The 56,723-nt window shown below is 72.7% G+C and carries 53 protein-coding genes and 1 riboswitch (2 of these 54 cut by a window edge); of the genes, 30 read left to right on the top strand and 23 right to left on the bottom strand.

Annotation, left to right across the window (positions count from 1 at the left end):
• Together GA0070618_RS10160 and GA0070618_RS10155 are read right to left on the bottom strand one after the other, a co-directional pair.
• Positions 1-141, bottom strand: the start of a protein-coding gene (locus GA0070618_RS10160) for a bacterial proteasome activator family protein (protein WP_088981426.1). Its footprint begins 465 nt before the window's first position; only the first 141 of its 606 coding nucleotides appear in the window; it begins with the start codon at positions 139-141; its stop codon lies beyond the left edge, outside the window.
• Between the two features lie 70 nt (positions 142-211).
• Positions 212-1,180, bottom strand: coding sequence for a GNAT family N-acetyltransferase (locus GA0070618_RS10155; RefSeq protein ID WP_231931682.1), 969 nt, complete (start codon positions 1,178-1,180; stop codon positions 212-214).
• 97 nt (positions 1,181-1,277) lie between these two features.
• On the opposite strand from GA0070618_RS10155, the gene GA0070618_RS10150 reads away from it, so the two are divergent.
• Positions 1,278-2,075, top strand: a complete 798-nt coding sequence (locus GA0070618_RS10150) for an alpha/beta hydrolase family protein (protein ID WP_088981425.1) — start codon at positions 1,278-1,280, stop codon at positions 2,073-2,075.
• Between the two features lie 89 nt (positions 2,076-2,164).
• The gene (locus GA0070618_RS10145) at positions 2,165-3,352 is read left to right on the top strand and encodes an ABC transporter substrate-binding protein (protein ID WP_088981424.1); all 1,188 of its coding nucleotides are present in this window, start codon (positions 2,165-2,167) and stop codon (positions 3,350-3,352) included.
• 61 nt (positions 3,353-3,413) lie between these two features.
• Here the strand turns inward: GA0070618_RS10145 and ddaH are convergent, their stop codons facing one another.
• The gene (gene ddaH, locus GA0070618_RS10140; protein WP_338063371.1) at positions 3,414-4,247 is read right to left on the bottom strand and encodes a dimethylargininase; all 834 of its coding nucleotides are present in this window, start codon (positions 4,245-4,247) and stop codon (positions 3,414-3,416) included.
• A gap of 59 nt (positions 4,248-4,306) precedes the next feature.
• Between ddaH and GA0070618_RS10135 the strand changes: the two genes are divergently transcribed.
• Both GA0070618_RS10135 and GA0070618_RS10130 read left to right on the top strand, forming a co-directional pair.
• A complete protein-coding gene (locus GA0070618_RS10135; RefSeq protein WP_088981422.1) occupies positions 4,307-4,765 on the top strand; it encodes an Lrp/AsnC family transcriptional regulator in 459 nt (152 codons plus the stop codon).
• 71 nt (positions 4,766-4,836) lie between these two features.
• Positions 4,837-6,747 carry a beta-propeller domain-containing protein gene (locus GA0070618_RS10130; protein WP_088981421.1) on the top strand — a complete coding sequence of 637 codons (1,911 nt, stop codon included), beginning with the start codon at positions 4,837-4,839 and terminating at the stop codon, positions 6,745-6,747.
• Between the two features lie 164 nt (positions 6,748-6,911).
• Here GA0070618_RS10130 and GA0070618_RS10125 read toward each other — a convergent pair whose 3' ends face one another.
• Genes GA0070618_RS10125 through mobA form a run of 3 tightly spaced genes read right to left on the bottom strand, consistent with a single transcriptional unit; the run spans position 6,912 to position 8,932 of the window.
• Entirely contained in the window at positions 6,912-8,024 is a 1,113-nt protein-coding gene (locus GA0070618_RS10125; protein WP_088981420.1) for a T3SS (YopN, CesT) and YbjN peptide-binding chaperone 1, read from the bottom strand.
• Positions 8,025-8,075: 51 nt separating this feature from the next.
• On the bottom strand, positions 8,076-8,333 hold the full coding sequence (locus GA0070618_RS10120; RefSeq protein WP_088985421.1) for a DUF6457 domain-containing protein: 258 nt from the start codon (positions 8,331-8,333) through the stop codon (positions 8,076-8,078).
• Positions 8,330-8,932 carry a molybdenum cofactor guanylyltransferase gene (mobA, locus tag GA0070618_RS10115; protein WP_088981419.1) on the bottom strand — a complete coding sequence of 201 codons (603 nt, stop codon included), beginning with the start codon at positions 8,930-8,932 and terminating at the stop codon, positions 8,330-8,332. Before mobA ends, GA0070618_RS10120 begins: the two co-directional genes overlap by 4 nt.
• Before the next feature lie 61 nt (positions 8,933-8,993).
• On the opposite strand from mobA, the gene fdhD reads away from it, so the two are divergent.
• Together fdhD and GA0070618_RS10105 are read left to right on the top strand one after the other, a co-directional pair.
• A complete protein-coding gene (gene fdhD, locus GA0070618_RS10110) occupies positions 8,994-9,839 on the top strand; it encodes a formate dehydrogenase accessory sulfurtransferase FdhD (protein ID WP_088981418.1) in 846 nt (281 codons plus the stop codon).
• 3 nt (positions 9,840-9,842) lie between these two features.
• The gene (locus GA0070618_RS10105; RefSeq protein ID WP_331253134.1) at positions 9,843-10,481 is read left to right on the top strand and encodes a tyrosine-protein phosphatase; all 639 of its coding nucleotides are present in this window, start codon (positions 9,843-9,845) and stop codon (positions 10,479-10,481) included.
• A 205-nt stretch (positions 10,482-10,686) separates the two neighbouring features.
• Here the strand turns inward: GA0070618_RS10105 and GA0070618_RS10100 are convergent, their stop codons facing one another.
• Positions 10,687-11,727 carry a DUF4192 domain-containing protein gene (locus tag GA0070618_RS10100; RefSeq protein ID WP_088981416.1) on the bottom strand — a complete coding sequence of 347 codons (1,041 nt, stop codon included), beginning with the start codon at positions 11,725-11,727 and terminating at the stop codon, positions 10,687-10,689.
• A gap of 239 nt (positions 11,728-11,966) precedes the next feature.
• On the opposite strand from GA0070618_RS10100, the gene GA0070618_RS10095 reads away from it, so the two are divergent.
• From GA0070618_RS10095 to GA0070618_RS10065, 7 genes are all read left to right on the top strand, one after another.
• Positions 11,967-12,884, top strand: a complete 918-nt coding sequence (locus GA0070618_RS10095) for a fructosamine kinase family protein (RefSeq protein WP_088985420.1) — start codon at positions 11,967-11,969, stop codon at positions 12,882-12,884.
• On the top strand, positions 12,881-13,894 hold the full coding sequence (gene moaA, locus GA0070618_RS10090; protein ID WP_088981415.1) for a GTP 3',8-cyclase MoaA: 1,014 nt from the start codon (positions 12,881-12,883) through the stop codon (positions 13,892-13,894). Before GA0070618_RS10095 ends, moaA begins: the two co-directional genes overlap by 4 nt.
• A 1-nt stretch (position 13,895) precedes the next feature.
• Complete coding sequence (locus GA0070618_RS10085; RefSeq protein WP_088981414.1) at positions 13,896-14,180, top strand: MoaD/ThiS family protein; 285 nt, start codon at positions 13,896-13,898, stop codon at positions 14,178-14,180.
• A gap of 12 nt (positions 14,181-14,192) precedes the next feature.
• Positions 14,193-15,440, top strand: a complete 1,248-nt coding sequence (locus GA0070618_RS10080) for a metallophosphoesterase (protein ID WP_088981413.1) — start codon at positions 14,193-14,195, stop codon at positions 15,438-15,440.
• Positions 15,441-15,733: 293 nt separating this feature from the next.
• Complete coding sequence (locus GA0070618_RS10075; protein WP_088981412.1) at positions 15,734-18,931, top strand: UvrD-helicase domain-containing protein; 3,198 nt, start codon at positions 15,734-15,736, stop codon at positions 18,929-18,931.
• Positions 18,932-19,086: 155 nt separating this feature from the next.
• Positions 19,087-19,659: an LppU/SCO3897 family protein gene (locus tag GA0070618_RS10070; protein ID WP_088981411.1), complete on the top strand. Its 573-nt coding sequence runs from the start codon at positions 19,087-19,089 to the stop codon at positions 19,657-19,659.
• Positions 19,660-19,822: 163 nt separating this feature from the next.
• A complete protein-coding gene (locus tag GA0070618_RS10065; protein ID WP_088981410.1) occupies positions 19,823-21,064 on the top strand; it encodes an ATP-binding protein in 1,242 nt (413 codons plus the stop codon).
• Between the two features lie 95 nt (positions 21,065-21,159).
• On the opposite strand, the gene GA0070618_RS10060 is transcribed toward GA0070618_RS10065, so the two are convergent.
• Positions 21,160-21,699: a GNAT family N-acetyltransferase gene (locus tag GA0070618_RS10060; protein ID WP_088981409.1), complete on the bottom strand. Its 540-nt coding sequence runs from the start codon at positions 21,697-21,699 to the stop codon at positions 21,160-21,162.
• A 153-nt stretch (positions 21,700-21,852) separates the two neighbouring features.
• On the opposite strand from GA0070618_RS10060, the gene GA0070618_RS10055 reads away from it, so the two are divergent.
• Both GA0070618_RS10055 and GA0070618_RS10050 read left to right on the top strand, forming a co-directional pair.
• The gene (locus tag GA0070618_RS10055; RefSeq protein ID WP_088981408.1) at positions 21,853-22,398 is read left to right on the top strand and encodes a DoxX family protein; all 546 of its coding nucleotides are present in this window, start codon (positions 21,853-21,855) and stop codon (positions 22,396-22,398) included.
• 260 nt (positions 22,399-22,658) lie between these two features.
• Positions 22,659-24,098 carry a glycosyltransferase 87 family protein gene (locus GA0070618_RS10050; protein ID WP_088981407.1) on the top strand — a complete coding sequence of 480 codons (1,440 nt, stop codon included), beginning with the start codon at positions 22,659-22,661 and terminating at the stop codon, positions 24,096-24,098.
• An 83-nt stretch (positions 24,099-24,181) separates the two neighbouring features.
• On the opposite strand, the gene GA0070618_RS10045 is transcribed toward GA0070618_RS10050, so the two are convergent.
• From GA0070618_RS10045 to moaC, 4 genes are all read right to left on the bottom strand, one after another.
• Positions 24,182-24,595 carry a molybdenum cofactor biosynthesis protein MoaE gene (locus GA0070618_RS10045; protein ID WP_088985418.1) on the bottom strand — a complete coding sequence of 138 codons (414 nt, stop codon included), beginning with the start codon at positions 24,593-24,595 and terminating at the stop codon, positions 24,182-24,184.
• 26 nt (positions 24,596-24,621) lie between these two features.
• The gene (locus GA0070618_RS10040) at positions 24,622-25,878 is read right to left on the bottom strand and encodes a molybdopterin molybdotransferase MoeA (protein WP_088985419.1); all 1,257 of its coding nucleotides are present in this window, start codon (positions 25,876-25,878) and stop codon (positions 24,622-24,624) included.
• A gap of 138 nt (positions 25,879-26,016) precedes the next feature.
• Positions 26,017-26,487: a MogA/MoaB family molybdenum cofactor biosynthesis protein gene (locus GA0070618_RS10035; protein WP_088981406.1), complete on the bottom strand. Its 471-nt coding sequence runs from the start codon at positions 26,485-26,487 to the stop codon at positions 26,017-26,019.
• Positions 26,484-26,975 (bottom strand): cyclic pyranopterin monophosphate synthase MoaC, encoded by a 492-nt coding sequence (moaC, locus tag GA0070618_RS10030; RefSeq protein ID WP_088981405.1) that lies wholly within the window; start codon positions 26,973-26,975, stop codon positions 26,484-26,486. Before moaC ends, GA0070618_RS10035 begins: the two co-directional genes overlap by 4 nt.
• Positions 26,976-27,657: 682 nt before the next feature.
• Between moaC and GA0070618_RS10025 the strand changes: the two genes are divergently transcribed.
• From GA0070618_RS10025 to GA0070618_RS10000, 6 genes are all read left to right on the top strand, one after another.
• Entirely contained in the window at positions 27,658-30,162 is a 2,505-nt protein-coding gene (locus tag GA0070618_RS10025; protein ID WP_088981404.1) for a putative bifunctional diguanylate cyclase/phosphodiesterase, read from the top strand.
• A gap of 68 nt (positions 30,163-30,230) precedes the next feature.
• Positions 30,231-31,532, top strand: a complete 1,302-nt coding sequence (locus GA0070618_RS10020; protein ID WP_088985417.1) for a glycosyltransferase 87 family protein — start codon at positions 30,231-30,233, stop codon at positions 31,530-31,532.
• A gap of 9 nt (positions 31,533-31,541) precedes the next feature.
• Positions 31,542-32,180, top strand: coding sequence for a phosphoribosyltransferase (locus tag GA0070618_RS10015; protein WP_088981403.1), 639 nt, complete (start codon positions 31,542-31,544; stop codon positions 32,178-32,180).
• Positions 32,181-32,197: 17 nt separating this feature from the next.
• A complete protein-coding gene (locus tag GA0070618_RS10010; protein WP_088981402.1) occupies positions 32,198-32,599 on the top strand; it encodes a TFIIB-type zinc ribbon-containing protein in 402 nt (133 codons plus the stop codon).
• Positions 32,600-32,802: 203 nt separating this feature from the next.
• A complete protein-coding gene (locus tag GA0070618_RS10005) occupies positions 32,803-33,480 on the top strand; it encodes a maleylpyruvate isomerase N-terminal domain-containing protein (RefSeq protein WP_088981401.1) in 678 nt (225 codons plus the stop codon).
• Positions 33,481-33,559: 79 nt separating this feature from the next.
• A riboswitch (ZMP/ZTP riboswitch) is annotated at positions 33,560-33,644 on the top strand.
• A 22-nt stretch (positions 33,645-33,666) separates the two neighbouring features.
• Positions 33,667-34,527 (top strand): bifunctional 5,10-methylenetetrahydrofolate dehydrogenase/5,10-methenyltetrahydrofolate cyclohydrolase, encoded by an 861-nt coding sequence (locus tag GA0070618_RS10000; RefSeq protein WP_088981400.1) that lies wholly within the window; start codon positions 33,667-33,669, stop codon positions 34,525-34,527.
• A 27-nt stretch (positions 34,528-34,554) separates the two neighbouring features.
• Here GA0070618_RS10000 and dnaB read toward each other — a convergent pair whose 3' ends face one another.
• Positions 34,555-35,943: a replicative DNA helicase gene (gene dnaB, locus GA0070618_RS09995; protein ID WP_414467603.1), complete on the bottom strand. Its 1,389-nt coding sequence runs from the start codon at positions 35,941-35,943 to the stop codon at positions 34,555-34,557.
• 1,401 nt (positions 35,944-37,344) lie between these two features.
• Here dnaB and GA0070618_RS33405 point away from each other — a divergent pair.
• Positions 37,345-37,743: a hypothetical protein gene (locus GA0070618_RS33405; RefSeq protein WP_094977979.1), complete on the top strand. Its 399-nt coding sequence runs from the start codon at positions 37,345-37,347 to the stop codon at positions 37,741-37,743.
• A gap of 86 nt (positions 37,744-37,829) precedes the next feature.
• Here GA0070618_RS33405 and rplI read toward each other — a convergent pair whose 3' ends face one another.
• From rplI to rpsF, 4 genes are all read right to left on the bottom strand, one after another.
• Positions 37,830-38,279: a 50S ribosomal protein L9 gene (gene rplI / locus GA0070618_RS09985; RefSeq protein ID WP_088981399.1), complete on the bottom strand. Its 450-nt coding sequence runs from the start codon at positions 38,277-38,279 to the stop codon at positions 37,830-37,832.
• 14 nt (positions 38,280-38,293) lie between these two features.
• Positions 38,294-38,533 (bottom strand): 30S ribosomal protein S18, encoded by a 240-nt coding sequence (gene rpsR / locus GA0070618_RS09980; RefSeq protein WP_013289355.1) that lies wholly within the window; start codon positions 38,531-38,533, stop codon positions 38,294-38,296.
• Positions 38,534-38,574: 41 nt separating this feature from the next.
• Positions 38,575-39,090 carry a single-stranded DNA-binding protein gene (locus GA0070618_RS09975; protein ID WP_088985414.1) on the bottom strand — a complete coding sequence of 172 codons (516 nt, stop codon included), beginning with the start codon at positions 39,088-39,090 and terminating at the stop codon, positions 38,575-38,577.
• 97 nt (positions 39,091-39,187) lie between these two features.
• A complete protein-coding gene (gene rpsF / locus GA0070618_RS09970; protein ID WP_088981398.1) occupies positions 39,188-39,478 on the bottom strand; it encodes a 30S ribosomal protein S6 in 291 nt (96 codons plus the stop codon).
• A 698-nt stretch (positions 39,479-40,176) separates the two neighbouring features.
• Between rpsF and GA0070618_RS09965 the strand changes: the two genes are divergently transcribed.
• On the top strand, positions 40,177-40,962 hold the full coding sequence (locus tag GA0070618_RS09965) for a deoxyribonuclease IV (RefSeq protein WP_088981397.1): 786 nt from the start codon (positions 40,177-40,179) through the stop codon (positions 40,960-40,962).
• Positions 40,959-43,190 carry a collagen-like domain-containing protein gene (locus tag GA0070618_RS09960; protein ID WP_231931681.1) on the top strand — a complete coding sequence of 744 codons (2,232 nt, stop codon included), beginning with the start codon at positions 40,959-40,961 and terminating at the stop codon, positions 43,188-43,190. Before GA0070618_RS09965 ends, GA0070618_RS09960 begins: the two co-directional genes overlap by 4 nt.
• Positions 43,191-43,293: 103 nt before the next feature.
• On the opposite strand, the gene GA0070618_RS09955 is transcribed toward GA0070618_RS09960, so the two are convergent.
• The 3 genes from GA0070618_RS09955 to GA0070618_RS09945 form a co-directional block, all read right to left on the bottom strand.
• Complete coding sequence (locus GA0070618_RS09955; protein WP_088981396.1) at positions 43,294-44,805, bottom strand: glycosyltransferase family 87 protein; 1,512 nt, start codon at positions 44,803-44,805, stop codon at positions 43,294-43,296.
• 122 nt (positions 44,806-44,927) lie between these two features.
• Positions 44,928-47,921, bottom strand: a complete 2,994-nt coding sequence (locus tag GA0070618_RS09950; protein ID WP_088981395.1) for a transglycosylase domain-containing protein — start codon at positions 47,919-47,921, stop codon at positions 44,928-44,930.
• Positions 47,922-48,115: 194 nt separating this feature from the next.
• Complete coding sequence (locus GA0070618_RS09945; protein WP_088981394.1) at positions 48,116-48,562, bottom strand: DUF5318 domain-containing protein; 447 nt, start codon at positions 48,560-48,562, stop codon at positions 48,116-48,118.
• A 176-nt stretch (positions 48,563-48,738) separates the two neighbouring features.
• Here GA0070618_RS09945 and GA0070618_RS09940 point away from each other — a divergent pair, with 176 nt between their 5' ends.
• Together GA0070618_RS09940 and GA0070618_RS09935 are read left to right on the top strand one after the other, a co-directional pair.
• On the top strand, positions 48,739-49,380 hold the full coding sequence (locus GA0070618_RS09940; protein WP_088981393.1) for a PadR family transcriptional regulator: 642 nt from the start codon (positions 48,739-48,741) through the stop codon (positions 49,378-49,380).
• A 23-nt stretch (positions 49,381-49,403) separates the two neighbouring features.
• Positions 49,404-50,483, top strand: coding sequence for an inositol-3-phosphate synthase (locus GA0070618_RS09935; protein WP_088981392.1), 1,080 nt, complete (start codon positions 49,404-49,406; stop codon positions 50,481-50,483).
• Between the two features lie 63 nt (positions 50,484-50,546).
• Here GA0070618_RS09935 and GA0070618_RS09930 read toward each other — a convergent pair whose 3' ends face one another.
• The 3 genes from GA0070618_RS09930 to GA0070618_RS09920 all read right to left on the bottom strand — a co-directional run bounded on the left by GA0070618_RS09930 (position 50,547) and on the right by GA0070618_RS09920 (position 54,253).
• Positions 50,547-51,149: a TetR/AcrR family transcriptional regulator gene (locus GA0070618_RS09930; protein WP_088985412.1), complete on the bottom strand. Its 603-nt coding sequence runs from the start codon at positions 51,147-51,149 to the stop codon at positions 50,547-50,549.
• Between the two features lie 125 nt (positions 51,150-51,274).
• On the bottom strand, positions 51,275-53,668 hold the full coding sequence (locus GA0070618_RS09925; protein WP_231931841.1) for a PEP/pyruvate-binding domain-containing protein: 2,394 nt from the start codon (positions 53,666-53,668) through the stop codon (positions 51,275-51,277).
• Between the two features lie 108 nt (positions 53,669-53,776).
• Positions 53,777-54,253 (bottom strand): methylated-DNA--[protein]-cysteine S-methyltransferase, encoded by a 477-nt coding sequence (locus GA0070618_RS09920; protein ID WP_088981390.1) that lies wholly within the window; start codon positions 54,251-54,253, stop codon positions 53,777-53,779.
• Positions 54,254-54,327: 74 nt separating this feature from the next.
• Between GA0070618_RS09920 and GA0070618_RS09915 the strand changes: the two genes are divergently transcribed.
• From GA0070618_RS09915 to GA0070618_RS09900, 4 genes are all read left to right on the top strand, one after another.
• Positions 54,328-54,849 (top strand): SigE family RNA polymerase sigma factor, encoded by a 522-nt coding sequence (locus tag GA0070618_RS09915; RefSeq protein WP_088981389.1) that lies wholly within the window; start codon positions 54,328-54,330, stop codon positions 54,847-54,849.
• Positions 54,846-55,961 (top strand): TolB-like translocation protein, encoded by a 1,116-nt coding sequence (locus GA0070618_RS09910; protein WP_088981388.1) that lies wholly within the window; start codon positions 54,846-54,848, stop codon positions 55,959-55,961. Before GA0070618_RS09915 ends, GA0070618_RS09910 begins: the two co-directional genes overlap by 4 nt.
• A gap of 89 nt (positions 55,962-56,050) precedes the next feature.
• A complete protein-coding gene (locus GA0070618_RS09905) occupies positions 56,051-56,572 on the top strand; it encodes a hypothetical protein (RefSeq protein WP_231931680.1) in 522 nt (173 codons plus the stop codon).
• 26 nt (positions 56,573-56,598) lie between these two features.
• Positions 56,599-56,723, top strand: the 5' end (the start) of a protein-coding gene (locus GA0070618_RS09900; protein WP_088981386.1) for a flotillin family protein. 1,387 nt of this gene lie beyond the right edge of the window; 125 of the gene's 1,512 nt are visible here — the first part of the coding sequence; the start codon lies at positions 56,599-56,601; its stop codon lies off the right edge, out of view.

The raw sequence follows: 56,723 nt of genomic DNA, 5'->3' as shown, positions 1-56,723 counted from the left end.
CTGGTGGGCCTCGTCGGTCTGCACCGTGCCCACCGGTCGGCCGTCCGGGCCGACCACCACCACGGTGCCGGAGTGCCCGGTACCGTCCCGGCCCGGCTCGTCGTTCTGTGCAGCGGAACGTCCTTCGGTCATGGCACCCATCTTTACCCAGGCCGGGGTGCCACCGCTCGCCGGGCGGCCTCCTGGTGGGCAAGCAGCGTGGGCGGCCGGCTCAGTAGCCGACGAGGCGGTGCAGCCGGAGGAACGTCTCGTTGAAGCCGAGCGCCGGCCAGGCACGCGAGGAGAGCAGGTTGGTCACCCGCCAGTCGGTGACCACGCTGTCGAATCCGCTGTCGGCGGCCCAGTCGACCACCGCCGTCCCGAGGGCCCGGCCGGCGCCGAGACCACGGGCCTGCGGAAAGACCGCGGCGAACGCGAGGAACCCGGCGTTCTCCGGGCGGGCCGGGCCGGAATGGGCGCTCGACCGCTCCAGGGCGCAGCCCACCGCGGAACCGATCACCTCGCCGTCACGTTCGGCCACGAACGTCGCGTAGGCGGGGTCGTCGATGTCGTCCGCCCACTCGGCGAGGCGCTCCTCGACCGTGCCGACCTGGCCGGCGGAGAATGTCGGGGCGCGGCCCTGGTGCAGCGGCAGCTCGACGTCGAGTCGGGCGAGCAGCGGGATGTCCGCCCGGGTGGCCCGGCGGACCGACAGCCGTGGGGCCGGAGGCGCCACCGGCCCGGACACCGGCCGGATGGCGTGCGCGTGCTGCTGGCCGAAGCCCAGGCGGAACCAGGCGCGCGTCAGCTCGGTGTCGTGCGCCGGCACGAGGACGTAGTGCGCCGAGCGGCCCTCGTCCACCCAGCGGGTGGCGGCGACCGCGTAGAGGTCCCGCATCACCTCGGCGTCCGTGACCGCCTGCCCGGCCGCCTCGACCCAGACGTTCGGACCCCAGACCGGGGATGGCTTCGGGGCGCCGAGCAGGAAACCGACCGGCGCACCGGCGCGGAACGCGACCGCGCCGGACGCCTCCGCCGTCCCGAAGGCGGCGGTCAGCTCCGCGACCGCGGCGTCGACCTCTTCGAACCGGGGGGACAGCAACGGCTGGGCGGCGCGGTGACGACGGTGCCGGGCGGCCAGCAACGTGCCGCAGTCGGCCAGGTCGGCAGCCTCGAACGGCCTTACCTCCACGGGGGACATGGCGGGCACGGTACCGACGGACGGCCCGGCCGGCATCCGCTTTCCTGCCGCCTCCCGCCCCTGCCCTGCGTGGGGCCGGGGGCGCTAGCGTCGCGGTATGTCTGCCGACCCCCGTGCGGTGCTGACCCGCCCCGTCCCCGGCCCGGACGTCACGGTCGCCTACGGCGACCTGCCGGACCAGGTGGCCGACCTGCGTCGTCCGGCGGGGGCCGGACCGGCCCGTCCGCTGGTCGTGGTGGTGCACGGCGGCTTCTGGCGGGCGGAGTACGACCGTACGCACACCGGCCCGCTGGCGGTCGGCCTGGCCGGGCTCGGGTATCCGGTGGCCCAGGTGGAGTACCGGCGCACGGGGCAGCCGGGGGGCGGCTGGCCGGGCACGCTGGCCGACGTACGGGACGCGGTGGCCGCCCTGCCCGGCCTGGCGGTGGCGGCGCTGCCCGACCGGGTGGCCCCCGGGCCGCCGCTGTTGGTGGGGCACTCCGCCGGTGGCCAGCTCGCGCTGCACGTAGCCGCCGTCGCTCCGGCGACGGTGGCCGGGGTGCTGGCGCTGGCCCCGGTGGCGGATCTGGTCGAGGCCTACCGGCGGGATCTGGACGGCGGGGCGGTGGCCGCGCTGCTCGGCGGCGGCCCGGCGGAGGTGCCCGACCGGTACGCGCTGGCCGACCCGTCGACCACGGTTCCGCTGCGGACGCCGACAGTGGTCGTGCATGGCGTCCGCGACGAGCAGGTGCCGATCGCACTGAGTCGGACATTCGTGTCGAAGGCCAGCGCAGCCGGGGCATGTACGGCGCTCGTCGAACTACCCGACTGCGAGCATTTCGGTGTTATCGATCCGACCTCGTCGGCGTGGCCGCAGGTGGCGCTTGCGCTGCGATCATTACAACAAGATCAATGACCATTGACGGAGCGTGGGAGAGGGAGTAGAACGCCGAGGGGACCGCGACTGACCAGGCACCACCTCCCGGAAGGAACTCGGTGTAGCAGATGAACCGCAGGCGGGTGCTCCAACTGTTGGCCGCGACGGTCGGAACGACGGGGCTGACCGCCGCGTGCGGCACCGGCGCGGACGACGACACGCCGGCCGCCGGCAGCCCCATCAAGATCGGGTTGATCGCGCCCCGGACCGGCGGCTACAAGCCGATCGGCGACGAGCTCCTGAACGGTTTCCAGCTCTTCCTCGACCTCAACGACCAGCACCTCGGCAACCGGCCGGTCACGCTGCTCACCGCCGACGAGGGGGAGAACGCCACCACCGGCAAGGCAGCGGTCGACAGCCTGCTCCAGCAGGGGGCGCTCGCCCTGACCGGGGTGGTCAACTCCTCGGTGATGGTCGGTATCCGGGACGCCGTCGAGCAGGCCCGGGTGCCGCTGGTCGGCTCGGACGCCTCCCCCGCCACCCTGCAGAGCGTCGTCTACATCTGGCGGACGTCGTACGTGCTCGACGAGCCGGGCCGGGCCCTGGGCCGCTACCTCAAGCAGCAGATGCCGGCGGGGAGCCGGGTGGTCATCGTCGCCCCGGAGAACGTCGGCAGCCTCGACGTGGTCAAGGGGTTCACCCAGGAGTTCGGCGCATCCGACCCACGGCTGGTCGGTGAGCCCATCTGGACCCGCTTCTCCACCGACCCGGACGGCGACTTCTTCGCCGCCGACATCGGGCAGGCGGTGGCCCGCGACCCGGACGCGATCTTCTGCTTCTACGCCGGCTCGGCGGCGGTGCAGTTCATCCGTCAGCTACGCGGCGCCGGCTACCGGGGTCCGGTCTACGCCCCCGGTTTCCTCACCGAGGGCTCGGTGCTCAGCGAGATCAAACCGGCCGAGGCGGCGAACATCATGACCTCGCTGAACTACTCCGCCGACCTCAACAACGCGGCGAACCGGCGGTTCGCCGCGGCGTACCGGAAGAAGCACAACGCCTCGCCGACCACGTACGCGATGGCGTCGTACGACGCGGCGCAGGTGCTGGACAAGGCGATCCGGCTCGCCGGCCCGGACGCCAACTCACAGCAGGTCAACCTGGCCCTCGGCAAGGTCGGTCAGATCGACAGCCCACGTGGGCCCTGGCAGTTCAACCAGCCCCGCACGCCGCAGCAGCGGTGGTACCTGCGCCGGGTGCAGCTCGACGGCCAGGTGTTGGCGAACATGCTGGTCTCCGAACTGGCGACGCTGGGCTGAGGGACGGGCACGGGTCGGCGGCCGGTGGTCCGGTCGCCGACCCGTGGTGGTCGAGGCGTGGTCAGTGCCGCAACTCGGCGATGCAGCACTTCACGCTGCCGCCACCCTTCTTCAGCTCGGTCAACTCGACCGGCACCGGGGTGTAACCGGCGGCCTTCAGCTTCTCGGCCAGGCGGGTGGCCTCGCTGTTGAGCATCACGTTCGCCCCGTCGCTGACCAGGTTGAGCCCGAAGGCGAGGGCGTCGGTGTCGTCCGCGACCACCGCGTCCGGGAAGAGCTGGGCCAGCACCCGCTGGCTGGCGTGGGAGAACGCGCCGGGGAAGTAGACGATGTTGGTGTCGTCGATCGCAGCGAGTGCCACGTCCAGGTGGTAGAAGCGCGGGTCGACCAGGTGCAGCGAGACCACCGGACGCCCGAGCGCCTCCTGCGCCTCCGCGTGGGCGGCCGGGTCGGTGCGGAAGCCGTACCCGGCGAGAACCAGACCGCCGTGCGCCTCCGGCACGTACGCGAAGTCGCCCTCGCCCTCGTTGGTCTCGTTCGGGGCGATGAACCGCCAGCCCTGCTCCTCGTAGAAGGCGCGGTGCGCGGCGGCCTCGGCGGCGCGTTGTTCGTGCTTGAAGCGCGCGCCGTAGACGATGCCGTCGACCACGAACGCGCCGTTGGCGGCGTAGACCATGTCCGGCAGACCCGCCTGCGGTTCCAGCAGGTGCACGGTGTGCCCGAGTTTGACCAGAGTCTCCCGCAGCCGGTCCCACTGCTTGACGGCGAGGGCGGCGTCGACCGGCGTGGCGACGTCCATCCACGGGTTGATCGCGTACTCGACCGCGAAGTGCCCGGGCGAGCACATGAGATATGTCCGCTTTCGCGGCACTCGCTGCTGGTTCACGATGACCAAGGTTAGGTACGGTAGACCGTCGTCAACAGCCACAACCATTGCTTCCAAGGGGCGGAACGTTGCAGATAGACGCCGTAGACCAGCGAATCATTGCGCTGCTCGTTGCGGACGCCCGCGCCTCGTACGCGGAGATCGGCACGCGGGTCTCGCTGTCCGCCCCGGCGGTCAAGCGGCGGGTCGACCGGTTGCGCGCCACCGGGGTGATCCGGGGATTCACCGCCGTCGTCGACCCGGCCGCCGTCGGTTGGACCACCGAGGCGTTCGTCGAGCTGTTCTGCGCCGGCCGGACCACCCCGGCCCAGATCGGCGCGGTCGCCCGCCGGCACCCGGAGGTGGTCGGCGCGTACACCGTCTCCGGCGAGGCGGACGCCCTGGTGCACCTTCGCGCCGCCGACATGAACCACCTCGAACAGGCCCTGGAGAAGCTCCGCGCGGAACCCTTCGTCACCTCGACCAAGAGCGCGATCGTGCTGTCCCGCCTGGTCGAGTCACCCGGAGTCGGTCCCTCCACCCGCTGAGCCCGACGGCCGCGCCAAGGAAGGACACGGGGAACGGAACCGGGCGGGTATCCGGCACGTCGGAACACTCCATGAGACGGGGAATCGTCGCCCTCACCGCGCTCACGTTGGTGGCCGGCTGCACAGCCGACACCTCGCGGCGGGACCAACCGGACCGCACCCCGACCGTCCTGCGACTGGTCGCCTTCGACTCCTGTCCGAACGCCCTGGCCGACCTGCGCGCCGCCGCCCGGAGTTCGGTCGGTCCATGGGGGCTGCCGGGCGGACCGGTGCCGCAGGTCGCCTCGGCCGAGCGCGGCGGCGCGCGGACCGGTGCCGGCCCGGCCGCCGCCGCTCCACCACAGCAGCCGCACTCGGCCACCAACAACCACGAGGCCGCCGCCGACGAACCCGACGTGGTCAAGACCGACGGGAAACGGATCGTCACGCTCACCGGGGGCGTGCTGCGGGTCGTCGACCCCGTCCGCCGTGCGCCGACCGGCCGGCTCGACCTTGAGCGGGCCGCCCGGGACGGCAACTGGGTGACCGGGCGGCTGCTGCTGCACGGCGACCGGGCGCTCGTCCTCGCGCACCTCCCCGGTGCCCCCGACGTCCTGCCGGCACCCGGCACCGACCGCCGTGCCGTCCCCCACCCGCTGGCCGCCGGCCGGACCGGCGTGCTCCTGGTCGACCTGACCGGGACGCCGAAGGTGGTCGGTGAGTACCGGGTCGACGGCGAACTGGTCGACGCGCGAAAGGTCGGCGAGACCGCTCGGGTGGTGGTCCGGTCCCGCCCCCGCATCGCCTTCCCCCAGCCCTCCGGGGACGCCACCGACGCGGAGCGGATCGCGGCCAACCAGGCGGCGGTCGACCAGGCTCCGCTGGAGGACTGGCTGCCCCGGTACGAATGGACCGACAGCGACGGCCGACACACCGGCCAACTCCCCTGCGACCGGCTCTCCCGGCCCACCGGGCACACCGGCACCGCCCTGCTGAACCTGCTCAGCTTCGACCTCGGGGGCGGGCGACTGGGCGACGGCGACCCGGTCGGTGTGACAGCGGAGGGCGAGACCGTCTACGCCACCGCCGCCAGCCTCTACGTCGCCGACCACCGGGGCGGGCGAGCCGTCACCACCCGGCGGCTCGGCTCCGGCGCAGTGGCCGGGCCGGTCACCGGGCTCCACCGGTTCGACCTCACCGCACCCGGACGGCCTCGGTACGTCGCCTCCGGGTCCGTCCCCGGTCACCTGCTCAACCAGTACGCGCTCTCCGAGTGGGAGGGCCACCTGCGGGTCGCCACCACCACCGACCCGGAGGGTCGTGTCCGGGGCGCGACCTCCAGTTCGGCGGTGTACGTGCTGCGTACCGACGGGGACGAACTGCGTCAGGTCGGCATGGTCGACGGGCTCGGCCGGGGTGAACGGATCTTTTCGGTGCGCTACCTCGGCACCACCGGGTACGTGGTCACCTTCCGGGAGACCGACCCGCTCTACACGCTCGACCTGCGCGACCCGACCGCCCCGAAGGTGACCGGCGAGCTGAAGATCACCGGCTACTCGGGGCACCTGCAACCGGTGGGCGAGGGTCGGCTGCTCGGGGTCGGGCAGGAGGCCAACGGGCAGGGCGTCCGCCAGGGGCTGCTGGTCTCCCTCTTCGACGTGGCCGACCCGGCGAAGCCGACCCGGATCGCCCACCACCACCGGCCGGGTACGTACTCGCCGGCCGAGCACGATCCGCACGCCCTGCTGTACTGGCCGGGCAGCGGACTGGTGGTGCTGCCGGTGTCCGGGCGCCGGCACGTCGGGCAGGAGGCGTTGGTGCTGCGGACCGACGGGTCGCGGCTCACCGAGGTCGGCCGGATCGCCCACCCCGGCGATGACCACCGGGCCGGGATCACCCGCTCCCTGATCGTCGGCGACACCCTCTGGACCCTCTCCGACGTCGGGCTCCAGGCCACCGACCCGACCAACCTCGCCGAACGGAACTGGATCCCGGCGACCTGAACCTTCCTCCCCTCAACGGGTGGGGCCCGGCTCTCGGGGTTTGCCGGGCCCCACCCGCCTCCCCGTCACCGGCGCTTCGCCCGGCAGGTGGATCAGGTGCTGCTTCGACGGCAGGTGGCCGGGGCGTCGAAGATCGACATCCCGGTCCGCCCCGACGTGCCGCGTCAGAGGTACATGCCGGTTCGGTGCTCGCCCGGCTCCTCCTGCTCACGCCGGCTGGGCTTGTCGCCCTCCCCGAAGAACCGCTTGCCGCCGAACTCGCCGTGCAGCCGGTCGTCCAGTTCGTCCGCCAGCCCCGTCATCACCTGCACAGCCAGCATGAGGTGGGTGGCCTGGAAGTTCCGACCGAAGACCGGAATGGAGGCCCACACCGTGTCCTCGGCGCAGTAGAGCCGCCCGATCGGCATCCGGTTGGTCAGTTCGGAGAGCTTGACGTACAGCCGCTCGGTCGGCTCCACCTCGGTGAGCACCGGGGAGAAGACGTCGACCAGGGGCGGATTGTCGCGGACCCGGACGAAGACCATCGCCGAACCGGCCCGGATGTTGATGTCACCGTCCGAGTCGACCTGGAGCTTGTCCGAGTCCGACTTGAGCATGCTGGAGACGACCGTCCGGACCTGCTCGGCCAGCGCCAGGACATCGTTCGTCCCGGTCTGGGTGGCTGCGGCGGCGAGGGCCTCGTCGAGGTCCGCCTCGACGTCGCGGTCCGGGCCGAACTCACTGCGCGCGGTGCCGAGCGGGCCCGTCGGGAGCGGCTCTCCCTCGACGTCGTGCACCAGGTAGACCAGGAACGCCGGGTGCGGTGCCCCGTAGACGTCCCGGAGGGTGCGGGAGACGACCGCCGCTAGACGGGTCGCCCCGTCGACGGCGCCGATCAGGCCGAAGTACTCGCCGGACCCCTCCACCACCCCCGGCGGCGACCAGCCGAGCGCGATCATGTCGGCCACCGCCGTGCGGTTCAGCCGGTACCCCTCCGGCAGGGTGGCGTTGCCGACCGCGCGGGCGACGAGCCGCCCCTCGTCGTCGACGTCCACGCTGATCGAGTAGACGGCGTCGCCGGTGCCGGAGGCGGTGGGGTCGAGGGTGACCGCCAGATGCGCGCCCACCGGCAGGTCGCCGAGCCGTGCGGCGAGCGCCCGGGCGAACTCCCGCCACGCCTCGGTCACCTTGGCGCGCAGGTCGGCCGTGGTCGGCTCGTCGAGAAGGATTGACTCATGGTGATCCGGCATGGCGCCGGCCGCGCCATCGACCGGCGTCGAGGGGTGGTCTGCCGTCATGATCGCCTCCGTCCGTCAGGGCCACCCTACCCACGGCACCGGGCGGGCGAATCAACCCGCGGTGCCCTCACCGCCCAACTCCACCGGCCAGGACCGGGCCAGCCCGCCGAGCCGCGCCGCGGTCGCCGCCGGGTCCGCGCCCCGGCCGACCGCCAACCCCAGCAGGTACGCGGTGACCGGCGCGCCCGGGCGCAGCACGTTGTGGGCGACGTCCCGGGCAAGGTCGAGCACCTCCGGCACCGGCACCCCGGTCGGATCGAGGTCCAGTTCGGCACAGGCCGCCGCCACCCAGTCGTCCATCCGCGTCATCGCGTCCACTCCTCCGCCCGGCGTACGTCGTCGTCAGTGTCGCAGTCGAACCAGGGCGGCGGACCCACCCCGGACCAGCGCAGCTCGGCCACGGTCAACCCGGCCAGGAGCGCCCGGACCGACGCCCCGGTGAGCCCACCCCGGTCGGCGGTGAGCCGGTCGACGGCAGCCCGCAGCGGAGCCACCCGCCAGAGGCCACAGAGCGACTGTCGCCGGCCGTCCGGGTCGACGTGGCAGACCCCGTCGGCGCTCGGGTCGGCGGCGAGCGCCCGGCGCAGCTCACCCACGGCCTCGGCGGTGAGCAGCGGCAGGTCACCGGCGAGCAGCGCGACCGTGGTCGTCCCCGGTGGCAGCAGGGCCAGTCCGGCGGCGACGGCCGCGACCGGCCCGCCACCGGCGGGTTCCTCCCGGGTCAGCCGGACGTCGGCGGGCACGGGGGTGGTCTCCGGGCCGACCACGATCCGGGGCGTCGCGTCGGCGACCGCCGCCAGGACCCGGTCCCGCATCGGGCGGCCCCCGATCGGGAGGCCGGGCTTGTCGACCCCACCCAGCCGACGCGCCGCGCCGCCGGTCAGCACCACCGCCGCATAGCCGGACATCCGCCCACGGTAGCCCTCGCCGGGTGCACGTCGCTGTCGCCGGGCAGGGCAGGATGGGCGGATGGGACGGGCGACTGACCGACGCAACGTGCTCCGCATCGACCTCGGGCCGGACGGGCGGGTGGTCCGCCGGCCGGACAACCTGGCCGCCGAGGAGCCGTTGGAGATCCGGGTCGGTCCGGCCGGTCCGGCCCGTCGGCGTCCCCTCGCGGTCACCATGCGGACGCCCGGCGACGATCTCGACCTGGCGCTCGGCTTCCTGCTCACCGAAGGGCTGATCCGGTCGACCGACGACGTGCACACCGCCCAGCTCTGCGCCGGGACGGAGACACCGAACACGTACAACGTGGTCGACGTGGTGCTGGCCCCCGGCGTACCCGAACCGGCCACCGACCCGGCCCGCAACTTCTACACCACCAGTTCCTGCGGCGTGTGCGGCAAGGCGAGCATCGACTCGGTGCGCACCCGCTCGGCGTACCGGGTCGCCGACGATCCGACGACCGTGCCGGCCGAGGTGCTCGCGGCGCTACCGGACACGCTGCGTTCCGCCCAGCGTGGCTTCGACCGCACCGGCGGACTGCACGCGGCCGGCCTGTTCACCCCCACCGGTGAGCTGGTCGTGCTACGGGAGGACGTGGGTCGACACAACGCGGTGGACAAGGTGGTCGGCTGGGCCGTCCGGGAACGGCGACTGCCGCTCGCCGGGCACCTGCTCCTGGTCTCCGGACGGGCCAGCTTCGAACTGACCCAGAAGGCGTGGATGGCCGGGGCCCCGCTGCTGGCAGCGGTCTCCGCGCCGAGCACCCTCGCCGCCGACCTGGCCGCCGAGGCGGGGATGACCCTGGTCGGCTTCCTCCGTGGCGACACCATGAACGTCTACACCGGCGACCACCGGATCAGCTGCTGACCCGTGATCGGCGTACGGAGGGGTGCAGGGGTGCTTGACTGGTCCGGCTGTCGGAACGCGCGTGACCTCGGGGGTCTTTCCACCTCCGGCGGACACCTGATCCGGCGGGGTGCCCTGCTCCGGTCGGACAGCCACGAACGACTCGCAGCGCCCACCGTCGAGGCCCTCCGGAGTGGCCAGGTGAGCCGGATCGTCGACCTGCGGTGGGCCTGGGAGTGTGAGCAGCGACCGAGTCCGTTCGTCCACGATCCGGTCTACCGGCACGTGCCGATGCTCGACGACGTGCTGGCCTACATCCCACCGCCGGACACCTACGCCCCGATGCTCGACCACAACCGCCACCAGATCGCGGCGGCCTTCCGGGCCGTGGCCGAGGCACCGCCGGGCGGTGTCCTCGTGCACTGCACGGCCGGACGGGACCGGACCGGCGTCCTGGTGGCGCTCCTGCTGACCGTGGCCGGGGTGGCCGCCGAGGACATCGCGGCGGACTACGCGCTCACCGACTCCTGTTCACCGCAGCCAATGCGGCACACCCTCGCCCACCTCGACCAGCGCCACGGCGGCGTCCGGGCGTACCTGCTGGCGGCGGGTGTCGGGGCAGAGGCGCTCGCGGCGGTGCGCGAACGACTGCTGTCCGCCTGAGTCGGCCGAGACACGCCCCGCTCGGCCTCGGTTACCGGCGGCCGGACCGCTTGACCAGGAGGGCGACCAGGCCGACGACGAGCGCAGCGGTCACGACGACGCAGAGCAGGACGGCTATGTGCCACGGCTTCAGAGCACCCATGCCAGGCACCGTACCGCCCGTGGTCACCTTGTCCACCGGGCTGCTTCGGCCCTACGGCTGTGCTCAGCGGCCGCCCCGCCGACGGCGGCGACGGCCGGTGCGCTTGTCGTTGAGCACCGGCCAGTCGGTCAGCCGGGACGGTGGCACGCCCTGGCGGAGCAGGTCGTCGAGGAGCAGCGCCATCGAGTAGTCGGGGTTGCGGGCGAGCACCCGTTCCAGGGCGACCGCCGCCAACGCACCCTGCCCGGCCCGGAACGCGGCGAAGGCCAGCAGGCAGCCCGGCGCGGCGCTCACCTCCGGCTCGCCCCGGCGGAACACGTCCGTCCAGAGCGCGAGGTGCTCGTCCGCGCCGTCGGTGCGTTCCCACACCTCGTCCCGCGCCGGCACGAAGGTCAGCAGTACGCCGAGCCAGGCGACGTCGTCGTCGGTCGACCGCTCCCCGCGTCGGGTCCGTTCCACCGCCGCGCGGTGCGCCTGCCGGGCGGCCCCGATCATCGCCCGACCGGAGATCAGTTCCTCCGGGGCCACCGCACCGAGCAGGTCACCGAGTCGTTCCCGGGCCTGCACGGTGGCCTCGCGCATCGCCTCCCGGGCCGGCCCCTCCACCGGGGCCACCTGGGCGGTCAACGCCGCCCGGTCCGGAAGGGCGACCTGCCCGGCGAAGACGGCGGCGGCGGTGACCTGGCTGGCCCGGGGGTCGTACCGGGTGCCCTCCGGCGGGCAACACCCCGGGTCGACGCAGAGGTACGACCAGTAGCGCTCGTCCTCCACCCGCAGGGCGTCCAACACGGCGAGGCCGATCCCGTCCAGCTCGCGGCGGACCGCGTCGAGCGTCGCGGTGACCCGGGCGGCCGGACCGTACCCGATGGCGGTGGCCGCGTCGGCGCCCTGCCGGCCGATCACGGCGGCAAGGTACCGGGCGACGGGGCCGGGGTCGGTCCCGGGTGGTGCCAGGTCGGCGCGCGCGGCGAAGATGATCTGCTTTTCCCGGAGCGCGACCAGCACCACGCTGTCGGCCGGGTGGAAGCCGAGAAGGTACGGCACGGCGGCGATCAGGTCGGCGGGGGAGCGGACGGCGAGCCGGGGGCGGTCGGTGGAGTTCATGTCCGCAGCCTGCGCCGGGGACGGACCGGCGGGCAGGCCCTGTGGACGACACGCGTTCCGTCCACAGGTCTAGGGCGCTCCGGCCCAGGTCAGCGCGAACGTGCAGTCAGTGCAGGATCGCGTGTGCGGCGGGAGGCGAGACAGCGAGGGCGACGTGCCGACCGGTGGGCGCACAGATGGGGCAGCTCGACAGCGTCCCGACGGGCACCATGCCGCCGTCCACCGGCTACCTTGCGCTCATGGACCTGGCCTACCTGCGGGCGCACCCGGCGCACCTGCCGACCTTCCTGACCCATCAGCGGATCCGGGAGACGCCGGTCTCCGGCGGCAGCATCTGCGCCGCCTCCCGGCTCACCCTGGACGACGGCCACTCGGTCTTCGCCAAGACCTGGCCGGAGGGAGCCGCACAGCCGGTCCCGGCGGGGTTCTTCACGACCGAGGCCGCCGGACTGCGCTGGCTGCGCGACGCGGACGCGGTGGCCGTGCCCGAGGTGCTGGTGGCGCTGCCGGAGCTGCTGGCAGTCGACTGGATCGAGCCCGGCGAGCCGACGCCCGCCGCCGCCGAGCGGTTCGGGCGGGAGCTGGCCGCGTTGCACCGCAGCGGCGCACCGGTGTTCGGGGCCGACTGGCCCGGCTTCGTCGGCGCGCTCGACCAGGACAACACCCCCGATCCGGGGCCGTGGTCGACCTGGTTCGCGCAGCGCCGGCTCCTGCCGTACCTCCGGCGCTCGGTCGACGTCGGCGCGCTCACTGCCACCGAGACCGCGCTGGTCGAGCGGGTGATCGACACCATCGGGGAGTACGGCGGCGACGAGCCGCCGGCCCGGATCCACGGTGACCTGTGGCCGGGCAACGTCGTCTGGGGCCTGGACGGGCGGGCCTGGCTGGTGGACCCGGCCGCGCACGGTGGCCACCGGGAGACCGACCTGGCCCAGCTGGCGCTCTTCGGCGGCGCACCCCACCTGGACCGGATCCTGGCCGCCTACCGGGAGGCGTGGCCGCTGGCCGACGGATGGCGGGACCGGGTGCCCCTGCACCAGCTCCACCTGCTGCTGGTGCACACCGCGGCGTTCGGCGCAACCTGGCGAGAGGCGGTCGGCCGGTGTGTCCGGGAGGTCATCGACGGAACCCCCGGCCGCGCTACCGTCGAGCGATGAGCGCGGACCAGCCGAACGCGTACGGCCTCGTCGACCGGTACGGCCGGACCGCCCGCAGCCTGCGCGTGTCGTTGACCGACAAGTGCAACCTGCGGTGCACGTACTGCATGCCGGCGGAGGGACTGCCCTGGCTGGCCGGGCCCGACCTGCTCACCGACGACGAGGTCGTCCGGCTGGTCGGGGTGGCGGTGCGCCGGCTCGGGGTGACCGAGGTGCGGTTCACCGGTGGGGAGCCGCTGATCCGCCCCGGGCTCACCCGGATCGTGGCCGCCGTGGCGGCCCTGGCTCCCCGCCCCCGGATCTCGCTGACCACGAACGGGATCGGACTGGACCGGGTCGCGCCCGCGCTGGTCGCCGCCGGCCTGGACCGGGTGAACGTCTCCCTGGACACCCTGGACGCCGACCGGTTCGTCCGGTTGACCCGGCGGCCCCGGCTCGCGGACGTGCTCGCCGGCCTGGCCGGAGCGGCGGCGGCCGGACTCCGTCCGGTCAAGGTCAACGCGGTGCTGATGCGCGGGGTCAACGACGACGAGGCACCGGCCCTGCTCCGCTTCGCGCTGGCCCACGGCTACGAGCTGCGGTTCATCGAGCAGATGCCGCTGGACGCACAGCACGGCTGGGACCGGTCCGCCATGGTCACCGCCGACGAGATCCTCACCGCTCTGACCGGGGCGTTCGACCTGAGACCCGACCCGGTCGTACGCGGGGCGACCCCGGCCGAGAGCTGGCTGGTCGACGGCGGCCCGGCCCGGGTCGGGGTGATCGCCAGCGTCACGCGGCCGTTCTGCGGTGACTGCGACCGCACCCGGCTCACCGCCGACGGGCAGGTCCGGTCCTGCCTCTTCGCCACCAGGGAGTCCGACCTGCGCGGGGCGCTGCGCGCCGGGGCGGACGACGCCGAACTGGCCCGCCGCTGGCAGCGGGCGATGTGGGACAAGGCCGCCGGACACGGCATCGACGACCCGACCTTCCTGCAACCCGCCCGGCCGATGTCGGCGATCGGAGGCTGACGTGCGACCGGACACCGGGACCCCGCAGGGGCCGCCTGAGACGCAGGTCACCATCCGCTACTTCGCCGGGGCCCGGGCCGCCGCCGGACGCGCCGAGGAGAGCGCCGCCGCCGGGCGTACGCTCGACGAGGTCCTCGACGACCTGGTCGGGCGGCACGGCGACCGGCTCGCCCGGGTGCTCCAGGCCGCGAGTTTCCTGGTCGACGGCGTGACCTGTCATGATCGTCGGACCCCGCTCCCCGCCGGGGCCACGATCGACGTCCTACCCCCGTTCGCCGGGGGCTGAGGGAGGCAACGCGTGTTGGCGGTCCTGGGCTTCGTGGGCACCCTGGCCCTGGTCACCGGTCTGATCCACCTCTACCTCTGGAAGCGGCTGGTCCGGGACACCACCCGCCCCGGTCGCTGGCGACGGATCGGCACGGTCACCGTGCTGGTGCTGGCGGTGCTCGTACCGGTGACCATGGTCGGCACCCAGGCGGGCCTCTACTGGCTGGCCTGGCCCGGGTACCTCTGGCTGGCGGTGATGTTCTACCTGCTGGTCGTCCTGGTCGCGCTGGAGGTGCCGATGCTGGTGGCCCGGCTGGTGCTGCGCCGCCGGGTCGTCGCCGCCGAACCGACCGCCGCCGCCCCGGAACCGGCCCTGGTGGGGGCCGCCGGCACCGCCGACCCGCCGGCCGCCGACGCGGTCCGGCAACCCGACCACGACCCGTCCCGCCGGCTGCTGCTGGCCCGCGGCGCGGCGATCTTCGCCGGGCTCACCGCCACCGGTGTGACCGGGTACGGCATCCGCACCGCGCTCGGCCCGCCCCAGCTCGACCGGGTGCAGATCCCGCTGGCGAAGCTGCCCCGCAGCATGGACGGGCTGCGCATCGCCACCGTCTCCGACATCCACCTCGGCCCGCTGCGCGGGCGGGCGCACACCGAGCGGATCGTGGCCGCCATCAACCGGCTCGACGCCGACCTGGTCGCGGTCGTCGGCGACCTGGTCGACGGCAGTGTCGCCGAACTGGGCGAGGCCGCCGCTCCCCTGCGCGACCTGCGTTCCCGCTTCGGCAGCTTCTTCGTCACCGGCAACCACGAGTACTACTCCGGCGTCGAGGAGTGGGTGCAGGAGGTGGACCGGCTCGGCCTGCGGGTGCTCCAGAACGAGCGGTTGGAGATCGCCGCCCGGGGTGGCGTGCTCGACCTGGCCGGGGTGAACGACCCGTCCGGCGAGGGCGGCACCGGCCTGGCCGCCGGGCCGGACTACGCGGCGGCGCTCGGCGACCGCGACACCTCCCGGCCGGTGGTGCTCCTGGCCCACCAGCCGGTGGCCGCGCTGGAGGCCTCGAAGTTCGACGTCGACCTGCAACTGAGCGGACACACCCACGGCGGGCAGATCGTGCCGTTCAACCTGGCCGTCCGACTCGAACAGCCGGTCGTCTCCGGTCTCGGCGAGGTGGACGGCACCAAGGTCTACGTGACCAACGGCGCCGGCTTCTGGGGCCCGCCGGTACGCGTCGGCGCGGAGCCCCAGATCACCCTGGTCGAACTCCGTTCCCGCTGAACGTACATACCGGTCACCGTGGCGAGGACGAGGATCGCGGCCAGCTCGATGCCGAGCCGGGTGGCGCGCCACCACGATGACCACCGTCTCGAAGGGACGGTCGCGCAACTGACCGAGGGTTCTCATCGCCTGTTCCTCTGCCCGGATGCGTCATGACACCAGGTCGGCCGTCACGGCGGCGTCACGTCCCGCGGGCGGGCGACGATGGGACGCCGGAGCGTCACGGGGATTACCCACGTCACCGCCGCGCGTGGCGCGGAGCGGCCCTCCGGCCGGGCGTGACAGGATGCGGCGTGTCTCCGTTCAGCGCCGTACCCTCCGGTGGCCCCTCGCCGTTCGTCGCGGACCTGCACATCCACTCGAAGTACTCGCGGGCGTGCAGCCGCGACCTGACGTTGCCGAACCTGGGCTGGTGGGCCCGACGCAAGGGCATCGGCGTGCTCGGCACCGGCGACTTCACCCACCCCGCCTGGTACGACCACCTGCGGGAGACCCTGCACCCGGCCGAGCCCGGCCTGTACCGGCTCGGCCCCGAGGCCGAGCGGGACATCGCCCGTCGGCTCCCGCCCCGGCTGGCCGACGCGGCGGAGGCGGACCCGGTCCGGTTCATGCTCAGCGTGGAGATCTCCACGATCTACAAGCGGGGCGACCGGACGCGCAAGGTGCATCACCTGATCTACCTGCCCGACCTGGACGCGGTGGCCCGGTTCAACGCCGCCCTCGGCCGGATCGGCAATCTCGGCTCTGACGGCCGCCCCATCCTCGGGCTGGACTCGCGGGACCTGCTGGAGATCACCCTGGAGGCGAGTCCGGACGGGTATCTCGTCCCCGCGCACATCTGGACGCCGTGGTTCTCGGCGCTCGGCTCGAAGTCCGGTTTCGACGCGATCGCCGACTGCTACGCCGACCTGGCCGGGCACATCTTCGCGGTGGAGACCGGGCTCTCCTCCGACCCGGCGATGAACTGGCGGGTGGCCAGCCTCGACGCGTACCGGCTGGTGTCCAACTCGGACGCCCACTCGCCGCCCGCGCTGGCCCGCGAGGCGACGGTCTTCGCCACCGGACGGGACTACTTCGCCATCCGCGACGCGCTGCGGACCGGCGACGGGCTGGCCGGGACGATCGAGTTCTTCCCGGAGGAGGGGAAGTACCACGCCGACGGACACCGGGTCTGCGGGGTGAACTGGTCGCCCGAGCAGACCCGGGCGGCCGGCGGGCGCTGCCCGGAGTGCGGCAAGCCGCTCACCGTCGGCGTGCTCAGCCGGATCGAGGAGCTGGCCGACCGGACCGAGGGCCACCGCCCGGAGCAGGCCCGCGAGGTCACCCACCTGGTGCCGCTCGCCGAGATCCTCGGTGAGATCAACAAGGTGGGCCCCCGCTCGAAGAAGGTGGAGGGGAAGCTCAACGACCTGGTCGCCGCGCTCGGCCCGGAGTTGGAGATCCTGACCACCACTCCGCTCGACGAGCTCCAGCGGGTCGGCGGCGAAGTGCTCGCCGAGGGGATCGGCCGACTCCGGCGGGGCGAGGTGCGCCGGGTGCCCGGCTACGACGGCGAGTACGGGGTGATCACCCTCTTCGACCCTGCCGAGCTGGGCGCCGCCGGCCAGTCGGGCGGCCAGGAGACGCTGTTCGACGTACCCGTGCCGAAGCAGCGGTCGCCGAAGGAGCCGGCGGCCGTGCCCCGGGCCAAGAGCCCGGCGAAGGCCGAACCGAAACGGCGGCCGGCCCGCGAGACCCCGCCGCCCGCGCCGCCGATCGCGCCCGCGCCCTCGCCGCACGAACCGTTCGAGCCGATGCTCGCCGGGATGGAGGAGGTCGGCACCGGCCTGTTGGACCGGCTGGACGCGATGCAGCGGGTGGCCGCCTCCGCGCCCGGCGGGCCGCTGCTGATCGTCGCCGGTCCGGGCACCGGGAAGACCCGGACGCTGACCCACCGGATCGCCTACCTCTGTGCCGAGCTGAACGTCTTCCCGGAGACCTGCCTGGCGATCACCTTCACCCGGCGGGCCGCCGAGGAGCTGCGGCACCGCCTCGACGGGCTGCTCGGACCGGTCGCCGAGGACGTCACCGTCGGCACGTTCCACTCGCTCGGGCTGACCATCCTGCGGGAGAACGCCGAGGCGGCCGGGTTGCCGCCGGACTTCCGGATCGCCGACGACGCGGACCGGACGACGGCCCGCGCCGAGGCTGGTGACGACGAGGGCACCTACACCGCCCTGCTGCGCAAACAGCACCTCGTCGACCTGGACGAGCTGCTCACCCTCCCGGTCGAGCTGCTGCGCGGCGACCGGAAGCTGGTGCAGCGGTACCGGGAGCGGTGGCGGTGGATCTTCGTCGACGAGTACCAGGACGTCGACGCCGTCCAGTACGACCTGCTGCGGCTGCTCAGCCCGGCGGACGGCAACCTCTGCGCGATCGGTGACCCGGACCAGGCGATCTACTCGTTCCGGGGTGCGGACGTCGGCTACTTCCTCCGGTTCTCGGAGGACTTCACGGACGCCCGACTGGTCCGGCTGAACCGCAACTACCGCTCGTCGGCACCGATCCTGGCCGCCGCGGTGCAGGCCATCGCGCCGTCCTCGCTGGTCCGGGGCCGCCGGCTGGATCCGGCCCGCCTCGACCCGGAGGCGCCGCTGGTGGGCCGCTACCCGGCGGCATCGGTCGCCGACGAGGCCGACTTCGTGGTACGCACCATCGACGAACTGGTCGGCGGCCTCTCCCACCGGTCGCTGGACTCCGGACGCATCGACGGCCGGGGGTCGAACGTCTCGTTCTCCGACATCGCCGTGCTGTACCGCACCGACGCCCAGGCAGCCCCGATCCTGGACGCCCTGGCGCGGGCGAACATCCCGGTGCAGAAGCGCTCGCACGACCGGCTGCGGGACCGCCCCGGCGTGTCGGCCATCGCCCGCGAGCTGCGACACGCCGACGGGCTCGACGGTGGGCTGCCGGCCCGGGTACGCCTGGTCGGGCAGGTGCTCGCCGACCGGTTCGCCACGCCCACCCTGGACTCCACCGGCTCGGTCCGTCCCGAGGACGTCCGCACGGCGGTGGACCTGCTCACCCCGCTGGCCCGACGCTGCGGCGACGACCTGCCGCTGTTCCTCTCGCAGCTCGCCACCGGAGCCGAGGTCGACGCGCTGGACCCGCGCGCCGAGGCGGTCACCCTGCTCACCCTGCACGCCGCGAAGGGCCTGGAGTTCCCGGTGGTCTTCCTGGTCGGCTGCGAGGACGGACTGCTGCCGCTGCGCTGGCCCGGTTCGACGCCGGACGAGGACGACGTCGCCGAGGAGCGGCGGCTGTTCTTCGTCGGACTGACCCGTGCCCAGGACCGGCTCTACGTCAGTCACGCGGCACGGCGGACCCGGCACGGGTCGGAACGGGACTGCCGCCCGTCGCCCTTCCTCGACGTGATCGACCCGGGCCTCTTCGAGCGTCTCGGCGGCGAGGAGCCGGCCCGGCCGAAGAACCGTCAGCTCCGTCTGATGTGACCGGCGCATGCCGGCCGTGGCGTCCGGTGGGGCGGCACCCGCCGCAGGTGACGGCACACGTGGAGCATGAGCGGAGCGGGTCGGTCACGCTACGGTGACCAGGGCGGCGTCCCCGTGGTGTCCGGCCGCCGACCACTCGTGCCCAGGAGGCGAGCATGGCGAACTACGGACCACCGGGTGCGAACCGCCCGGAGCCGTGGCACGAACCGCCGGACGACTACCCGTGGCACGGCTACGGGCCGGAGCGGTTCCCCCCGGAGCCGACGGAACCGCCCCGGCGGCCCGGCGGGCGGGGCCGGACGGTCGCGGTGCTCGCCGTGCTGGCGCTGCTGGTGCTCGGCGGTGGCGCGGCCCTGTTCCACTTCACGCGTGCCGACGAGGCCGAACCGCCGGTCACCGCGCCGCCCTCGGCCACACCGTCCGGTCAGCCGGACGGGGCGGTGGACGCCTCACCAAACGCCCTGGCCCCCGAGTCGTCGGCTGACCCGCGCTTCGCGAAGGAGGGGCAGTGCGTCCGCAACGACGGTGCGGCCGGCGGCCGGCCGAAGCTGCTGGTCACCGAGTGCGCGCCGAAGACCTACGAGGTGCTGCGACGGTTCGACGAGGCGACCAGCGGCGAGAAGGACGCCGAGGCGAAGTGCGCCGACGTCGGCGGGTACACCGACTGGTACTTCTACAACAGCGAGCTGGACACCCTCGACTTCGTGCTCTGCCTGAGACTGCGCTGACACCGCAGGCGGGCCGGAGCCGCTAACCGAATCTAGGGCTGTCTAGCCTGGACGGCAGAGTCCCCTAGATTCCGCTCGATCCTCCTCGCCCGGCGAGACACGCCGATGCCGTCCTCTACGTATGTCTAGCTGCGGCGCTAGACGGCCCGATACGGTGCGAGACGTGGATCCGGTCCGCAACCCGTACGCCCCGGGCGCTGGGCAGCGTCCCCCCGAGCTGGCCGGCCGGGGGCGGGAGCTGGACGTCTTCGACATCGTGCTGGAGCGGATCGCCCGGGGCCGCCCGGAACGCAGCCTGATGCTCACCGGCCTGCGCGGGGTGGGCAAGACGGTGCTGCTCAACACGCTGCGGTCCCAGGCCATCGGCCGGCTCTGGGGCACCGGCAAGATCGAGGCGCGGCCGGACCAGTCGCTGCGCCGGCCGGTGGCGGCGGCCCTGCACATGGCGGTGCGGGAACTCGCACCCCGGCACCGCGCTCCCGAACGGATCGACGCCTTCCTCGGCGTGCTCAAGGCGTTCGCCCAGCGTGGTGCGGCCACGGTGGGCGGGAGGGCCGGCGCGCCCCGGCTGCGGGACCGCTGGCAGCCGGGGATCGACGTGCCGGCCAGCAGCGGTCGGGCCGATTCCGGGGACATCGAGATCGACCTGGTGGAGCTGCTCACCGACGCGGCGAGCGTGGCCGCCGACGTCGGCACCGGCATCGCGGTCTTCATCGACGAGATGCAGGACGTCGGCCCGGAGGACGTCAGTGCGCTCTGCGCCGCCTGCCACGAGTTGTCCCAGCTCGGCGCGCCGCTGATCGTGGTCGGTGCCGGGCTGCCGCACCTGCCGGCGGTGCTCAGCGCGGCGAAGTCCTACTCGGAGCGGCTCTACCGCTACCAGCGCATCGACCGGCTCGACCGGATCGCCGCCGACCAGGCGCTCTGCGCACCGGCCGCCCGGGAGGAGGTCGAGTACGAGCCGAAGGCGCTGGACCTGCTCTACGAGTCCTCCGGCGGCTACCCGTACTTCGTCCAGGCGTACGGGAAGGCCACCTGGGACCACGCGCCCCGCTCGCCGATCACCGCCGCCGACGTCCGGGTGGCGGCGCCCGAGGCCGAGGCGGAGCTGGCGGTGGGCTTCTTCGGGTCCCGGTTCGAGCGGGCCACCCCGGCCGAGCGGGAGTACATGCGGGCGATGGCGACCCTGTCCCGGGTCGACGGCGACCCCGGGGAGACCCGGGACGACATGGACGCGGCGGTGCCGACCGCCGAGATCGCCCGGGCGCTGGAGCGGAAGCCCGCCAGCCTCTCCCCGGCCCGGGACGCGCTGATCAAGAAGGGGTTGATCTACTCCGGGGAGCGCGGCACGGTGGCGTTCACCGTCCCGCACTTCGGCCGTTACCTGCGGACCCAGCCGGGCTGACCGGCCACCGGGATCGACGTCGGCGATCCGGGCGACGCCGCGCCCGAACCCGCTGCTGCACCTGCGGGCTCACCGACTCCGCATGCTGCCGCGACTCACACGCGGGACCAGGGGGGCGGGAAGACCACCTCGCCCCGGGGCACCCCGACCTCTCCGCTGAGGGTCGGCGGCAGCACCAGTGCCTGCCACGGCTCGCCCAGGCCGGACCAGGGGCTGGACAGTCCCATCCGGTCCGCCCGGTCGAACCCGAACCGCCGGTAGTACGCCGGGTCACCGAGCACCACGACCAGCCGCTCGCCAAGCTCGGTGGCCGCTTCCAGGGCGGCCTGCACCACGGAGACACCGAGGCCGATCCGCTGTCGGTGCGGTGCGACCGCCACCGGTCCGAGCGCCAGGGCCGGGAACTGGCCGGGGTCGACGCGGACCCGGGTCAGCAGGGCGTAGCCGACCACCTCACCGCCGTACTCGGCGACCATGGCCAGCTCCGGGATCCAGGCGTCGCTGTCGCGCAGTTCGTCGACCAGCCCCACCTCGGGCGGGACCGGCACGCCCGCGCGGGCGAAGGCTCCGGCGAGCACCCGGCGGACCGGGTCGGCGTCGGCAGGTCCCTCGGGTCGCAGCCGCAGCGTGGTCATCCGGGCACGTTACCCGTCCCGGCAGGTCCACCCGGGACGGACTCGCCGGCCGCCCCGGGGTCGGGACGGCGGGCCCGACACGTCAGGACGGAACTCGCGGGCAGATCGACGGTTGCAGCCATGATCCTGGCCGCCACGGGGTATGACTGAGCCATGAAACCCGTACGCTCCCTCGCCCGTGCTCTGCTGAGCGGCATCTTCCTGGCCAGTGGGGTCCAGCAGTTGCGCAACCCGGCGCACTTCACCGCGCAGGCCAAGCCGGTCACCGACCGGGTCACCCCGCTGCTCGAACAGGCCGGCGGCGCCCTGCCCAGCGACGCCGAGACGCTGGTCCGGGCCAACGGCGCGGCGCAGGTGGCCGGCGGGCTGATGCTCGCCACCGGGCACTTCACCCGGCCCGCCGCGCTGCTGCTGGCCGGCTCGCTGGTGCCGACCACGCTCGCCGGTCATCCCTTCTGGACCGCCGACGACCCGGCCGCGCGCATGAACCAGCAGGTGCACTTCCTGAAGAACCTCGGGTTGCTCGGCGGCCTGCTGCTCGCCGCGGCGGACACCCAGGGCCGGCCGAGTCTGCGCTGGCGTGCCGGACACCGGATCGGCCATTCCCGACGCTCGGTACAGCGCGCGGTCCGGACCGCCCGCCGGGAGACCCGACTTGCGGTACGGACGGCGGCGGCGGCCCGTCGGCTCCCCGGCTGACCGGTCGCCCACCCCACACACGACCCGTCGACAGCCCGGCTGACCTGGCCGGGCACTCTCTCGTCCAAGGGCCTCACCCCCCGCTAAGGCCGCTAATCACCTGAACCACCCGCGATGCGTTAACGCGGTGGAAATGTCAAAAACTGGTGTGGGATCGGACACGGTCGCATAACGCGGGAGGCATCAACGTGAGGCACCGTTCTAGGCTCCGTGCGGGACCTGGACGGACAGGACGAAGTTGGTACGGGGGTGGCCACACCATGCCGGCGACCGTCGGGAGACGGGCGGACCGACTCGCCCCCGTGCGCCGTGCAGCCCGCAGGTTGGACCGCCGCACGGCCGTCCGGCTGGGCATCGTGGCTGCCGCCGTCTACGCCGCCTGGATCGCCATCGGCGAGTTCGGCCGGCCGTACAACTTCTTCGACATGAAGATCTACCACGGCGCGATGGTCTGGTGGGCCAGCGGCAACGAGCTGTACGACTTCATCGCCCCCGACACCACCCTGGGTTTCACCTACCCGCCCTTCGGTGGGCTGGTCATGCTGCCCATGGCGCACCTGCCGGTCGGGGTCGCCGGCTGGTTCAACGCGCTCGGGAGCACCGCCGCGCTGGCGGTCGTCCTGGCCGGGCTGCTCCGGCCGGTCGTCGACCGGATCGGGCAGCCGCTGTGGTTCACGGTCGCGGTCGCGGTGCCACTCGCGGTCGCCATCGAGCCGGTCCGCGAGACGCTCGGCTACGGCCAGGTCAACCTGCTGCTCTTCGCGCTGGTCATGGCCGACCTGATCGGCCTGCGGTGGCGGTCCCGGCGGGGCACCCGGTACCGCCGGGACGACGGCCCGCTGCGCCGGTTCGTGTTCAGCGGCGTCTGGGCCGGCGCGGGGATCGGGCTGGCCACCTCGATCAAGCTCACCCCGGCGCTGTTCATCGTGTACCTGCTGATCACCCGGCAGTGGCGGGCGGCGGCGACCGCGGTCGGCACCGCGATCGGTGTCACGCTGGGCATGTTCACGTTGGCCGGCACGGAGTCCCGGGCGTACTTCACCCGGGTGCTCTGGCAGACCGAGCGGGTCGGCGCGGCCGACATGACCCCCAACCAGTCCCTCGCCGGGCTGTTGGCCCGGCTCTACGACTCGATCGAGACGCCCGGCTTGCTCTGGCTGGCGTTCGCGGTGCTGATGCTCGCGCTCGGTCTCTCCCGGGCGGCCAACGCCCGCGCCGACGGCGACGAACTGACCGCGTTCACCCTGGTCGGGCTCACCACCAACGTGATCAGTCCGATCTCCTGGACGCACCACCTGGTATGGGTGATCCCGGCGATCGTGGTGCTCGCCGACGCCGCGCTACGGCGGCGTGAGGCGAGCCGGGGGCCGATGCAGCGCTCCGGTGCGGCGTCGTACGGCGGCCCACCCGGGGTCAACGGCCTCCGCCCCCCGATCTGGTACCCGACCATGACCGGGTTCCGGCACGCGGCCGCCGCCGTCCTGCTCTACCTGCTCTTCCTGGTCTCGCCGATCTGGCCGTACGAGCACCAGCTCCCCGAGGTGTCGCACTACGCCGACGGCCTGTTCGGCGCGCTGATGGAGAACTCGCTGGCTCTGGCGCTGATCGTGCTGGTGGCGGCCCTGCCGTGGCGGCCCGGTGCCGAGCCGGCCTTCTACGCCGACCGGCTGGGCCGACCCGACCTGGTCGCCCGCCGCTGACCGTCGTCCACGTCCACGTCCACTGTCGGCTGATACCGACTGTGGGCCGGCGCCAGCCCGTCGGCCCGACACCGGCTGCCCGGTCAGGGGCAGTTGACCCACTCCTCGGTGCCGTCGGCGAAGACCTGCCGCTTCCAGATCGGCAGCCGCGCCTTCACCTCGTCGACCAGACGGGCGCAGGCGGCGAAGGCCGCCGCCCGGTGGGCCGTGCTGACCGTCGCGACCAGGGCCGCGTCCCCGATCTCCAGCGGGCCGATCCGGTGCGACACGGCGACCGCGTACACGTCCGGGTCGGCGGCCACCTCGGCGGCCACCGCGCGGAGCACCTCGGCGGCACTGGGGTGCCCCTCGTACTCCAACGTGTGCACCGACCGGCCGTGGTCGTGGTCGCGGACCACCCCCTGGAAGGTGACCACCGCACCGGCCCGGCGGGCGGCGACCGCCGCCTCGTGGGCGGCGACGTCCAGCGGTGCGGTGGTGACCTCGGCGATCACCACCGGGTGGTCGGTCGCCGGGTGGACGGTCACGACGTACGCTCCCCGGGCAGCAGCGGCAACGGCACGACCGGTACCCGTGCCCCGGCCTCCCCGGTGGTGTCCGGCCGGATCACCGCGAACCCGTCGGCGCCGGCCAGCCCGCGCAGCATGGCGGAGCCGACGTGGCGGACCGGGTGGGCGGTGCCGGACGCGGCGTCCAGCCGGACGAGGGCCAGGTGGGTGTAGGCGCCCCGGCCCCGGACCGGCTCGGCCAGGGTGGCGTACGACAGCGCCGGCATCGGCCGGCCCTGGAGTCCGGCGAGCAGCGGGGCCACCAGCGAGACCAGCGCGACGATCGCCGACTGCGGGTTGCCGGGCAGCCCGGCGACGAAGCGGGCCCGCCCGTCGTCCCCGACCAGCCGGGCCAGCAGCATCGGGAAGCCGGGCCGGACCGCCACCGTGTTGACGACGTAGTCGGCCCCGAGGGCCTGGAGCGCGGGGTGCAGGTGGTCGACCGGCCCGTGCATCGTCCCGCCCGTGGTGCAGACCAGGTCCGCCCCGGTCAGGGCGGTACGTAGGGCGGCCACGTGGGCCGGGAGCGTGTCGGCGACCGGGCCGACGACGTCGGCGGGACGCACCTGGCAGCCGTACCGCCGCAGCCAGGCCGGCACCGCCGGGCCCAGCGCGTCGCGGACCCGGCCGGCGGCGGGCGGGCCGGCGGTGAGCAGCTCGTCCCCGAAGACGAGCAGCGCGGCCCGGGGCGGCCGGCGGACCGGCAGCGAGTCGTGGCCGCAGGAGGCGGCCAGCCCGATCAGCCCCGGGTCGACCGGGGTGCCGGTGGGCAGCAGTTCCTCGCCGGCCCGCGCCTCCTCGCCCGTCGGTCGCCACTCGGGGGCGGGTCGGGGCGTGCCGCTCACCCGACCGTCGGCGGTGCGCGTGGACTCCTCGATCCGCAGGATGGCGGCGGTGCCCTCGGGCACCATCGCGCCGGTGGCGATCTCGACGGTCGTGCCGTCCCCGGTCAGGGGCTCCGGGGTGCCGCCGGCGAGCACCCGGCCGACGACCCGCCACGGCCCCGGGCCACGCACCGCCCATCCGTCCACGCTGGAGGTGGGGAAGGCGGGCAGGTCGGTACGGGGCGTCAGCGGTTCGGCGAGGGTGTGCCCGTCGGCCTCGGCGAGCGGCCGGGTGACGACGGGGAGCGCGGCGGCCAGGCCGACCGCGTAGACCCGGGCGCGGGCCTCCTCCCAGCCGGCCGGCGGGGGTGCGCCACCCGGATCCCCGACGGTGTGGCTCCCGGTCAGCTCACTGCGCACGCTCACGCGGACCACCCTATCGGGGGGACTTCGCCCTCGATGGACGAGCAAGCCACCCCGTGCACGGGGTGCCCGGCGTGCCTCCGTCGGCCGGCCGGTCCTGCGGACGGCAACGCGGTGCGACCGTCAGTGGTCGCCGCCGCGCAGCTGGTCGACGGTGTGGGCGAGGATCGGGCCGAGCACGGCCAGCCCGTCCCGGGCTCCGCCGGTGGAGCCGGGGAGGTTCACCACCAGGGTCCGTCCGGCCACCCCGGCGAGCCCCCGGGAGAGCACCGAGGTGGGCACGGTGGCCCGGCTGTGCGCGCGGATCGCCTCGGCGATGCCGGGGATCTCGTGGTCGAGGACCGTCCGGGTGACGTCCGGGGTCCGGTCGGTGGGGGTGACGCCGGTGCCGCCGCTGGTCAGGACCACGTCCACGCCGTCGGCGACGGCGGCGCGCAGGGCCCGGCCGACCGGGTCGCCGTCGGGCACCACCACCGGGTCGTCGACCACGCAGCCGAGTTCCCGGAGGCCGGCGACGAGGATCGGGCCGCTGGTGTCGGCGTACACCCCGGCGGCGGCACGGTTGGACGCCACGATCACGCGGGCCCGGATCACGGCCGGTCCGCCGGCCGCTGCCAGTCGCCGGTCTTGCCGCCTTCCTTGCGGAGGACGCGTACCGCGTCGACGGAGGCCGCCGGGTCGACGGCCTTGACCATGTCGACCAGGGCGAGCCCGGCGGTGGCGACCGCGGTGAGCGCCTCCATCTCCACCCCGGTCCGGTCCGCCGTCCGCGCGGTCGCGGTGATCTCCACCGTGTCCTCGGTCAACTCGAAGTCCACCGTCACCCCGTGCAGGGCGATCGGATGACAGAGCGGGATCAGCTCCGGCGTGCGCTTGGCGCCCATGATGCCGGCGAGGCGACCCACGGCGAGCGCGTCGCCCTTGGGCAGACCGTCCCGCCGGAGCAGACCGATCACCTCGGCCGTGGTCCGCAGCCGGCCGGCGGCCACGGCCCGACGGCCGGAGACCGGCTTGGCGGAGACGTCGACCATGCGGGCCGCGCCCGCCGGGTCGAGATGCGTCAGCTGCGCGGGTTCCGTCACGCCCGTGAGCCTAACCCCGCCGCGACGCCCGGAGCGGCCACGGACTCCCCGGGCCGCCAGGTGACGGTGGAGATGGTCACTACCGGCGGGGTTTCCAAATGCCGGGGAACTATCCGAAGATGCACAGCAAAGGTGTCCCCGCGCCGGTGTCGCCGCGTACCCGACCACTCCACGATGACCGCGCCCCGATTACTCTCCGCTTCCCGGGCAATTCCGGAGGATCTGAGGTGAGCCACAATGACGTCATCGGTGATTCGGGGCAGCCGCCTTCTCCAGCCCTCGGTGACCGTCCGGTCACCGACCGATCCGCCGGACGGCGCCACTCGACCCGCCGACCCGACGGTGCGCATTCCGCAGCGGCAAGCGACAGTTTGAATGCGGAGCGAAAGCAGATCACCTCGCTCCGCTCAGGGCGGATGGACGGAAAGTAACAAAAGGTCGGACTCTTAACTAATGTTGCATATAGCGACATTTATCGTACCTAAGCTGCCATATCCTTGCCTAAGCTGCAGGTAGAGCAGGCAGGCGCCGGCACCCCGACGGGGCCGGAAAGGCAGAAAGGGTCGGGCCATGCGTGGCAGCGAGTGGGAGTGAATTAGACCCGGGAAGCGAAGAATCCCTGCGGTACGCTGCAGAGGCCAGCGAACCCCGGGGACGAACTGTGGCTGTTCTCAGGCGACACATGAATGAGACCGATCGGCAGCTCCGACTGCTTGTCGGTCTCGTCGTCGTGGCAGCCCTGGGCGTCGAGGTGGCAGCCGTCTGCGCCGCCGTGCTCACCAGACTCCCGACCACCGCCAGTGACGTCGCGATGCTGGTGATGCTCACCCTAATGATCTTCGTCAGCGCGTCGACGAAGGCGCGAATTCGTATCCGGTCGACCACACATTCGATCAGCTGGAACGAAACGGCAATCATCATCGGTATAGCGATCGCCCCCACGCCCTGGGTGATTCTCTGCACCGGCCTCGGCGTCGCCCTGGGCTCGCGCAAGCTGCCCGCCATCAAGATGGCCTTCGGCATCGGCAAGAACGTGCTGGTCGCCGGGACCGCCGGCCTCGTCCTCGCCACGCTGGGCTGGTCGTGGCCCCCACCCGGACTCGTCGACCTCGTCGTACCGGTGGCCGTCGCCTACCTCGCCGCCGCCCTCGTGGACGACCTGCTCGCCATCCCGGTCATCGCGCTCGCCTCCCGCACCCGCGTCTCCCGGCAGTTCCGCAGCAACCTCGACCTGCGCCTCACCGGCTTCGCGGTCCGCTTCGCGGTCGCCCTCTGCACCCTGGCCATCCTCCAGGCCGACACCCGGCTGCTGCTGGCCGTGCCACCACTCGTGATCAGCCTGCACCTGGCCTACTCGCACCGCATCCAGACCCGCACCGAACAGCAGGCCTGGCAGCGACTCGCCCGCACCACCGACGCACTCAACTCGGTGGACCTCGACCGGGTGCTCACCACCGCGGTCACCCAGGCAGCCGAACTCTTCTCCGCCGACGAGGTGGAGGTCGAGCTGCACGACGGCCCACGCAGCGTCCGCGGCAACAGCCAGACCATCACCTACGACGGCCCGGTGGGCGAACCCACCACCGTGGACGGCTCGGTCATCCCCATCCCGCTCGAAGGACACGACCGCACCAGCGACGTCGGCGTACTGCGCCTACGCTTCCGCGGCCCGGTACGCCTCAACGAACGCGAGCAGTACACCCTGCGGACCTTCGCCTCGGCCCTGTGCACGGCGGTCCGCAACGCCCAGGCGTACGCCGAACTGGCCCGCGCCGCCGCCGACCACGCCTACGCCGCCACCCACGACGCCCTCACCGGCCTGGCCAACCGCCGGCACCTGCTCGACCAGGGCAGCGCCCAGCTCAACGGCCGCCACGCCGACGGTGTCACCGCCCTCGCGTTGATCGACCTCAACCACTTCAAGGAGATCAACGACACCCTCGGCCACGCCGCCGGAGACCGGATCCTGGTGCAGGTGGCCGCCCGGCTACGCGAGGCGACCCGGGACGACGACCTGGTGGCCCGCCTCGGCGGCGACGAGTTCGCCGTCCTCCTGCGCGGACTTCCCGCCCCGGCGATGGCCGCCCACCGCGCCGAGGCCCTGCTCAGCACCCTGCACGAACCCTTCGACCTGGACGGCATACGCATCAGCGTCGAGGCCAGCGGCGGCATCGCCACCGCACCGGGCACCGGCGGCATGGCCGAACTGCTCCGCCGCGCCGACGTCGCCATGTACCAGGCAAAACGCAACGGCCAGCGGATCGCCAGCTACACCCCCGCCCGGGACACCGCCGACCTCGGCCGACTGGCCCTCGGCGGCGACCTGCCCCGGGCCGTCGCCGACCACGAGTTCGCGGTCAACTTCCAACCGATCGTCGACCTCGCCACCGGCGAGGTGGTCGGCGCCGAGGCACTCGCCCGCTGGCACCACCCCACCAACGGCACCGTCGACCCGGCCCGCTTCCTGGAAGCCGTGGAACGCTCCGGCCTCCTCCCCGCCTTCGCCGAAGCCGTCCTCGACCAGGCCCTCCTCGCCCTGGTGAGCTGGCGGGAGGCCGGGTTCGACATCCCGGTCGCGGTCAACGTCTCCCCCCGCAGCCTCCTCGACGCCCGTTTCCCCGGCTCGGTGCTCGCCCGGCTACGCGCCCACGAACTCCCCCCCGACCGGCTGATGCTGGAACTGACCGAGACCCTCACGCTCAGCCAGCTCGACATCGTCGACCGGGTCCTCGGCCGGCTCCGCGACGAGGGCGTCCGCCTGGCCCTGGACGACTTCGGCACCGGCTACTCCTCGCTCTCCCTGCTCTCCCGGATCCCGGTGCACGAAATCAAGATCGACCGAACCTTCGTCACCGACATGGAGAGCTCCGCCGAGGCGACCGCCGTCATCCGCTCCACCCTCGACCTCGGACGCAGCCTCGACCTCACCGTCGTCGCCGAGGGCGTGGAGAGCGAACCGCAACGCCGGGCCCTCTGGGAACTCGGCTGCCTCGCCGGCCAGGGCCACCTCTTCGCCCGCCCGATGCCCGCCAACCGTTTCCTCGCCGCCCTGCACCGGGGGGCCGGCGGCCGACCCGGCACCCTCGCCCCACCCCTGCACGACGCCGGCGCGGTGATCCGGCTCGCCCCCGGCCGCCGACCGAACGGACGGAACCGGACGGACCGTCTGCCACACTCTCCCGCGTGACCAGTCGGCCCGCGCCCCGCAGCAGCTCCGCACCCTCCGGGCAGCGCCCGCCCTCACGCGCCCGCCGGATCTGGCAGACGATCGACGGTGCGGCCGGCGGACTCCCCCTCGACCTCGGCCTCTACGCCGCCTCGGCCGCCTTCGCCGGAATCACCGCCGCCACCTCCACCCTCCCGCCCCACCGGGCCTGGGGGGCGGTCGCCGGCATCGGCTACCTCGTCGCCGCCCTCCTCGTGGCCGGCCAGCTCCTCGCCCGCCGACGCCGCCCCGACAGCCCGCTGGCCGGCACCACCGCCCGCTCGGCGATCACCGCCCTGACCTGGACGACCACCGCCCTCCTCCCGCTCGCGTGGCAGTCCGCGCAACGGTCGGCCGGGCGCACCGACCGGGCGCAGGAGGAGGTCGTCGTCGTCGAACACTCCGGGGCGCGGCTGATCCACGACGGCACCCCCTACCTCGGCCACGACGCCATCGCCGCCCTGCCGCCGGGGGAACAACTGCTCGGCTACACCCCGTACCAACCCGGCATGGCCCTCTTCGGCCTGCCCCGGGCCGCCCTCGACACCTGGTGGACCGACGCACGCGTCTGGTTCGCCCTGGCCACCGCGCTCACCCTCGCCCTCGCCGTCCGCACCCTGCGCGACAACACCGGTCGCCACGCTGCCGCAGGTAACCGCACCCGCACCGACGCCGCGCTGCTCCGCGCCGTCCAGACCGCCACCGTCCTACCGGTCTGCGCCCTCACCCTCGCCACCGGCGGCGACGACCTGCCCGTCCTCGCGCTCTGCCTGCTCGCCCTCGCCCACGCCGCCACCGGACGCCCCGGCCGCGCCGGACTCGCCGTCGGCCTCGCCGGGGCACTCAAGCTGTTCGCCTGGCCGATCGCCCTCGTCCTGCTCTTCTGGGCGGTCACCCGCCGGGCCGGAGGACGCTACGCCGCCGGCGCGTTCGGCCTGCCCGCCGCCGCCCTCCTGCCCGCCCTCCTCGTCGACCGCGACGCCCTGGTCGAGAACGTGCTCCGCTTCCCCCTCGGCCAAGGCCTCGTCACCAGCCCCGCCGCCTCCCCGTTCCCCGGCCACCTGATCGCCACCAGCCTCCCCGCCGGACGCGCCGTCGCCACCGTCCTGCTGGTCGCAGCCGGACTCGCGATCGCCGTGCGCCTGCTGCGCCGTCCGCCCCGCACCGCCGCCACCAGCGCCCTGATCTGCGGGTACGGCCTCCTCGCCGCGATCGCCCTGATGCCGGCCACCCGCTTCGGATACCTGCTCTACCCACTCGCCCTCCTGGTCTGGGCACCCGCGCTCCGACTCGCCGCACCCGACGGCTCCTCTTCCGCCGACTCCCCTGCGCGGGCGGCCGACAGGGCGTAGACCTGAGACATGACCACCTACCGCAACCGTGCCGAAGCGGGAAAGGCGATCGTCGACCGGCTCGGCGGACTCACCGGCCAGCCGGACGTCGTCGTACTCGGGCTCGTCCGGGGCGGCGTCCCGGTCGCCCAGGTGGTCGCCGACCGACTCGGCGCTCCCCTGGACGTCCTGGTGGTCCGCAAACTCGGCATGCCCTGGGCACCCGAGGTGGCCTTCGGCGCGCTCGGCCCCGCCAACGTGCGGGTCCTCAACGACGCGGTCGCCAGCCGGATCGACCCCGACGAGATCGCCCAGGTCGTCCGCCGCGAACAGACCGAACTGGACCGCCGGGAGCAGCTCTACCGAGCCGGCCGTCCACCACTGGACCTGACCGGCCGGACCGCCGTCGTCGTCGACGACGGCCTCGCCACCGGCGCCACCGCCCGCGCCGCCGTCCAGGTGGCCCGCCACCTCGGTGCCCGCCGCGTCGTGGTCGCCGTCCCGGTCGGCTCCCAGGAGGCGTACGACATGCTCGCCGCCGAAGCCGACCAGGTGGTCTGCGTCCAGACACCCCCCGACTTCGGCGCGGTCAGCCGTTACTACGACGACTTCCACGAGGTCTCCGACCAGGAAGTCACCGGAGCGCTCGCCGGGGCATCCTCAGGTTGACCGGGTACCGTCGAGAGATGCAGCTCACCTGTCCCAAGTGCCGAGGAGAAATGCGCCAGTACGAGCGCAGCGGAGTCGTCGTCGACCAGTGCGGCGAGTGTCGGGGGATCTTCCTCGACCGCGGCGAACTCGAAAAGCTGTTCGAGGCGGAGGCCAACTGGAACAAGCAGAACCCGGCCGCGCCACCGCCCGGCCAGGCACCGGGGCACGCCCCCGGCCAGCCGGGTGGCTACGCCCCTCCGCCGCCCCCGCCGCACCAGCCCGGTTACGGCGCCGTACCCCCGCCCCCGCCCCCGCCGCCGGGCTACCCGGCCGCGCCCGCACCCGCCTACGGCAGCCACGGCCACCAGCACCACGGCTACCACGGGCACTACCGCCGCAAGAAGCAGCACGGCTTCCTCGGCGACTTCTTCGGCTGATCCACCCGGCGCTCCGCCGCCGGCCCGCCCGGCGGCCGGCGGCGGACCCGCCCGACGGTCCTCGGACCGACCCACCCGATGCTCCTGGCCCACCACCCGGTGCCCGGTGAGCCGAACCGAACCGGCGCGACCGGACCGGAACCCACCGGTCCGGTCGCCCGTCGACCGGGCGGAACACCACCAGCCGTGCGACGCTCGGCACCATGACCGAGTTCCGGCAGCACGAGGCGCTCGCCGAGGCGTACGCGGGCATCACCGCCGTCGTCGGTGACCTCGACGATCACGAACTGCAACGACCCACCCGCTGCCGGGGCTGGCTCGTCGCCGACCTGCTCCACCACCTGCTCGCCGACGCCCAACGCGCGCTGGTCGCCCTGGCCAGCCCCGCCCACGGCCCAGCCGACGTCGACGACGTCACCTACTGGCGGTCGTTCCCGGCCGGCGACACCGACTCCGCCCGCCACGCCTGGTGGGCCCGCCGGTCCGCCGTCGCCTTCGACCGTCCCACCGGAGTGGTCCGGCTCTGGACCGAGACCGCCCCGGCCGCCGTCGGCGCGGCGACCGCCGCCGACCCGGACCAAGTGGTGAGCACCCAGGGACACGTGCTCCGGGTCGCCGACCTGCTCGCCACCCTGACCACCGAGGCGGCGGTGCACCACCTCGACCTCACCGTCGACCTGCCCGACCCGCCGGGACCGGGCCCGCTGGCCCGTACGGTGGCGGTGACGACGATGGACGGCCTGCTCAGCGACGACGCGGTCCGGCCCGCCGGCTGGACCGACGAGGAGTACCTGCTGAAGGCGACCGGCCGGCTCCCGCTCACCGACGCCGACCGGACCGAACTGGGCGAGGTCGCCGGCTGGTTCCCGCTGCTGGGCTGAACCGGTTCCCGCCACCGGGATCAACGGACGCCGCGCCACCGCGGCCGCCAGCCAGGACCGGTACTGACGACTACACTGTGAACCGGGCCGTTACTGGCGTTGAGGTGGAGCACCACCGGGGAGCGGCCCGACGACCGTCGATGCCGTACGCCTGGGCGCCCCTTCCACAAGGCTCAGGAGTGCCCCATGGCCCAGACGCCCCCGGCCCGGCTGATGGACGGCCGTGACCTCGCCCGGCGCATCGTCGACACCAGTTCCGCCACCGCCGCCGACCTGCGGCGACGCACCGGCACCGCCCCATGCCTGGCGACCGTGCTGGTCGGCGACGACCCGGCCTCCGCCACCTACGTCCGGATGAAACGCAACCGCTGCGAGCAGGCCGGAATCCGCTCCCGACACGTCGCCCTGCCCGCCTCGACCACCACGGACGAACTCGTCGGGACGATCGCCGCACTGTCCCGCGACCCCGAGGTGCACGGCATCCTCCTCCAGCACCCGGTCGGGGCGCACATCGACGAACGCGCCGCCTTCGAGGCCATCACCCCGGAGAAGGACGTCGACGGCGTCACCATGCGCTCCTTCGCGGCGATGGGGTTCGGGCTGCCCGGCTTCGTCTCCTGCACGCCCGGCGGCATCCTGCGGTTACTCGACGAATACCGGGTCGACCTGGCCGGCAAGCACGCCGTGGTGGTGGGCCGAAGCCCCATCCTGGGCAGACCGGCCGGGTTGCTCCTGCTCGGGCGGGACGCCACGGTCACCTACTGCCACTCCCGGACGACCGGTCTCTCCGCGATCACCCGCGAGGCCGACGTCCTGGTCGCCGCCGTCGGCAGGCCGCGCCTGATCACCGGGGCGGACATCAAGCCCGGCGCGGTGGTGGTCGATGCCGGCTACCACCCGGGCAACATCGGTGACGTCGACTTCGCATCCGCCCGCGAGCGGGCCAGCCTGATCACCCCGGTTCCGGGCGGGGTCGGACCGATGACCATCGCGGTCCTGCTGGCCCAGACGGTGGAGGCGGCGACACGCCAACTCGGTGCCGACTGAGCCGGAAGCGCAGAACGGGAACGGCCGTCAGACGATCGCCATGTCGACGAACCGCGACAGGTGAAGTTGCGCGGCCACGGTCACGGTGTCGGTCGGTCCATTCCGATGCTTGGCAACAATGAAATCCGCCTCCCCGGCCCGAGGCGACTCCTTGTCGTAGTAGTCGTCTCGATGCAAAAGGATTACAACGTCAGCATCTTGTTCAATCGAGCCAGACTCACGCAAATCAGACAATTGGGGTCGCTTGTCGGTGCGCTGCTCGGGACCACGGTTCAGCTGACTCACCGCGATGACCGGGCACTCGACCTCCTTGGCGAGGAGCTTGAGCCCTCGGGACAGGTCCGCGACCTCCTGCTGCCGGCTCTCTGTGCGCTTCGGCGACGTCATGAGCTGGAGGTAGTCCACCACGATCATCTTCAGGTCGTGCCTCTGCTTCAGCCGGCGCGCCTTCGACCTGATCTCCATCAGGTTCATGCTCGGAGTGTCGTCGACGAAGAGCGGCGCCTCGCTGATCTCGCCCATGCAGCGGGCCAACTTGGTCCAGTCGTCGTCGGAGAGCTGCCCGCTGCGCAGCACGTGCAGCGGCACCCGCGCCTCGGCCGAGAGCAGTCGCATGACGATCTCGACCTTGCTCATTTCCAGCGAGAAGATGGCTGCCGCTTGATTCGCGCGAATCGCGGCATTTCGGGCAAAATCCATACTAGCGGTCGATTTTCCCAAACCCGGCCGGCCGGCCACGATGATGAGTTGCCCCGGGTGTAGGCCGTTGAGAAGCCGGTCCAGGTCGCTGAAACCGGTCGGCACGCCGGTCATCACGCCGCCCTGCGCCCCCACCGCCTCGATCTCGTCGAGGGTGGGCTGGAGCATGTCGGCGAGGACGGCGAAGTCCTCGCTGACCCGCTTCTCGGTGACGTCGTAGATGGCCTGTTGGGCTAGGTCGACGACGTCGTCCACGTCACGGCTGCCGCCGGCGGCCGTGCCGTAGCCGAGCTGGACGATCCTGGTGCCGGCCTCGACCAGCCGGCGGAGCACGGCCCGCTCGGCGACGATCCGGGCGTAGTAGGCGGCGTTCGCCGCAGTCGGCACGCTCGCGATCACGCTGTGCAGGTAGGGTGCGCCGCCGACGCGGACCAGGTCCCCGGAGTCGGCCAGTGCCGCCGCGACGGTGATGGGGTCGGCCGGCTCGCCGCGGCCGTAGATCTCCAGGATGGTGTCGAAGATGGTGGCGTGGATGGGCCGGTAGAAGTCGTGCGTCTTGAGGATCTCGACGACGTCGGCGATGGCGTCCTTGGACAGCAGCATTCCGCCGAGTACGCACTGCTCGGCGGCGACGTCCTGGGGTGGGGTCTTGTCGAACTGACCGTCCCGCTGGGCTGGAGCGGGCGGCTGCCCGTTGGCCCGTGACTCGGTTCGCATGTCGTCGGTGACCGACACCGGCTCCCCCTCCGCTGCGTCGGATCGCATCCGGCCGGCCACCGGCGTGGCGGCTCGCCGCCGACCGGTCCGGCGATCGGGGGCCATCGTGGGGCCGGTCGGGGGCCAACCATACGGAACCCGAGGTGGAGGGCTCAAGCAACCCGGTGGACGAGCCTCGGGACAACCTGTGGACAGGAAGCCTCTGGGTGTGTGCAGCTTGTGCACAAACTGTGGATAACTCGCGGGTAATCCAGATCACCATGCGCTTGAGCTGCGGAAACTCTGCACACAGCCTGTGGAGGAAGATTTTCCCGGCCGATCGGGCCCGGCATCGTCCCGTACTATCTCGGGCATCAGCTCCGCCTGGGGGAGCGGATTGCACTTTCGGTTGAGAAGGGTCACGCTCCGGCCGTGAGTAACCGGGACTGGGCGCACGAGGTCCGCTCGCGTGAGCGTGCGCTGTTGTCCCCGTGGGGTGATCCGCTCGAGCCGTGTCCACCCTCCTCCGCCGGTCATCGGACGAGCAGCCGACGCCGTGCCGCCGAGCGCGGCCAGCCGGAGCCGGCCGACGACCACGTGCCCCGGTGGGCGCGGGAGGGGGTCGTTCCGGAATCGCGTGGCGGCGGCCGGCACCGGCACGATGGGCTGGCCCACGATCACGCCCCGCCCCGGGCCGATGTCGGCTGGCAGGCCGGTGAGGCGTGGCGTGCCGGGACGACGAGCTGGCGGGAGCCGGCAGGGACCGGGACGACGAGCTGGCAGAGGCCGGCGGGGACCGGGGTGCCGACCTCCGGTGCCGACTGGTCGGAAGACAGCCGTGGATGGCGGCTCGCCGAGCCGTCCGGCACGCCGGGGTACGTCGGGAGCCGCCGGGCCGGTGACGATCGTGTTCCGGGTCCGACGGGTCTGCCGTCGAGCCGGCACCGTCGTCCACCTTCGCACCGGTCGGGGGTGGGGTCGTCCGGGTGGGAGGATCCGGTCGGGCCGGTGGGACGTCCGGAGGTGCCCTGGCCGACCCGTCGGATCCGGCCCGAGCCGGACGGGGTTCCGCTCCGGGGGGTTGGTCCGGAGCCGCCGGTCCGGGAGCGTGGGGTGTCGCACCGGCAGCAGGACGGGGGTTCTGTCCCGTCGCCCGTTGCCGATGAATGGGACGCCTCGGGGGTCCACGTCTGGGACCGGCCGACGCCTTCGGGGCGTGGTGGGTGGTCGAACGGCGGCGAGCGGTGGGTGGAGTTCACCGACACCGGGCAGTGGGAGCTTCCCGCCCCGGTGACGCGACGGCGGCCGGCTCCCGTGCCGTCGGTTGGTCCGGCCCTGTTGCCGTTGCCGGGGCCTGCGCCTGGGCATGCGCCTGGGCCGTCGCGTCGTCCTGCTGCCCAGTCGCGTCGTCCGGGTGGGGCCGTGACGGTGCCGCAGCCCCGCCGGATCGAGGAGGACCTGCTCGATCCGGGTCCGAACGGTGGCATACGGTCGCTGCTCTATACGGTCGCCTGCTACGTGCTGCCGGCGCTGGCGGTCTTCGTCTGGCTGCTCACGTTGAGCGGTCAGGTCCCGACGGGGTGTGTCACGGACTTCACCGGTGGGGGTTGCGACTCGCCACGGGCACACGCGATCGACTCGTTCGTTTCCGGGGGGCCCCGGTTCGGGCTGGCCCTGGTGACGAGCCTGCTGGTGGCGATGGTGCTGCGACGGATCGGGACCACGTGGCGGACGGCGACGCTGGCGATGGCGTCGTCGGTGGTGGGCGGGGGTCTGTCCACGGTGCTGATCAGCGCGGTCACCGGCGAGCCGATCGGCTGATCCGGCCATCATCGGTGTTGGACTGCCCGGGCAACGCCGAGAGGCCCGCACCGGTCGGTGCGGGCCTCTCGCGGGTGGTGCCGTGGTTACTTGCTCTGCACCACGTTCAGGTCGAACTTGGCCGTGACCTCCGGGTGCAGCTTGATCCGCACCGGGTACGAGCCGAGGGACTTGATGGTGCTGGGCAGCTCCAGCCGACGCCGGTCGAGGGTCGGGCCGCCGGCCGCCTTGACGGCGTCGACGATCTCGGCCGGGGTGACCGAGCCGAAGAGCCGTCCGCCGTCACCGGCGCGGGCCTTCAGGCTGACCTTGAGGCCTTCGAGCTGAGTCTTGACCTCGTTGGCGTGGCCGAGGTCGCGGATCTCGCGGGCCGAGCGGGCCCGCTTGATCACCGTGACCTGCTTCTCCGCACCCTTGGTCCAGGCGATCGCGAAGCCCTGCGGGAGCAGGTAGTTACGGCCGTAGCCGTCCTTGACCTCGATGATGTCGCCCGGGGCACCGAGACCGGACACCTCCTGCGTCAGGATGATCTTCATTTCGGTGCCTCCTCTCAGCGGGTGGTGGCCGTGTACGGCAGGAGCGCCATCTCACGGGCGTTCTTGACCGCACGGGCGATCTGGCGCTGCTGCTGCGAGGTGACGCCGGTCACCCGCCGAGCGCGGATCTTGCCGCGGTCGGAGATGAACTTCCGCAGCAGCGCGGTGTCCTTGTAGTCGATGTAGGTGATCCCGTCCTTGTCGAGCGGGTTCACCTTCTTCTTCGGCTTGCGCAGTGCCGCAGCCTTGGCCATTGCTCGTGCTCCTGGTTTGCGATCGCGGGCGCTCGGCGCCATTAGAACGGGGGCTCCTCGTCAAAGTTGCCGCCGCCCGAACCACCGCGGGAGGGGGCCGGTGCAGCCGAGGCCCAGGGGTCGTCGAAGTTGCCTCCGCCGCCCTGGCCACCACCACCGCCACCACCGAAGCCGCCGCCTCCGCCACCGGAGCGGGACATCTTCTGCACCTTCGCCGTGGCGTAGCGCAGCGACGGGCCGATCTCGTCGACCTCGAGCTCGATGACGGTGCGCTTCTCGCCCTCGCGGGTCTCGTACGACCGCTGCCGCAGCCGACCGGACACGATCACCCGACTGCCCCGCTGGAGCGACTCGGCGACGTGCTCGGCGACCTGACGCCAGACGGTGCACGAGAGGAACAACGGCTCGCCGTCCTTCCACTCGCCGGAGGCCTTGTCCAGGAACCGGGGCGTGGAAGCGACCCGGAACTTGGCGACCGCCGCACCCGAGGGGGTGAAACGCAGCTCAGGGTCATCGGTCAGGTTGCCGATGACCGTGATGGTGGTGTCTCCTGCCATGACCATCTCCTCGCACACTCGTCAGCCGTTGCACAGGCTCGCAGAGCCGTATGACAGAGCCGACGAGATCGATCCGGGCGAACCGGGGGGTGGACGCTTAGCGCATCTCCGGCCGGATGACCTTGGTGCGCAGCACGGACTCGTTGAGGCGCAGCTGACGGTCCAGCTCGGCCACCGCTGCGGGCGTCGCCTGCAGGTCGATGACGGCGTAGATGCCCTCGGTCTTCTTGCTGATCTCGTACGCGAGGCGCCGGCGGCCCCACACGTCGGTCTTCTCCACCGAGCCACCCGCGGTCCGGATCACGTTCAGGTACGTGTCGAGCGACGGGGCGACGGTGCGCTCCTCGAGGCTGGGGTCGAGGATCACCATGATCTCGTAATGACGCAAGACGTGCTCACCTCCTGTGGGCTAAGCGGCCACGGTCCTTCCGTGGCAGGAGGTCGTGCGTCGTGCCCGAGCCGGTCCGGGGGAACCCAGGCGGCGGCGGGCAACCGGGCAAGGATACCCGGTCCCGACGATCATGCCCGCGACGGCCGGGCGCGCCGCGTGGCGAGCCGGACGACGACCCGGCGACCGGACCGGAAGGCCCGTAGCGGCCGACGATCGGCGTCGGAGCGCCTGCCGGGTCGCCAACGGAACCAGGGTCCTCTTCCGTTCGTCGCACACGACGGAAGAGGACCCTGATCCACTGGGCCGCGGGGCGTCCCGTCCGCATTCCTTGGGTGGGACCTGGGGAGGAACGACCACACCGATGAGGTTGGACCGGGAGCGCCCCGCGGAGCTATATCGTGTTGTTACCTTACGTTACCGCAGGTCTTGTCACCTGTTGGGGCAAATGACCCGATTGCTCTTGTCGAGAATCCTGCTCGGCCGGACAACTCCCCGGGTCGGCGGATGGACGGTCCATCCATCCCGGCAGGCTCCGGGGCGGGGGATGTCCCGGTCCACTCGGGTCGTCGACTCCCACCGGATCAACGACCACTCCAGGGTCCGGGTGACGCGGGCCGAGGGACGGTGCGACCCGAGCACGGCGACGCCGCCTTGCCGTCACCCGACGGCGGCGACCGCCACGTAGGCTCGCCTGCATGCGTATCGGAGCCCATGTCGATCCGGCCGACCCGCTAGCGGAGGCGGCGTCCCGAGCCGCCGACGCCGTGCAGTTCTTCCTCTCCGACCCGCAGGGCTGGAAGGCACCGAATCCGAGGGAGGACGCCGACCGCCTGCGCGCCGCGGAGGTCGACGTCTACGTCCACGCGCCGTACGTCGTCAACGTCGCCACGACCAACAACCGGATTCGGATCCCGAGCCGGAAACTGCTGCTCGGGCACGCGACCGGCGCGGCCGGGATCGGCGCGAAGGGCCTGATCGTGCACGGCGGCCACGTCAACGCGGGCGACGACCTGGCGACCGGCTTCGACAACTGGCGCAAGACCTTCGCGTACGCGGCCGAGAACGGTGGGTTCGGCGTACCGGTCCTGATCGAGAACACCGCCGGCGGGGACAATGCCTGTGCCCGGCGGCTCGACGCGCTGGCCCGGCTCTGGGACGCGGTGGGCGAGTACGACGTCGGGTTCTGCCTGGACACCTGCCATGCCCATGCCGGCGGGGAGGAACTGCTCGACCTGGTGGACCGGGTCAAGGCGGTGACCGGCCGGATCGACCTGATCCACGCCAACAACTCCAAGGACGCCTTCAACTCCGGTCGGGACCGGCACGACAACCTGGCCGGCGGCACCATCGACCCGGAACTGCTCGTGGCGGTCATCCGGGCGGCCGGCGCGCCGGTGATCGTGGAGACCCCGGGCGGGGCCGACGGGCAGGGCGCCGACATCGCCTTCCTCCGGGAGCACCTGGGCGGGACGACAGCATGAGCAGTGGGACGTCCGACACGACGCGGACCGGCCCCGGCCCGGGAACCGACGGCGACCGGACCGCGACCGGGGCAACCGCCCCGGACCCGGAGACCGCTGCCCAGCCGGTGAACGCCGGGCAGCCGAGCGACGCCGTGCAGCCGGACGTCCCGGGGAGTCGGAGGAAGACCGGGAAGGCAGCGGTTGCCGAGGAGCCGGCCACCAGTCCGGACTCCGCACCGGCCCCGGCCTCCGAGGACACCCGGACCTCGAAGGCCGTTCGCGACGGCGAGAAGACCGAGGACGACGACCGGGCCGAGGACGACAAGAAGGCCAAGGACACCAGTAAGACCGAAGACGGCAAGCAGGCCGAGGACGGCAGCAGGACCGAAAAGGGCAGCAAGGCCAAGGACAGCGGTACAGCGAAGGACGGCAAGGACGCCCCGGGGGGTGCCGACACCGATGCGGAGCCGGCGGACCCCTGGCAGGCGTTCGGACCGGCCCCGGCCACCGTGCCGGGCCGAGTCAGGCGGGCGACCCGCGCGGTCGGACGGTTCCTGGTCCACGAGTGGACCCTGGCGACCCTCGGCTCGCTCGTGCTGGCCGTCCTGCTGACCTGGCCGACGCTGCGCTACCCGCTGTACACGCTCCCCCAGGACTTCTACGACCCGGCGCTCCAGGCCTGGCAGATCGCCTGGTCGGGGCACATCCTGCTGACCGACCCGGCCCAGTTGTGGCAGGCGAACACCTTCTACCCGGAGTCGTGGAGCTTCGCCTTCTCCGACACCCTCCTCGGGTACGCCCCGGCGGGCATGATCGGCACCGGTCCCGAGGCCGCCATGCTCCGGTACAACGTCCTCTTCGTGCTCGCGCACGCGCTGGCCACGTTGGGGGCGTACGCGCTGGCCCGGCAGCTCGGCGCGGGCCGGATCGGCGCGGCGGTGGCCGGGGTGAGCTACGCCTACGCCCCGTGGCTGCTGGCCCAGGCCGGTCACCTGCACGTCATCTCCAACGGCGGCATCCCGTTGGCGCTGGCGATGCTGGCCCGGGGGCACGGCTGGTCCCTGCGGTACGGCTACCGTCCGAAGCGGCGGCACGCCGGATGGGCGCTGGCCGGTTGGCTGGTCGCCGCCTGGCAGCTCAGTCTCGGCTTCGGGATCGGCCTGCCGTTCGCGTACGTGCTGGCCGGGGTCGTGCTGGTCGCCACGCTCACCTGGTACCTGCGGCGGTACTGGATCCGCCCGGTCCGGCACCCGTTCGGTGCGCGGCTGCTGATCACCGACGTGGTCGGGGGTCTGGTCTTCGCCGCGACCGGCGTGCTGCTGTCCATCCCGTACTTCACGGTGGCGGAGCAGCACCCGAACGCGCGGCGCAGTATCGGCGACATCGACATCTACTCGCCGCCGGCCGTCGGCTTCCTCACCGCGCCCGCCGAGTCGCGGATCTGGGGCGGCCTGCACGAAGGCGCCCGGGCGGCACTGCCCTGGCACCCGGAGATGACCCTGCTGCCGGGCTTCGTGCTCTACGCGCTCGCCCTCGGTGGGCTGTTCTTCTCGGTGTGGCGGCTGCGCCACCGGCTGTTGCTGCTCGCCGGGGTGCTGGTCAGCATGGTGCTGGCGATGGGCACCCGGTTCTTCGGCGGCACCTTCACCTACGTTCCGCTCGTCGAACACCTGCCCGGCTGGGACGGCATCCGGACGCCGGGTCGACTGATGCTCTGGACCACCCTGCTGCTCGGGCTGCTCGCCGCCGGCACGCTCACCGCCTTCGCCATGCGGGTACGCGAGATCGCCGCCCAGCGGGTCCCGGCCTGGCCCGGTCCCTGGCTGCGGACGGCGACCCTGCTGCCGCTGCTGCTGGTCGTCGTGGAGGGGCTGAACGCCACGCCGCACCCGGTGGTGCCGCCCCAGCCGGCGGCGATGCGCACCGTGCAGGGGCCGGTGCTGGTGCTGCCGAGCGGGCAGAACCTGGACCAGCCGGTGATGCTCTGGACGACCACCAAATTCCAGGACGTGGTCAACGGTGGCAGCGGCTTCACCCCGGTGAAGCTGGCCGAGACGCGGGAGGCGACGCAGACCTTCCCGGACCCGGCCAGCATCGACCACCTGCGGCGGCTCGGGGTGCGAACCGTGGTCGTCCCGCGTGGGCAGGCGGCCGGTACCCCGTTCGAGCTGGCCGTCGAGATGCCGGTCGACGCGCTCGGCATCCGCCGGGAGGAGATCGGCGACGCGGTGGTCTACCACCTCTGAGGAGCCGCCCCGGGGCCACCGCCACCGGGGAACACGCATCCGCCGGTCGCTCGCGGCGGGCCGTCGCCGCCGAGAGGTCGCAAGGGCCCGCCGCGCCGGCCGGTCAGGTCGCGGTCGCGCCGACCGGTTCCGGCTCCGGTGCCGCCGACCGCTGCCGCCAGCGGGTGTACCAGGGGGCGTCCGGTGCTCCGTCGAGCATCCCGCCGTCCGGGTCGTCGGGGTAGGTGGCCCGGACCGGGTCGCGTTCGGGGTGCAGGACGTCCCGCACGATCAGCACGCAGAGCAGCACCACCGTGGCCAGTCGGAGCGTCGAGGCCAGCACGAACACGCCCTCCGGGATGACCGGCCGGCTGGTCGCCGAGCCGAGCAGCTCGCCGTAGAACGCGGCGAAGTAGCCGACCTCGGCGATCTGCCAGGCGAGGAACGCCCCCCAGCGCGGTCGGGCCAGCACCGCCAGGGGCAGCAGCCAGAGCACGAACTGCTGGGACCAGACCTTGCTGAAGATCAGGAAGGCGGCGACCACCAGGAAGGCGAGCTGGGCCAGGCGGGGACGGCGCGGGGCCAGCAACGCCAGCGCGGCCACCCCGAGGCAGGCCAGCCCGAAGAGGGCGTACGAGAGGTAGTTGAGCGTCGGGATGTTGGCGTTCAACCACTCGAACGGTCCCTGTTCCGTCGGGCTGCCCGGGTTGATCTTCCCGTCGAGGTACCGGCCGATGTACCAGAGCGTGCCCCAGTCGATCGGTCGGGTGCTGTTCAGCTCGAAGAAGCGGTCCCAGTTCTCCCGGTACGGCACGGCCGCCGGCAGGTTCACCGCGACCACGGTGAGTGCCGCCGTACCGAAGGCGGTGAGCGCGGCGCGCACCTTGCCGGCGCGTAGGGCGAGCACCAGGATCGGGCCGAGGACGAACAGCGGCCACATCTTGGCCGCGCCGGCCAGGCCGAGCAGGACCCCGGCCAGCGCCGGCCGGCTCCGGGCCCAGGCCAGCAGGCCCAGCGCACCGAGGCCGATGGCGAGCAGGTCCCAGTTGACGGTGGCGGTGAGCAGCAGTGCCGGGGCGAGGGCGAAGAGCGCGGCGTCCCAGGGTCGTCGGCGGCGCAGGGCGAGGATGACGGCAACCGTGACGACCGCCAGCGCGCCGAGCACCAGCACGTTCAGGTTGTAGAACCACATGCCCTGGTTGATGCCGGGATCGTCCACCCCGAGGGCGTGCACCGGCAGGCCGAGCACCCCCATGAAGTATCCGGTCAGCACCGGGTACTCGACCGGGTGGTCCCGGTAGGGGACCTTGCCCTCGTTGAGCCCTTCGGCGTAGTAGAGGGCGAGCACGTCGGTGTAGCAGAACCGGGTGTACTGGATGTTGTTCTGCCAGGCCCCGTCCTGGCAGGGCGACTTCTGCACCCAGTGCAGGGCCAGGGTGAGGCAGGTCAGGGCGAGCACGATGCGTACCGCTGTCCAGAAGCGTCGCTCCGACCCGGCGGGCCGGTCCAGGGCGGCGGCGTGGTCACCGAGAGGGCCGCCGATGAGCTGGGATGCGCCCCGGACGAACCCGTCGGACCGGGACGGATGGTCGCTGCGTTCAGCGTCGTCGATGCCAGCGGTCGGCTGCGTGCTCATAACCAGGCATCCTGCCGTACCCGAGGGCTCCCCGTCCCGCCCGTCGGGGACCTTGTCCCGACGGGCGGAAAACGCTCACGGCGGCCGGACGAGGTCCGGCCGCCGTGAGCGGGTGTGCTGTCTCAGTCGTCGTCGCTGTACCGGGGTGGTGGCGACACCAGGTCACCGCCGCCACCACCGCCCGGACCCGGTGGGGTGCCCGGGTTGGTCGGCCCGCCCGGCCCGCCCGGCCCACCTGGTCCACCCGGTCCACCCGGTCCACCCGGCCCGCCCGGAATGCCGCAGAGAGGGTTCAGCGGGTCGGTGCAGGGCGGGTTCTGGCCGGGCTGCGGGGTGGTCGGCGGCGGCGGGGGCGGCGGCTCGACGCCGTTGCCCTTGCTCTGGTCGCCGATGCCGGTGACGTCCGGGATGGACCTCTTGTCCGCGCCCTTGAGCGCGGCGTTCATGTACCGCTCCCAGATCGCGCCGGGGAGGCTGCTTCCGCCGACGTCCTTGCCGGTCTTGTCGCGGATCTGCGGCTTCTTGGAGTCCTTGCTGCCGACCCAGACGGCGGTGGCGAGGTCCGGCGTGTAGCCGACCATCCAGGCGTGCGCGTTGTCCTTCTTGTCGTACTCCCAGGTACCGGTCTTGCCGGCCGCCGGGCGACCGTCGTCGAGCCCCCGGTTGTTCTTGCCCGGGATCTCCTTGAGCACCGCGCTGACCTCGCGGGCGACCTCGCGCTTGATGAGCTGCTGGCCGCCACCCTTGTTCAGCTTCTCACCGGTGCCGGGGACCGTCTCCCACTTGCCGGTCTCCTCGTTCTGCTTCTCGACCGAGACCACGAAGTGGGCCTTGTTGTACTTGCCCTCGTTGGCGAGCGTGGCCAGACCGTTGGCGTGATCGAGCACGGTCACCGGGTACTGGCCGTAGCCGACCACGTGGTAGAAGGGGTCCGGAGCGACCTCCTCCGGCTTCTCCTTGGTCAGGTCGATCGGCTTCGGCGGGTTGTCGGAGGTGGTCCACATCGTGGTGATGCCGGCCCGGCGCGCGATGTCGACGATCTTGTCTGGGCCGATCTCGGTGCTGACGTGGTAGAAGGGCACGTTGTACGACTCGACGGTCGACTCCTGGAGCGTGCACCACCGGTTGCAGCGTCCGTTGGCGCTGACGTCCCGGCCCGCGTTCTGCACCTCGTTGGCGAAGCCCTCCGGCTTGAACGGCTTGGCGTCCCAGTGCGACTTGACCGAGATGCCGGCGTCCAGCGCGGCGGCCAGGGTGTAGACCTTGAACGACGAGCCCGGGGGGTGCCCGCCGGTCAACTGCCCACCGATCGTGTTCTTGCCGGCGTAGTCGAACCCGGTGCCGTCGTCACCGCCGTAGTAGGCGAGCACCCGGCCGGATTTCGGTTCGATCGAGACTGCGGCGCCCATCAGGTTCTCGGGCTGGTCGGCGAGCACCGAGCCCTTGGCGCCCTGCCGGATGACCGCCTCCAGCGCGTTCTGCTTCTTCCCGTCGATGGTGGTCCTGATCCGGTAACCCTCCGAGCGGAGCAGGGCGGCGCAGGTGGGCTTCTCACTGACCTGTTCCTCGGTGTCGGTGCAGAGCCCCCACTGCGCCAACTCCTGGCGGACGTAGTTGACCACGTTGCCCTTGGGCGTCTTGACGCTGAAGTCGACCGGCGGGACCTTGGGGATCGTCGGGTAGGCGGCCGGTTTCTGGGCCGGGTCCAGCCAACCCTTCTCCACCATGCCGTCGATGACGTAGGTCCACCGCTCCTGGGCGGCCTGCGGGTTGATCGCCGGGTCGTAGCCCTTGTGGGTGGCGCTCGGCTCCGGCTGCTTGATCACCGAGGCGAGCACCGCCCCCTCCGCCGGGGTCAGTTTGCTGACCGGCTTCTTGAAGTACGCCTGCGCCGCCGCCTCGATGCCGTACGCGTTCCGGCCGAAGTAGATCGTGTTCAGGTAGTGCTGCATGATCGTCGGCTTGTCGTACTTCTCGTTGAGCTTGGAGGCAAGGATCGCCTCCTTGACCTTCCGGGCGTACGTGTCGTCCTTCAGGCTCTCGTAGGCGTTACGGGCGTACTGCTGGGTGATGGTCGAGGCGCCCTGCTTACTGCCGCCGGTGAAGTTGTTCCAGGCGGCCCGGGCGATGCCCTTGTAGTCGACGCCGGAGTGCTCGTAGAAGTTGCGGTCCTCGGCGGCGGCGACCGCGTACTGGACGTGCTCCGGGATGTCCTTGATGGTGACGAACTGGCGGTTCTCGTTGCCGAGCCGCGCCACCACGATCTTCATGTCGTAGTCGTAGATGGTGGTGGCCAGCGGCATCGGCAGCTGGTCCGGCACCGGGACCTTGGTCGAGTAGTAGGTGAAACCGACCACGCCGCCACCGGCGAGCATGACCAGGACCGCGAAGCTGGCGATCAGGATGTTCACCCGCTTGCGCCGCTTCGCCTGCCGCCGGGCGTCCGGGTCCTGGTTGCGGTTGCGGCTGCGGCGTCCGGGGCCGGTCGGACCGCCCGGGCCGCCGGGGTCGGAGCCGGGGCCGCCGGGCGGGGAGACGCTGGCCCGGGCCACGGTCGCCCGGCCCGCCATCCCGCCGGCCGCCGCGCCCCCCACGGCGGCGGCGCCGACCGAGGCGCGACCGCTGAGGCCACCCACCGACGCGCGGCCCGCCGAGGCGGGGCTGACCGGACGTGCCGAGCCGACCGAGGCCCGGCCGCTGGAGCCGTTCCCCACCGAGGCCCGACCCGCCGGGGCGCCCCCGGTCGCCGGGGGAACCGGCACCGACGCCCGGCCGGAGCCGGCCCGGCCGACCGAGGCCGAGCCGGACGGGGGCGGGCTGATCGGCGGGGCCATGCCGGGACGCGGCACGGATGCACCACCGCGCGCCACCGAGGCGGAGCCGGACACCGACGCCGAGCCGGGCACCGAGGCGCGTCCACTCCGCCCGGCCGCCCGCGGTGTCGGGGTGGCCCGGCCGGTGGGTGTCGCGCCGTCGTGCCCGGAAGACCATCCGGTTCCCCGGTCCTCCGTGCCGGGGCGGCGGTACGCGTCGTCCGCCCCCGGCCCGGGGTCACCGTTCGGTCCCGGAATCCGGGCCCGCCCATGCGGGGAACTGGGATCGCCGTACGAGTTCATTCTTCACACCCTGCCGGTCGCGGTGGGACGCGTACACGCCACCACCGGTTTGCCGTGAGCTGTGCCACGCGGTCTCCGCGCCCGAGCACGTCGGGACGTGAGCCGCGGTATCTGCGCCGACCGGAGCGATCCGGCCGGTTGGCTGCCGTTCGCCCCGCTCGTCGTCGTTGTCGGCGGCCGCCGAGGCACGGAGTTCACCGTTGCGCCTCTCGCCTCCGTCGCGCGGCCGGCGCGCCGACCGCGTCCTGTTCCTGCCCGTCGTCCACGCCCGCGACCAGACCGTCCCGACCGAGCAGGAACTGCTCGACGAGATGGTTCCAGTCACAGCCGAGGCACACCTCCACCACGAAGACCTGGAACTCACGCAGAGTCATCGCCAGGACGGGGAGCTCGGCCGGGGTGCGCGCCTGGCCGGCGGACTGCTTCAGTTCGTCCCCGTAAATGTAGTGGACGTGGGTCAGGTTCTCCCGTCGGCAGATCGGACACCGTTGGTCGGTCGGTTCGCCATGGAACCGGGCCGCGTTCTTCAGGTACGGCGACGCGTCGCAGACGTCGTACGTGCCGACCCGGCCGGAGAGGACCTCACGCAGCACCGCCCGCTTCTGGAGCGAGTAGTCGACCACCTGGCGCTGCGTACGCATGCGGCAAAGGGTACGCGTTCCGGCCGGACGGAGCGACAACGCTCACGTTCGGTAGCGACACGAATCCGCTACCGGGGTTTGCCCCGATGAGGGCGAGCCGCTAAGTTGCGATGTATCGGTCCGATACATCGCGTCGACCACCCGGTCCGCGGCCACGGGGACAGAGAGGATGGCCCGTGCTCGAGCTCGCCATCCTCGGCCTGTTGCAGGAGTCCCCGATGCACGGCTACGAGCTCCGCAAGGAGCTCACCGCCAAGCTGGGCGCGATCCGGGCGGCCATCAGCTACGGCTCGCTCTATCCCACGCTGCGCCGGCTCCAGGCGGCGGGATGGATCACCGAGGCCGACGAGACACCGGCGACCGCCGAGGAGGTTCCCGCGCTGACCAGCCGACGCGGTCGGGTGGTCTACAAGATCACCGCAGAGGGCAAGGAACGCTTCGCCCAGCTGATCGCGCAGGCCGGTCCGGAGACCTACGACGACACCGGCTTCGGCGTGCACTTCGCGTTCTTCGCCCGCACCGACCAGGCCACCCGCCTGCGGATCCTGGAAGGTCGGCGGCGCAAGATCGAGGAGCGCCGCGAGGGTCTGCGCGACGTGCTGGCCCGGGCGGCCGAGCGCCTCGACGCGTACACCCTGGAACTTCAGCGCCACGGCCTGGACGCCTGTGAGCGCGAGGTCCGCTGGCTGGAGGAGCTCATCGCCAACGAGCGCTCCGGCCGGGCCCCGACCGCCCCCGGCAGTGGGACGGCCGACGGCCGACGAGAAGACACCAACCCGCCTCCACCTGGAGAGTCCAGGGAAGAAGAGCGGCCGTGATGAGGAAGAAGGAGGCAGACGCTATGGGCTCCGTCCGCGTCGCCATCGTCGGTGTGGGTAACTGCGCCTCGTCCCTCGTGCAGGGCGTGGAGTACTACCGGAACGCCGACCCGAACGATCGCGTCCCGGGTCTCATGCACGTCACCTTCGGCGACTACCACGTCTCTGACGTGCAGTTCGTCGCGGCGTTCGACGTGGACGCCAAGAAGGTGGGCATGGACCTCGCCGAGGCGATCGTGGCCAGCGAGAACAACACGATCAAGCTGTGCGACGTGCCGCCGACCGGCGTCACCGTGCAGCGCGGCCCGACCTTCGACGGCCTGGGCCAGTACTACCGCGAGATCGTCGAGGAGTCCGACGCCACGCCGGTCGACGTGGCGCAGGCGCTGCGCGACGCGCAGGTCGACGTCGTCGTCTCCTACCTGCCGGTCGGTTCCGAGCAGGCCGACAAGTTCTACGCCCAGGCGGCGATCGACGCCGGCTGCGCGTTCGTGAACGCCCTGCCGGTCTTCATCGCCTCCGACCCCGAGTGGGCCAAGAAGTTCGAGGACGCGGGCCTGCCGATCGTCGGTGACGACATCAAGAGCCAGGTCGGCGCGACCATCGTGCACCGGGCGCTGGCGAAGCTGTTCGAGGACCGGGGCGTCGAGCTGCTGCGCACGTACCAGCTCAACTTCGGCGGCAACATGGACTTCATGAACATGCTGGAGCGCAACCGGCTGGTCTCGAAGAAGATCTCGAAGACCCAGTCGGTCACCTCCCAGGTGCCGCACGAGATGGCCAAGAGCGACGTGCACATCGGCCCGTCCGACCACGTGCCGTGGCTCGACGACCGCAAGTGGGCGTACATCCGCCTGGAGGGCCGTTCCTTCGGCGACACCCCGCTGAACGCGGAACTGAAGCTCGAGGTGTGGGACTCGCCGAACTCGGCCGGTGTCATCATCGACGCCGTCCGCGCCGCGAAGATCGCGCTGGACCGGAAGATCGGCGGCCCGATCCTGTCGGCCTCGTCGTACTTCATGAAGTCCCCGCCCGTGCAGTACGCCGACCACGACGCGCACGCCGCCGTCGAGGCGTTCATCGCCGGCGAGGTCGAGCGCTGACGCGCTGACCACCGCACACCGTCGAGGGCCGGGTCCGCACGGACCCGGCCCTCGGGTCTGTCGTCACCGGGGAAGGGCGTCGTCCCAGGCCCGCGTCGACGGACCGAAGAGCAGATCGAGCTGGGCGTCCAGCACGTTCATGGCCTGCTCGCCGGTGTAGTGCCCGCCCAGCAGGTAGACACCCAGCCCCTCCATCAACGCCAACAGCCCGGCAGCAGCCTCGGCCGCGTTCGGGCCGGGCAGGAGGCCGGCCAGGAAACCGACCAGCTGCGCGGTGTCCTTGCGCAGGCTGGCGGCGACCGCCGGGCGTACCGCGGTGTAGGCGAGGAACGCCAGGGCGACCCGTCCGTCGTCGCGCGTCTGCTCGTCGAGGGGCAGCAGCGCCGCGATCATCGTCCGCAGCAGCAGCCGTGGGGGCGGATCGTCGCCGAGCCGGGCCACCGCGGCGGTGACCCGCACCTGGTTGCGCTCGCGGACGACGTCCAGGGCGAACGCCATCATCTCGTCCTTGGTGCGGAAGTAGTGCTGCACCATCCCCGCCGAGACACCGGCCTCGGCCGCCACGTGGCGCAGGCTGACCGCCTCCAGGCCACGATCAGCGGCGACCCGCATCAACGCGTCCGCGATGAGCGAGCGTCGCTCCTGGTGGTCGACCTTCCTGGGCACGCCGACGATGCTTCCACAGTGCGGGCGCACCGCCGTGCGCGGATCGGCCGGGGCTCGGCCCCCTCTACCGGCGGGGAACGGTTGTGCCCCGAAGGGACGGCCAGCAAGCGTCCCCGGTGTTCTGGTCACTCGACGGTGACGGTTCCGGCCGCACCGTCCACCGTGACGATCTGGCCGGTGGAGATCCTCCGGGTGGCGTCGGGCACGCAGATGACGGCGGGAATGCCGTACTCACGGGCCACGGTGGGGCCGTGGGCCATGACCGCGCCGGTCTCGGTGACCAGTGCGCCGGCGGTGAGGAAGAGCGGGGTCCAGCCGGGGTCGGTGGTCGTGGTCACCAGGATCTCGCCGGGTTCGACGTGCGCGGTACCGGGGTCGTGGACGACCCGGGCGGGTCCGGTCGCCCGGCCCGCTGCCGCGCCCACACCGGTGAGCGCGCCGTCGGCCGGAGCCGTGGGCAGGACGGTCTCGACGTCGGTGCCGTCGGACAGCAGCGCCACCGGTACGTGCCGGCGGACCATCTCCCTCCGGTGCACCGCCCGGCGGGCGGCGACCGTGTCCCGGTGGTCGTCGCCGTGGTGGACGGCGCCGTGCGCCTCGTCGAGGGTCAGGTACATGATGTCGTCGGGCTGCTCCAGCAGTCCGCCGCTGGTCAGGTCGACGCCGACGAGCAGCAGTTGACGTCGCATCTCGCGCAGCTGGTAGAGGCCGGCGAACTTGCCCGCCTCCCGCAGGCCGGCCAGCGACCGCGCCCGACGGAGCAGGAAGCCGGCGATCCGGCCGCGCACCGGCCGGCGGCGACGGGCCCGGGCCACGAGATCCCGCAGGGTGTCCTCGGCGGTCGCGGCGGCGCGGGCGAAACGTCGGTCGGGTGCCTGCTCCGGGTCGGTGACCCGCAGCAGGTTGGCGATCATGGCGAAGACCGGCGCGGGATCCTCGTCCCAGCGCGGCACGCCGAGGTCGACCTCGGCCACCCCGCGGTGACCGTAGGCGTCCAGGAACGCCGCCAGCCCGATGTCCGGAAGCGTCCCCCGCTGGTACCGCCCGGCCAGCTCGTCGGGGGGCGTGTCGCACAACAGCCGGCGGTGTTCACCGGCGTTCTGGGCGAGCCGCCACAGCGCCAGGTTCATCTCGATGGTGACGTTGTGCGGCATCCCACCCATCACGGTGTGGATCTCACCGGGACCGGCGACGCCCTTGAGAAGCTGGGCGGGCAGCGCGGCGGCGAGCATGCCCGCCGCGATCGGCCAGACGAGGTCGTCCGGGCTCTCGTCCGTCTCCTGCGCCCGCACGAAGCGCAGTCGCTCGGCAGCGGTCGCCAGGTCGGCGGGCGGGACCGAGTCGAGCCGTAGCCGCTCGACGGCGTCGAACAGCCGGGTCCGTGCCACGTCGGGGCGGGCCAGCGCCCGGAGGATCCCGGCGACCGCCCGCCCGGCGGTCCGCAGCGAGGCGCCCTTCGCTCCGGGTACGCGGTGCGAGTCGGCCCCGTTCGGGGCGAAGCGCGGGTCGGTCAGCACGTGGCGCATGGCCGCCTGGGCACGTGGTCCGAAGTCCACCGCCAGCAGTCTGACCAGTTGCCGGCGTCCGGACCTGCTGCGGGCCATGTCCGTCAGGTCGCCGTAGAGGCGTCCACCGACGTCGACGATGTCGGCCCGGACACCGAGCGGGGCGAGCATCGCCGCCACCAGTGCTTTCAGCGTGGACATCCCCATCGGGGTGACCGGCTGCCGCATCCCCTGCACGTGGCCGAACTCCAGGTAGACCCGGGGAAGGGGCTTGTCGGTGGGCGGGGGCGGGGGAAACAGCGTGGTGATCGGCCGGGACTGCACCAGCCACAAAAGGCCCTGCGGGTCGACCACCCACTCCACGTCCTGGGGACAGCCGAAGTGCTTCTGGAGCCGCTCACCCGTCGTCCGCAGCTCCGCCAGCCGCGCCGCCGACAGGCACCCCGCTTCCGGTGGCTCCGACCCGTCGAGCACGTAGTGGTCCACCGCGCCGGTGCCGTCCACCACGGCGGTGCCGGCACCGGGGGCGGCGTCGACCACCATCTCGGTACGGCAGCCGGTCACCGGGTTGGCGGTGAACAACACCCCCGCCACCTCCGCGGTGATCATCCGTTGCACGATGACGGCCATCCGTACCGCCCGACCGTCGACGTCCCGGGCCTCGCGGTAGGCGACGGCCCGGTCGCCGTGCAGCGAGTCCCAGCACCGGGCGATCGCGGCGATCACCTCGGCGACGCCCGTGACGTCGAGGACGGTGTCGTGCTGCCCGGCGAAGCTCGCCTCCGGCAGGTCCTCGGCGGTCGCGCTGGACCGTACGGCCACCGGGCCCGCACCGAGCCGCTGGTACGCCTCGACGATCTCCGTTTCCGGGACGACGCCGAGCCGGTGCGCCTCGGTGGTGACGCAGAACCCATCCGGCACCCGTTCGCCCTGCCGGATCAACTCACCCAGGCCGACCGCCTTGCCGCCCACGAGGTCGACGAGGTCGGCGGTCGCCTCGGACAACGGGATCACCTGCACGCCTGACCTCCGACCGTTTGCAATACGACTGCATTGCAACGACCGTAGCGGTTTGGCATTACGACTGCAACGTGAAGACGGGGTACCAGACCGCCGGAAGGGTCAGGACCAGGCGCGTTGAAGCGCTACCCGGGCCTCCAACTCCAACAGGTGCACCTTGCGGGGCAGGCCGCCCCCGAAACCGACCAGCTTGCCGCCCGCGCCGACGATCCGGTGGCAGGGCACGATCACCGGAATCGGGTTCCGGTTGCAGGCCACCCCGACCGCCCGCGCCGCTCCCGGGTCGCCGACCGCCTTCGCCACCTCGCCGTAGGTGACCGTCTCCCCGTACGGGATGCGGGTCATCTCCCGCCAGACCGCCCGCTCGAACTCCGAGCCCCGGCGCGCGACCACCGGCACGGTGAACTCGACCAGCTCCCCCGCGAAGTACGCGTCCAGCTCCGCCACGGTCCGCCGGAGCAGCTCGTCGCGGGCCGGGCCGGCCGACTCCACCCGCCCGAAGTGCACGCCGCAGACCGCCGTGTCGTCCACGGCCACGGAGAGTTCCCCGATCGGGGTGTCGAGCACGGTCCAGAACATGACCCCGATTGTCCCGCTCACTGCGACAGGCAAACTTTCGGCACTCCCGTGCGTCTGTATGACGGAGGTGGGCGGTGACAGAGGTGACCGACCGGGAGTTCACCGCGTTCGTCAACGAACGGGGTGACGCACTGCTGCGCGTCGCGTACGCCCTCGCCGGCAACCAGCACGGCGCGGAGGACCTGCTACAGAACGCGCTCGCGAAGGCGTACGCCCGGTGGCCCCGGATCCGGGGCGACGCGGAGCCGTACGTCCGGCGGATCCTCTACCACGACCAGGTCTCGGGTTGGCGGCGGCGCAGCCGGCGGGTCGAGGTGCCGGTCGCCCACCCGCCCGAGCGACCGGTGACCCGGGACGACGATCACGACACCGACCTGCGGTTGCTGCTGCGGGACGCGCTGCTGGCCCTGCCGCCCAGGCAGCGGGCCGTGCTGACCCTGCGCTACCTGGAGGACCTGAGCGTGGAGCGGACCGCCGAGGTGCTCGGGTGCCGGGTGGGCACGGTGGCCAGCCAGGCGTCCCGGGCGTTGGCGAAGCTCCGCCACCTCGTCCCGGCCTTCGACGAGCTGGTGGACCGTGAGGAGGTGAACCGGTGACCCGGTCACAGGAGGAGACGCTGCGGGCGGTCGTACACGAACTGGCCGGAGCTGCGGAGCGTGTGCCGGGACTGGCGGCGGCGGCGCTGGCCCGGGGTCGCCGGCTGCGTCGACGTCGGCGGATCGCCACGGCCGGCGGCACGGCACTGGCGGTGCTGGCGATGGCCGCGCCGTTCCTGCTGTTCCGTCCGGCCTCGGGCCGACTGGTGGATGCCGACCCCGCGCCGACGGTGGCTGCCGCCACCGCCCGGGGAGTCTGGGTGCACCCGCGCCCGGGTGAGGAGTGGACGGCCACTGCGCTGCGGCTGCCGGGCGGCTGGATCGTCACCGGAGCGAACGGGTACGCCGAGAGCGGCGGCACCGGTTACGTGTGGGACCGCAGCCAGGGCCGCTACCTGAGAAACACCAGGTACGCGCTGTTCGCGGCCCCGCGCGGCACCCTGGCGGTGGTGTTCGACGCCGGTCGACCTGAGGACACCGGCCTGCTCGACCTGGTCACCGGGGACGTCCGCTGGATCCGGACCGGGCGGGCGGGCATGGGGAGGGGATCCTGGTCACCGGACGGCAGCCGGGTCGTGGTCACCCTGCACGAGAAGGAGTCCGGGAAGGACTCCTTCGGTGTGCTGGATACCGACGGCAGGTTCCGGACCTTCGAGGTGGACAAGCGCGTCCGGTACTTCTGCACCGACCACTGCTCCTTCACCTGGAGCCGCGACGGTCGGGAGGTCGTGCTGCCGCAGACCGACTCCGGCAAGCCTCGCACAGAGTCGATGCCACACGCCCGGCGCGGACTCCAGTTCTTCTCCGCCGACGACGGTCGAGCCACCCGGTTCGTCCCGGTTCCTGGCGATCCGGCCGGCCCCTGGTCCTGGTCGCCGGACGGACGGCTGGTGGTGGTGAAGGGACAGACCGGCCCACTGGTCGTCGAGGTCGCCACCGGGAAGGTCCGGAGTTCCGCCCCGGACGAGGAGGCGGTCTGGGTCGACGACGACCGGCTGCTCCACCGGCACGGGGACCACATGATCCTCACCGGCCTCGACGGCGCGGAACGGGAACGGCAACCGTTGCCCCGTGACCTGGACGGTCTCGACCTCTCGATCGCCCCGGGCTGATCATCGCGCAACTCCTCGACGGGTGGGCCCGAGCGGCGTTCGGCCGTCGGCCAACCGGTGGTCCCGCGAGGTTGCCTCGGGTAACTAGCGTGCAGGTCGTGGCCACCGGAACGCTCGTCTTCCTCGTCATCGGCGCGGTGAGCGTCGTGGTTCTGGCGTTCGCCCTGCTCGGCGGGGAACTGCTGCACGTCGTCCACCCCAACGTCGACGGCCCGGTCTCCCTGGAGGTCGTGGCCGGTTTCACCGGTGCCCTCGGTTTCGGTGGGGCCATCGCCAACGAGCTGATCGGCGGTGACAGCCCCGCCACGGTCGCCGGGGCGGCCGGCGTGGGCGTCCTCGCGGCCGTGCCCGCCGCGTGGTTCGCGGCCCGGCTCGGCCGCGCCGCCCGGACCATGCACACCGACCCGACCCCCACCCGCGACCACCTGGTCGGCGCGCTCGGCGTGGTCGTCACCCCCATCCCCACCACCGGTTACGGCGAGGTCCGGGTACGCCTCGCCGGGCAGCCGGTGAAGCTCAACGCCCGCGCCGACCGACCGCTGACCTCCGGCACCCAGGTCTTCGTCGTGGAGAGCCTCAGCGAAACCAGCGTGCACGTCGAGCCGTACTGAACCTTCCCGCAGAAAGACGGACCTACATGCCCCTCCTCATCGCCATCGGCGGAGCGGTACTGCTCCTCCTCATCCTGGTCATGTTCGTGCTGTCCCGGATCAAGGTGGCCGGGCCGAACGAGGCGTTCATCGTCACCGGCCGCAAGGGCCG

This window comes from Micromonospora echinospora, assembly GCF_900091495.1.
GTDB classification, from domain to species: Bacteria; Actinomycetota; Actinomycetes; order Mycobacteriales; family Micromonosporaceae; genus Micromonospora; species Micromonospora echinospora.
Note: the sequence above shows the minus strand (reverse complement) of the source record. Positions and strands in the feature narration are given on the sequence as shown.

Bases quoted from the DNA above. Each gene is read 5' to 3' on its own strand.
- GA0070618_RS09960 (WP_231931681.1), top strand. From the start codon at position 40,959: ATGAGCAGTGGGACGTCCGACACGACGCGGACCGGCCCCGGCCCGGGA.
- GA0070618_RS10025 (WP_088981404.1), top strand. From the start codon at position 27,658: ATGAATGAGACCGATCGGCAGCTCCGACTGCTTGTCGGTCTCGTCGTC.
- GA0070618_RS10130 (WP_088981421.1), top strand. From the start codon at position 4,837: ATGAGACGGGGAATCGTCGCCCTCACCGCGCTCACGTTGGTGGCCGGC.
- GA0070618_RS09945 (WP_088981394.1), bottom strand. From the start codon at position 48,562: ATGCGTACGCAGCGCCAGGTGGTCGACTACTCGCTCCAGAAGCGGGCG.
- GA0070618_RS09920 (WP_088981390.1), bottom strand. From the start codon at position 54,253: ATGTTCTGGACCGTGCTCGACACCCCGATCGGGGAACTCTCCGTGGCC.
- rpsR (WP_013289355.1), bottom strand. From the start codon at position 38,533: ATGGCCAAGGCTGCGGCACTGCGCAAGCCGAAGAAGAAGGTGAACCCG.
- GA0070618_RS10145 (WP_088981424.1), top strand. From the start codon at position 2,165: ATGAACCGCAGGCGGGTGCTCCAACTGTTGGCCGCGACGGTCGGAACG.
- GA0070618_RS10060 (WP_088981409.1), bottom strand. From the start codon at position 21,699: ATGACCACGCTGCGGCTGCGACCCGAGGGACCTGCCGACGCCGACCCG.
- GA0070618_RS10050 (WP_088981407.1), top strand. From the start codon at position 22,659: ATGCCGGCGACCGTCGGGAGACGGGCGGACCGACTCGCCCCCGTGCGC.
- GA0070618_RS09950 (WP_088981395.1), bottom strand. From the start codon at position 47,921: ATGAACTCGTACGGCGATCCCAGTTCCCCGCATGGGCGGGCCCGGATT.
- GA0070618_RS10150 (WP_088981425.1), top strand. From the start codon at position 1,278: ATGTCTGCCGACCCCCGTGCGGTGCTGACCCGCCCCGTCCCCGGCCCG.
- moaA (WP_088981415.1), top strand. From the start codon at position 12,881: ATGAGCGCGGACCAGCCGAACGCGTACGGCCTCGTCGACCGGTACGGC.
- GA0070618_RS10155 (WP_231931682.1), bottom strand. From the start codon at position 1,180: ATGTCCCCCGTGGAGGTAAGGCCGTTCGAGGCTGCCGACCTGGCCGAC.
- dnaB (WP_414467603.1), bottom strand. From the start codon at position 35,943: ATGCGAACCGAGTCACGGGCCAACGGGCAGCCGCCCGCTCCAGCCCAG.
- GA0070618_RS10095 (WP_088985420.1), top strand. From the start codon at position 11,967: ATGGACCTGGCCTACCTGCGGGCGCACCCGGCGCACCTGCCGACCTTC.
- GA0070618_RS09965 (WP_088981397.1), top strand. From the start codon at position 40,177: ATGCGTATCGGAGCCCATGTCGATCCGGCCGACCCGCTAGCGGAGGCG.
- mobA (WP_088981419.1), bottom strand. From the start codon at position 8,932: ATGTCCGGCTATGCGGCGGTGGTGCTGACCGGCGGCGCGGCGCGTCGG.
- GA0070618_RS09975 (WP_088985414.1), bottom strand. From the start codon at position 39,090: ATGGCAGGAGACACCACCATCACGGTCATCGGCAACCTGACCGATGAC.
- GA0070618_RS09955 (WP_088981396.1), bottom strand. From the start codon at position 44,805: ATGAGCACGCAGCCGACCGCTGGCATCGACGACGCTGAACGCAGCGAC.
- GA0070618_RS10000 (WP_088981400.1), top strand. From the start codon at position 33,667: ATGGCCCAGACGCCCCCGGCCCGGCTGATGGACGGCCGTGACCTCGCC.
- GA0070618_RS10100 (WP_088981416.1), bottom strand. From the start codon at position 11,727: ATGAACTCCACCGACCGCCCCCGGCTCGCCGTCCGCTCCCCCGCCGAC.
- GA0070618_RS10055 (WP_088981408.1), top strand. From the start codon at position 21,853: ATGAAACCCGTACGCTCCCTCGCCCGTGCTCTGCTGAGCGGCATCTTC.
- fdhD (WP_088981418.1), top strand. From the start codon at position 8,994: ATGGGACGGGCGACTGACCGACGCAACGTGCTCCGCATCGACCTCGGG.
- GA0070618_RS10125 (WP_088981420.1), bottom strand. From the start codon at position 8,024: ATGACGGCAGACCACCCCTCGACGCCGGTCGATGGCGCGGCCGGCGCC.
- rplI (WP_088981399.1), bottom strand. From the start codon at position 38,279: ATGAAGATCATCCTGACGCAGGAGGTGTCCGGTCTCGGTGCCCCGGGC.
- GA0070618_RS10015 (WP_088981403.1), top strand. From the start codon at position 31,542: ATGACCACCTACCGCAACCGTGCCGAAGCGGGAAAGGCGATCGTCGAC.
- GA0070618_RS10010 (WP_088981402.1), top strand. From the start codon at position 32,198: ATGCAGCTCACCTGTCCCAAGTGCCGAGGAGAAATGCGCCAGTACGAG.
- GA0070618_RS09935 (WP_088981392.1), top strand. From the start codon at position 49,404: ATGGGCTCCGTCCGCGTCGCCATCGTCGGTGTGGGTAACTGCGCCTCG.
- GA0070618_RS10005 (WP_088981401.1), top strand. From the start codon at position 32,803: ATGACCGAGTTCCGGCAGCACGAGGCGCTCGCCGAGGCGTACGCGGGC.
- GA0070618_RS10120 (WP_088985421.1), bottom strand. From the start codon at position 8,333: ATGACGCGGATGGACGACTGGGTGGCGGCGGCCTGTGCCGAACTGGAC.
- GA0070618_RS10070 (WP_088981411.1), top strand. From the start codon at position 19,087: ATGGCGAACTACGGACCACCGGGTGCGAACCGCCCGGAGCCGTGGCAC.